A 57,671-nucleotide genomic window follows, 5' to 3' on the forward strand; every position below is an offset into this window, starting at 1 on the left:
GTCGGCGGCGGTTACGATAAGGCTTCCCGGCAGTTTGAACCAACGGTGGTGACGCACGTTGGCTGGGACGATGCGCTGATGCAGGATGAGATCTTTGGGCCGATCCTGCCGATTATTACCTACGCCGATCTGGACGAATGCCGTCAGAACATCATCACCCGCCATGCTAAACCGCTGGCGCTGTATGCGTTCAGCCGCGATGAAGAGCGCGCGCTGGCGTTTATTAAATCAATCCAGTCGGGCGATGCGCAGATCAACGATATTCTGACCCACGTGTTATCGGCAGAACTGCCGTTTGGCGGCATTGGGCCATCGGGAATGGGAAAATATCACGGCAAAGCCAGCTTTGATGTGTATTCGCACCGGCGCTCGGTGCGCACCGTTAGCTGCAAATAATACGGACGTTAATGCGGGCGCGCTGCCCGCATTTCCCTTGGGCTGAGGCCAAAATGCCGACGGAACGCCTGGGAAAAATGGGACTGGCTGCTGAAACCGCACTGCCAGGCAATTTCGGCCATTTGCATGCCGCTGGTCAGCGGCCGGGTCAGCAGGCAGCGAGCCTCTTCCAGCCGCATCTGCCAGACCAGCTTCATCAGCGACAGGCCTTCTTCCGCCAGAATGCGGTTCATGTAGTTAACGCTCAGGCGCATATGATCGGCGATCGTTTCGGGACTCAGATCCTGCGCCTGCAAATTCAACGCAATATAGTCCTTAATGGCGACGATATTGTGCATTTTCGACACTTTCTTCGCGCTGGTAACTTTTTCGCTGCTTAACAACACCTCGCCCAGCGTGGCGATAATCATCTGGCTGCCGATGGTGGCCAGTGCAGGGCTGAGCTGCTGCGACTGGGAAACATACTGATCGATCAGCTGCGTCAGCCAGGCGAAATCTTCAGTGGCAAGCTGCGTTGAGTAGCCGCCATGCTGCTTTGCGAGTGGCATAATGCGCTGGCACAGCGCACGGTCGCAGCCGATGACATACAGCGAGGTGGGCGCGGTAAATGTCTCTTCAAACTGCGGATTCCACGGCATTAATGACAGGGAACCGTGCGGCAGGGACAGCTCGCCGAAGCGGTTTTCGATGCGTATATCCCCCTCTGTGACCAGTTTAAATACCACCTGGTTGCTGAAAGGCGTATCGCGGCAGGGCGCGAGTGCATCGCTGAAAGCGCTGAACTGCGAAAATGTCGCCGCCGGAGTTTTCAGATAGCGGAAATGGCCGTCTGAAAGCGGCGTGGCCTGTGGTGGTTTGAGGAACTGCAGGCCGTAAGATTCGGCCAGAAACAGCGAGAGGTCGGTGCTTTTCATCCTGCTACTCCTGGCGTTATAGCGACAGGGGCCAGTATAAAATAATGTTCTGGCGGCATCTAGCGCGCTTTCACCGCCGTTTCCAAATCGACAACGCCGAAAGCCTGCAACAGCGCGGTGATCTTCGGTGAACGGTGGCGGGAGGGCGAATAGATAAGATGCAGCGGGCGGGTAAAGCCGGAAAAGTCGGGCAGTACTTCCACCAATTTGCCGCTGGCAATCAGCGGTTCCACGGCGAAATCCATCACCTGCACCAGCCCGATGCCGTTGAGCGCGGCGTCCAGCAGCACATCGGCGTTATCGACGCTCATATTTCCCGTCACGCTGACCCGCAGATCTTCGCCCTGATGGCGGAACATCCAGTCGGTGCTGCGTCCGTCCTTTTGCCCTTTCACCGTCAGGCAGTTGAAATGGCTGAGTTCGGCAGGCATCGCGGGGCTACCGTAACGTGCAACGAAGGACGGGGAAGCGACGGTGACCAGCCGCAGATCTTTTATCCGGCGGGCGATCACCTGCTGATCCTCAACGTCGCCGATGCGAATGGCGGCATCAAAACCGTCCTCAATGATATCCACCACGCGATCGCTCATTACGGTATCAATGGTCAGCTGCGGGTGGCGATGCAGCATGTCCGCCAGCAGCGGCATGGCGACCAGGCGGCCAAAGGCGGAGGGCGTGGTGATTTTCAGCGCGCCTTCAACCACGCTGCTGCGCTGATCTAAGCGGTGCTCAATCTCATCCATCTGCCGGATCAGTCCCCTGGAGGCTGCATAGAGAAACTGCCCGTCCGGCGTCAGGCTGATGCTGTGGGTGTTGCGGTTGATCAGCGAAATTTTCAGGTCTTCCTCCAGCCGCGCCACCGAACGGGAGATGCCGGACTGAGTGAAGCCCAGTGCATGCGCCGCACGGGTAAAGCTTTGCAGCTCGCCGACCTTAACGAATATTTTTAACGCGTTCAGATCCATGTCGTTGCCATTCTCTGTTTGCCGCTGCGGAATATCGCCCGACTATATTAGCGAGTTTGTCACTTCAGGGATAACAGGATGCTTATGATTTTTATCATAACCAATATGAATATCGGCGCGTTTACCGGACAGCGATTTTTAAATTAAGGTCGGAATCATCTAAAACGCTGTATTACTACCGGATGGTTATTATGCCTTTGCCAATATATATACTGGGATTTACGTTATTTGCCATGACCACGTCTGAATTTATGGTGGCCGGATTAATCAGTTCGATGGCGCAGGACCTGCAGGTTTCCATTCCCGATATCGGTTATCTGATCACCATTTATTCACTGGGGATGGTGGTTGGCGGTCCGCTGCTGGCGGCCGTTTTAATTAAGGTGGGTAATAAGACCGCGCTGCTCGTGATCAGCCTGCTGTTTCTTGCGGCGCAGAGCGTGGCGACTTTTTCGCACTCCTGGGAACTGCTGGCGGTGGCGCGATTCTTTACCGGTTTATCCTCTGCCGCATTCTTTGGTTTTGCTCTGCTGGCGGCGTCGAAGATGGTCGATCCTGCCCGTTTTGGCGTGGCGGCGTCGATTGTGTTAGGTGGAATGATGATAGCGATGGTTTTTGGCCTGCCGCTGTCAGCGCTGCTCGATCGCTATCTCGGCTGGCGTGCGGCATTTTCTCTGGTGATTGTGCTGACCGCGCTGGCTGCGCTGGGAATTATGCTGTTTGTTCCCGAGGTGAAGGCGGAAAAACAGGGCAGTATTCGGGCTGAGGTGAATTCTGTATTTCACGCCGGACTGTGGCTGGCCTACAGCACCAGCTTCTTTATTATTGCCGCCACCTTTGCCGTATTCAGCTATTTCGTGCCTTATTTTTCCGGCGCGGCGGGCTTCTCAACAAAATCGATCCCCGCCATTCTGTTTGCCTACGGTTTATGCAGCGTGATCGGCAATATTATCGTTGGCCGCGTGGCGGATAAAATACCGCTGCGGGTGATATTTTACGGTGGCCTGCTATTAATTGCGGCGCTGATCGGGCTTTACACGCTGGTGGAAAGTAAAACCGCCGTGCTGCTATCGGTGATGATGATGGGACTGACCGGGATTACGTTGACGCCCGCGATGTCCGCCAGGGTGTTCAGGGTGACCGAAAACACCTCGCTGATTAATACTCTGCATACCTCGGTGATCTGCCTTGGCGTGGTGGTTGGGTCGTGGGGCGGCGGCTACGCTATTGATGCCGGGTTGGGTTTTCGCTCACCGATTCTGCTGGGGCTGGTCCTGGCCGCGATCGCTATGCTGACCATGCTGCCCGGCGTGCGGTTGCGCCGGAGAAGGATGCTGCAAGCGTAATTGCACTAAGCAGAGGCGATGTAAGCCGAAACCTGTCAGAGCCTGAAGGGGACAGATGCAGTAACGATGAGCAGGCCGCTTTTGCTGAGGGCAGAGGCGGCCTGCTGTTCAGTGAGTTACTCGTTGCCCCACTGATTGAGGAAATTGGCGATGTCGTCAATCCGCTCCGCTTTAATACCGGCTTCCGCTGCCATCTCTCCCTGCGCTTCTTCGCTGATCTCTTCATTGTTCGCCAGGCGGGTGAGCAGTAGCTGGAAGTAATGTGCCAGTGAATCAAACTCTGCCTCATTCACCGGCAGCGCGGTTTCCTCCGCATATTCTTCGGCCATATCGTAGTATTTCAGAGGGATGTTATTGCTCATTGTTTGCTCCGGGTGTTAGCACCGGGCCAGCTGTGGTGTGCTTTGTCTGGCCCTGTGAATATCGTTATCCAGTTATTCTCTGTTTTGCCGGTCTGTCAGCGCGATCGATCTCAGATCTTCAGCATTTTCACCGTGGCATCCACGTCTATCTCATCTTCCGAGAAGATTAATGTCGTCCCCTGGAAGGTGTTGATCGCCAGTTTTTTTATTGAACGCATTTCGTCAGGATTCACGGCAGCTTTAGGTTTAATGCTGCTCATCAGCGCACCCACGGACAACACCACATGTTCTTTATCAATGCGGGTGTCGGCAGGCACTTCTTCGTTGTAAACCAGCCAGGATTTGATCGAGGTGAGTTTAATTCGTTCACCGGCAATAAAGATGTATTTGCTCTCTGGAGCGACCTTGACGTTGAAGGCGGACAGGCCCTTGTTATTGGTGGTTGGTTCGAAGGTAACCGCCGCGTCTTTCTTTATCAGGTCCGGGTTGGCGACTTTGATCACATGAAAATAACGGTTGTCGCCGTTTTCATCTTTGATAAATCCAAAGCCTTTGTCTTTAAACCAGGTTGTGATCGTTCCGTTCATCGCCATTTTTGCCTACTTAATCGTTTATCTACTCGGTTTTTGCAGCGCGCAGTGTAAAACACAATCCCCGCGCAGACCACGCCTTTGCTATCAGTCTGGATGATAAATTTCAGCTGTGCCAGGTTGGCGGGGCAGGGCATTAATCAGAAGGAGTAAGGACCGGGTCAGTAACCCCGTCGCAAATTCGTTCCCCGGCTTAAAATGGGTTATTATCCGCAGCCACTTTCGCTACGGGTGACCTGATGTCCGAGATTATCGACACCTTTATTGCTCCGCCGTGCCATGACAGCATCGAAACGCTCTATCAGGATCAACATCTGGTGCTGATCGATAAACCCAGCGGGCTGCTGAGTCTGTCGGGGAAAAATCCGCAGAACCTTGATTCGGTTCACCACCGGCTGGTTAAAATTTTTCCCGGCTGTACGCTGGTGCATCGCCTGGATTTTGGCACTTCCGGACTGATGGTGATCGCCCGCAATAAGGTCGTCAACGCTGCACTGTGCCAGCAGTTCAGCCAGCGATCGGTGAGCAAGATTTACAGCGCTCTGCTCTGCGGGCATGTGGTCGCTGATGAAGGGCTCATTGATGCGCCTATTGCCAAAGATCCTGCGCTTTTCCCGTTGATGTCGATATGCGCCGTCAATGGGAAACCTGCACGCTCCCGCTATCGGGTGGTTGAGCGCTTCGAGCGCCAGCTGCCAGATGGAACATTCCTGCCGCTAACGCGAGTTGAGCTGACGCCGGAAACCGGGCGCACGCATCAGCTGCGTATCCACTGCCAGCATCTGGGGCATCCAATTTTAGGCTGCGATCTTTACGGCGGGCTGCGGCTGCCCGGAACAGAGAAGGCTGCGCGGCTGAAGCTGCATGCCAGCGAGCTGCATTTTAACCATCCGCTTAGCGGAGAGCGTATTGAAGCCCGTTGTGAAGCGCCGTTCTGATCTTGCTGATGCTGATGCTGATGCTGATGCTGCGGCGATCGGACACCGCAGCCTGAGATGAGCCGACACGAAAGTCAGCTCATTCTTCGAACCGCATTGCGCGGGTATCACCACATCAGATCGTCCGGCACTTTGAAATCGGCGTACGGATCGTCCTCATCCTGCTCTTCCTGGCTCAGCGTGCTGTTTAACACAATGCTGCTGGCATCGCGCTGGGCGATTTTATCGGCAACGACGGCCGGGATAATTGCGTAGGTATTTTCACCCACGTTATCTACGCCAAGACGTGCAATCGCCAGACGGCCGTTAATCAGCTGGGCCTGAGTCGTTTTATCCACAAAAATTTTCTTAATCAGCGTGCCATCGGTAAAGTTAAAGCCGATATCGCCTTTTGAGATGATGATACGGTTCATCTCAATCAGCTGTTTTACCTGCGCTTTATACTCTTTCGCTAACGAGGCCTGCTTCTGCTGTTCGCTCAGCTGCTTGTCGCGCTCAATCTGCGCCTTCTTATTTTCTTCCACGGCTTCCCTTGCTTCACGCGCCTGCACCCGCGATTTCTTCGCCGTTCGTTGCACTTTTTCCATCTTTTTGCTGCTCACTAAGCCAGCTTTGAGCATCTGCTCTTGTAAGGTGAGTTTTGACATCTTCGCTTCTGAATCCGTTGAATGATGTCAGAGATTATACCTGGTTTTTTTATGGCTGTGCCAGGGGTAGCGGCCCGGCTGGTGGAGAGCATTCTGATCGGCCCCGCTGTGATTCTGCTATGTCGTTTTGGCGCAGCGCTGTTTTGATGAGTAATCACGTTATAAAACACCGTTAAATTAGCACGATTACTGGAATGAGCTTCCAGCTAATTCATTATTTACCGTATGGATTTAATGTAACTCCAATATATATAATATGGCATGGCTATTATCTTTTAAAAACTCGAGGTATGGGATGTCGTACAGGAATGGAAACTATTGCGCCTTTTACGTTGCGGAACCTTTTCATGAAGGGAATTTAGGTGCTCATGCAACAAAAGATTTTGTTTATTACAACATGCTGCGTATGTGGGAAGCGAAAGATGATACGTTCCCCTTTATTGACTCGCATGATAAAACCTACAATGTCAGGGATGGCAGCGATTGGGAAAAAACACTTAAGCCTCGTCTGCGGCAGCGCCTGAAACATTCAAAAAATATCGTGCTTTTTTTGAGCTCGCAAACCAAATCTTCCCGCGCTCTGATAGAAGAAATTGACTATGGTATAAACGATCGGGGACTGCCGGTTATTGTTATTTATCCAGAATATGATACGGCGAAGAGTTTGCTGGAAAATAATAATCTTAAACAGTCGATAAAGGATCTGTGGGAAAAAATCCCTGTGCTCAAAAATTCAATGTCGTCCGTAGCTACTCTCCATGTTCCGCTGAATAAGGAATTAATTACGCGCGCGCTTGGCGATAAGGATTTTACCGTTAACGGTAAGATTGATTCCGGAGCGTATCGTTATACGTCTTAACGCAGGGAGCGAGCAGAGATGTTAAAGGTTAAACTGTTTGATAAGAAAGTCAGGGATGAATTTTTTAAATATGCCTCGGGTATTACCGGTGCTATCACCGCTTACATCCTCTTCTGGGATATTCCCGATGAATGTAAAACGCTCGCTGGCATTATATGTATCCTTCTTTTGCTCGGCATCTACGCGTTTGTATGGCGTCGGGCGAATAAATTAACTTCTATCGATTTAACCGTTGACGGAACGACGGTGACGATTAAGGCTGGTGATATTTTTAGTCAGCCGGGTCTGAAAGCCATCGCGTTCAACGAATACTTTGATACACAGGTCGATGAGAAGATCATTGCCAGCCGCAGCCTTAACGGCATTTTCATCAATAAACACCTTAACCGCGACCTGGCGGAGCTTGATGAGCATATCGCTAACTATCGTTTCGAACGGGAAGATATGATTGGCGTCAATGAAGAGCGAGTGAGCGGGAAGAAACAGCGTTACCAGCTGGGGACCATTTGCGTCTGGCAAGATTATCTGCTGACGGCATTTGCCCGTTTTAGTGAGTATAATGAAGCTCGCCTGACAATGGCCGAATACCTGACGTTTTTGATTAACTTCTGGGATCGCGTTAATCGCGTTTATGCCATGGAGAGTGTTTCCGTGCCCATTTTCGGTTCCGGAATAACCCGAATAAAGGAGCACAGGGGAATTAGCGATGAAGAGTTGCTGAAGATTATGCTGTGGACATTCCGCGTGAGTGAGATGCGCTTTTCCTATCCTGCAAAGCTCACCATTGTTATCCATCAGGATAAGATAAAAAAAATTAATCTCTTCGAACTTCAGTCATCTAAAAATGGGCTATGAATTTTTTCATATAATCAGCCTGGCCGTATTTATTAAGTTCATTTTCAAACATTCGGATAGGGGGTGAAGCGGATTTTTATTATCGCGGCTTCACTTTCCCGAAATTTCACATAACGCTCAACACAACAGAGGAGTGAGCTTTTATGGTCTATCGTACAAAAACCTATCTGGCCGGGGAATGGGATGGCGACAGTGATGCCATTGAGCAGCTGCATACATGGAATGAAAATAATTACTGGAGTTTGTCTTTCACCGATGCACATAGTTTAACCCAGGCCAGGGACAGCAGCCTGAATTGCAGCATCAAGGCTTCTTTAGCTACCCGGCTTAATGCGTCAAAAACCTTCGTACTGATTGTGGGTCGTAATACCAAAGATGCCAGAAGCGGTGGCTGTCGATATTGTGCGAGCTACAACAGCCTGTGGGAGTATTGCGACAGGGGGCGGGCGGTCGACCATCGTAGTTATATTACCTACGAATGCGAAAAAGCAGTAAAAGATAAACTGAAAATTGTGGTGCTTTACAACGCCGCGTCCGTCAATAAAGCCAAATGCCCGGACGCCGTAAAATACGCCGGTACTCATGTCGCCATGTGCTACAAGGAAGATGGGAAATATTACTGGGATTATCAGGCGGTGAAGGCAGCGTTAGGTGCCTGAGTGCAGTTCCTCCCGATCTTCTGCCTGTTCTTGCAGGCAGGAGATCGAGAAAGCGATATTCACCAGTGACCACTCAGCATTTCATCACATCAGCGGGAAATGTTTTGGCTGAACACATTAAGAAAGGAGTAACGCGATGGGCAGAACGCTGGAGCAGCTTATTGCGGATGAAAAACCTGAAGTCGTGGCCAAAGCTCAGGCGATGGCGACGGACATCCTGCTCAACATTCACCATGCCGAACTGCGTGAGAAAGTGCAGAAAACTCAGGTGGAAATGGCGCAGGCGCTGGGCATCAAACAACCGACCATTGCAGGGATGGAAAAACCGGGGCGCGACCTCAAGCTTTCCACCCTTAAACGCTATGTTGAAGCCACAGGCGGTAAACTTCGCCTGGATATTGAACTGCCTGATGGTTCTCACTACGGATTTGTACTGTAATTCGTAAAGTGGCATGAAAAACAAAAAGCCCGCTTAAGTTTCCTTAAGCGGGCTTCTCTAAATATGGCTCCTCTGACTGGACTCGAACCAGTGACATACGGATTAACAGTCCGCCGTTCTACCGACTGAACTACAGAGGAATCGTGTGAACGGGGCGAATACTAATGGCCCTCAGGGTAGATGTCAAAACCCTTTTACTTAAAACACTACCGTTTGCTGAAGGATGCAGCAAAATGTCGTTATTTTCCTCATTTCCCTGATAAAACCGGCGCATCGCACCCGTTTGTCGTGCCTTATTGCGTCACGATTTCCCCGTTGCGCAGGGTGATCAGCTGGTCTGCCACGGAAAAATAGCGGTCATCGTGGGAGATCGCCACCACCAGCTTGTTTTGCGCCTTCAGCTCGGGCAGAAATTCGGTATAAAAGCGCTGGCGGAAGGTGGGGTCCTGGTCGGCTGCCCATTCATCAAAGATAATCGCCGGGCGGTCGTCCAGCCAGGCGTGCAGTAGCGCCAGCCGTTTGCGCTGCCCGGTGGAAAGTTCGGTGGTGGTGAAGCGCTGGTTTTCCACGGCAACTTTGCCGTTTAACTGGAGTTTTGTCAGCAGCGGTGCCAGCTGCCCGGTGCTTATTTCGGGATGCAGCAGCTCGTCAAACAGAAAATAGTCGCTGAATACCGTACTGAACAGCTGGCGGTAGTCGTCGCCCTGCGCGTCGGAAACCGGCTGGCCGTTAAGCAACACCGCACCCTGCTGCGGCACGTACAGCCCCAGCAGCAGTTTGATTAGCGTGGTTTTGCCCGAGCCGTTATCGCCGGTGATAAACGTGATCTGGCCGGGGCGCAGCGTCAGGTCCAGCGGCCCGATGGCGAACGGCTGTCCGCCCTCATAGCGCCAGCTTAGCTGCTGCAACGTCAGGCTGTGCAGCGGCAGCGCATCGGCCGGAGCGGGGCTGTCCAGTAGAATATCCGGTTCCGGGGTCTGAAAGCTGTCGGCCAGTTCGGCCAGCCGCCGCAGGGCAATGCGCGCCTGGTCGGCAATCGCCAGCCCGCCGGCCAACTGGTCGAACGGCGATTTGATATACAGCAGCACAATCACCGCCGCGCCGATGGTCAGCTGCCCGGCATTCAGCCAGGGTTTACCCACCAGCATCAGGGCAATGGCGATAAAGAACAGCGCCGAGGCCACCCCGTCAATTATCCACATGCGGGTCATCGCCCGGCCTTTCAGCCGGGCGATAGCATCAACGTCGCGGCTCAGACCCCGGTGATATACCGCCGCCCGGCGGCCGCGATCCAGCCGCAGCTCCTTTGCCCCCTGGATAATTGCCAGGTACTGCTTCTGCAGGCTGTCCTGCGCGTGGCGCACCTGCTGGTAATCGGCGATCCAGCCGCGGCGCGATCGCCCGGTCAGCAGCATGCCGCCCAGCAGAAACAGCAGCGAAATGGCGAAAATCAGCGGCGAGAGATACAGCAGATACAGCAGTCCCGCCAGCGCAATCGAGAAGTTGATAATGTAGCTGGCAAAGTTGTAGGTGAAGGCGCTGACGGTATCAACATCGTCATTCAATACCGCCAGCATCCGGTGCGGGCGAAACTGTTCGATCGCCCAAATCGGTGCCTGCAGTATCCGTGCGGAAAGCTCCTTGCGCATCCCGGCAATCATCCGCTGCCCCAGGTGACTATTAATGCAGCCCGCCAGCGACTGGCCGCAGGTGCCGCCCACCAGCAGCAGTGCAAAGGCGGCCCAGAACGACAGCGACAGTTCCCCGGCCTGCAGCGAGTGATTGATCTGCCCCAGCAGGGCGGTAGTGGCGAAACCGCTGAGTATCCCGACGGCGGTGGCAAACAGCAGCGTCAGCCAGAACGGGCGGATCAGGCCCAGGGTGACCCGGGTCAGTGGAAAGCGGCGGGAAGCGGAATTCATGGTTTTCTTCTCATTAACAGCAGATACCAGGGGGCACCGATAAAGGTCGCCAGCAGCCCGGCGGGCAGCTGCTGCGGATAAATCAGGTTACGACCAAGCCAGTCCGCCAGCAGCATAATGCCCGCACCGCCCAGCGCCGCGCCGAGCATCTGTCCGGCGGGGCGCTGAAGGCCGCTCATCCGCGCCAGGTGCGGCGCCATCAGCCCGGCAAAGGTCAGCGGACCCACCAGCAGCGTAGCGGCGGCGGTGAGCAGGGCGGTCAGGATCACTATCGCGCCGCGCGCCCGATTCAGTGGCACGCCCTGGCCACGCGCAACGTCATCGCCCAGCGACAGCAGCAGCAACCAGCGACCGTGCAGCAGCGCCACGACGGTCAGCACCAGTGCCAGGCCGGTCAGCGCCACGGCCTGGCCGGGCAGAATGCGGTAGGTCGATCCGGCCAGCCAGTCCTGTAGCACCATGGTCTGCGGGGTGATAGTGGTCATCATTAATGCGGTAACGGCATTGATTACCGTGCTCAGGCCAATCCCGGTCAGCAGCAGCTTATCGGCGCTGAACGCGGCGCGGCGGCCGGTGAGCAGCATGGCGACCAGTGCCAGCAGCGCGCCCAGACCGGCCCCGGCCAGCAGCAGGCCGGAGGTGGCCGCAGCAGCGACCAGCAGCGTCAGCATCACCCCCAGCGAGGCACCTGAGGAGATGCCCAGCAGCTCCGGGCTGCTCATCGGGTTAGCGGTTAACCGCTGCACCAGCACCCCGGCCACGCCGAGCATCGCCCCGGCGCAGGCTGCGCCCAGCACCCGTGGACCGCGCAGGGAGAGCAGCGCATCCAGCGGCGTTCCCCAGCTGAACGCCCAGCCGTCGGGAACGCGGCCAAAACACAGCGCCAGCAGCAGCAGCGACGTGACTGCCACGGCCATTGGCCACAGCACCCGTGGCGCGGCCGCGCGGCGCACCCCGGCACCGGCCGCGCTGGCTTTCGGCAGGCTGTGCTGCTTCAGTCGGGGGATCAGCCAGATCAGCAGCGGCGCGCCAAGCAGCGCGGTCAGCGTGCCGGTCGGCACCCCGAAACCCCAGCGGGCCAGCCACTGTGCCAGCTGGTCGGTCAGCAAAAGCAGGGCACCGCCCATCAGCGGCGTCCACAGCAGCTGCTGGGCAAGCCGCCGTGCGCCGCCCAGCCGCACCAGCACCGGGGCGGCCATGCCGATAAAACCGATGATTCCGGTCACGCTCATCACCGAGGCGCACAGCAGCGTCCCCAGCAGCAGCGCCAGCATTCGCACCCGCTGTACCGGCACGCCCAGGCTACGGGCGGCGGTATCATGCAGCGCGAAGGTGTTCATCGTCCGCAGCAGCATGACCGCCAGCAGCAGGGCGATCAGCAGGCGCGGCAGCAGGAAGCGCACCCCGTGCCAGCTGTTCTGCTCCAGCGCGCCGCTGCTCCAGATAAAAATCCCCTGCAAATCGCTGCCGGAAAGTAGACCGATCACGCTGGCCAGGCAGCCGGCATACAGCGTCAGCATCAGCCCGGAGAGGGTCAGCGACTGCGGCGTGGTGCTCTGCCGCCGCGCCTGCATGACAATCAGCAGCGCCGCCAGTAAACCGCCAAGGCTGGCCAGCATCTCCTGGCCCAGCCGCAGCAGCGAGGGCAGCCAGATGGCGGCCACGGTCAGCATCAGTTGTGCCCCGGCGGAAACGCCAAAGGTGGTGGGATCGGCCAGCGGGTTGCGCAGGGTCTGCTGGAAAAGCAGCCCGGCCAGTGAAAAGCCCATTCCGGCCAGCAGCGCCATACAGAAGCGCGGCAGCGTGGAATAGTGGAACAGCAGCTGGCTGATGTTCTCCGGCGACGGCGAAAAGGCTGCGGCGGCCAGCTGGTTCAGCGGTAACGATTGCAGCCACTGCGGTACTGCAAACAGCAGGGCGGCCAGCAGCAGGCCGCATACCAGCGCGGCAGGATGGCGCTGGCGTTCAGCGTTCAGGATGACCAGTGTCACAGGTAAACCGGTCTTAGCAGGGCATCCTGCAGTTTGTCGGTGAACTCCGCCGCCAGCGGCAGTCCGCCGAAGATCTCGAAACGTGGGATCATCAGCACCCTTCGCTGTTTTACCACCGGCAGCAGCCGCCAAAGCGGGCTGGCATGCAGCACGCGGCGCGCCGCACGGGTGTCTTCCCCGTAATCCATCACCAGCAGGGTGATATCGTCATAGCTGGCCAGGCTCTCAATCCCGGCGTTGGTAAAACCGAAGTTATTGGTGCTGCCCTGCCAGCCGTCTTCAAAGCCCATCTGCGCCAGCACCCCGGACATAATGCTCTTCCTGCCGTAGACGGTCATATGGCGGCCATCGGACGACAGCCCGGCCACCATCACCTTGCGCTGGCGCACCGCGCGCAGGTTATTTGCGGCGGCGGCGATATGGTTGTTCAGGTCATGAATATAGCGTTCGGCCGCATCCGGTCGGCCAATGCGTGCGGCCAGCCGCCGCGTCTCGTCGCAGGCCTGGGCGAAGGCATCGCCGCTGTCGCGGTAAATATCGAGGGCGATCACGGGTGCCACCCGCTGCAGCTGGCGCTGAATAATCGGGCTGATGGTCACGGTCACGATCAGCTCAACCTGGTAATGCTTCAGCAGTTCCAGATTGGGTTCGGAAGGGTCACCGGCATCCGGGATACCGGCGGGCAGAAACGGCGTGGTGCCCATTTCGTTGTAAAAATCGCTGCCGACGCTCACCGTCGGCAGCACACCCAGCGCCAGCAGCGTCTGGGTGCCGCCGCGATCGGGGGTGGCGATGCGCTGAGGATAGCGCGCGCTGAACCCCCGCTGCGGCAGGCCGGTGAGCAGCAGCAGGGCAGTATATTTAAGCAGTTGACGGCGCTGCATCTTCGCTACTCAACAGGCCCGCCGCAGGGCGGGCAGGTTTGGGTTAGAAATCAACGGTTGCGGAAAGCGTTACGGTGCGCGGTTCCCCGGACATCACGTAGCTGTCGCAGCAGGCGCTGGCCCAGTAGTTGCGGTTCGCCAGGTTAACCACGTCCATCCGCAGGGTCACCGGTTTGGCCATCACTCCGGTTAACAGATAGCGCAGCCCGGCATCAAACCGTGTCCAGGAGGGCAGCGTGCGGCGCGGCGTATCGGTATCGAAGAACTGCTTGCCGGTATAAATCGCCCGTCCGGTCAGTGTCAGCCCCTGCAGCCACGGCAGATCCCACTCCACGCCCGTATTGCCCTGCCACTTTGGCGTACCGGAGGCGGTTTTACCATCATTGGCCCCGTCCTGGGTTTTAGTCAGCACCGCATTAATATAGCTGACGCCGCCGAGCAGGCGCAGGCCGTCAACCGGCTCACCGAAGGTTTGCAGCGAGACGCCGCGGTTACGCTGTTCGCCGTTCTCGTTCACCGTATTGGTGGTGCTGTCGGTGGTGGTGGACGGCTGGGTCAGCTGGTAGACGCTCAGCGTGGTGCCGAAGTAGCCCCAGTCGGCTTTCACCCCGGCTTCAACCTGCTTGGTTTTATACGGCGCGAAAACATGACCGGCGTTAGCGTAGCCGGTACCGACGGTACTGCCCTGGCGCAGGCCCTGAATATAGCTGGTATACAGCGAAATATTCTGCCACGGCTTCACCAGCAGGGCGACGGAAGGGCTGAGGGCATTTTTGCTGTAGCTGTCGCTGATGCCACCGTTGGTGGTGTCATAGTCGCTTTGCTCAACCCGCTGCAGGCGGCCCCCGGCGGTCAGCTGTACCCGATCGTCAAGAATGGAGAGGGTATCACCCAGCGCCAGGCCTGAAAGCCGGGCGGTACTCTGTTTCGGCAGCGACGGCGTAGGGAAATCCGGCTCGTCGGTCCAGTTCGGGTTATAAATATTGTTGGTGACCTCGTCGCCGACGGTGGCCCCGCCGCCCCAAACGGTGCGGTGCAGCGTGGTGGCCTGCGCATTGATCTGGTGGTCAACCGGGCCGGTGGTGAATTTTGCCGCGATACCGACTTCCGCTGAGCCGGTTTTGGTTTTACCCGGGCTGATCCACGGCGTGGTTGAGATATCGCCGCTGTCATTCAGCAGCATCGGCTGACCAATCTCGATATCGCTCTGGTGATTGATATCCCCGCCCACGGCGGCATGAACGGTGACGTTATCGGTCAGATCGTATTCGCCGCGCAGTGCGCCAAAGGTGTCTTTATTGCCGAAGCGGGTCCATGACGGGCTGATATTGTTAGTACTTTTCGGCGCCTGCGGAATGGTGATGCCGCTGGGGATGTAGAAATAAGGCACTACGCCGCGCGTCAGCGTATCCTGGTAACCGGCATCCAGCGAAACGCGGGCGCGATCGCCACGGTAATCCAGCCCGATACTCGCCAGCCCCAGATGCTTCTTATTATTGTCGACCGGGGTATTCCCTTCCGACCATGCGCCGTTAAACCGCACGCCAAACTGGTTTTCATCGCCGAAGCGGCGGCCGATATCCACTTTGGCACCCACCTGGCTCTTGCTGGTGTAGGTGGTAGTCAGGCGGGTGATTGGCGCATCGGTGGCGCGCTTCGGTACGATATTCACTGCACCGCCGACTGAACCTCCGGGAGGCATGCCGTTCAGGAAGGCGCTCGGCCCCTCCAGAAATTCGATGCGGTCGGCAATATCCGGCGAGATGCTGCTGATTGGCAGCATGCCGTACAGGCCATTAAAGCCCACATCCTGCGACTGGACGTTAAAACCGCGCACGTTAATCTGGCTGGCGGAGCTGCCGAGGCTGGACCATTCGGCCCGGGCGGACGGGTTTAAATCGGCGATCAGCTGCATCACCGTCGGTGCCGGGGTGTTCTCGATCTGCTGCGCGGTATAGCTGGTCTGCGAAAATGGCGTATCCAGCAGGTCTTTATTACCCAGCATGCCCAACTGGCCGCCGGAGGCAACCTGGCCGCCCGGATACGGCTCCGGCTGGGCAATTTTGTCCGTGGCGGAGGCGGTAGCGGTCACCAGCAGAGTCTGATCCTGCCGAACGCTGGCGTCGGTCTGGGCTGTGGTGGTTTTATCCGCAGCAGTGGCAAGAGCGCTCTGCGCGAGCAGTGCGAGGATCCCGGCCTGAATCAGGCTGATTTTAGCTAGTGGGAAACGTTTTTGATAAACGGCCATTCCGGCACAGACTGGCGCATTAACTGATGAAGCCTTACTCATTGTTGTTATAGCCTCTGAAAGGGGGATCTGTACTGCTCACTGTCTGCTTAAAATGGAATAATTTACTGATTTATAAGTTTATTATGTCTTACTGTGCCGGAGTCGATCCTGACCAAACTGCGCGGTTCCCTTGAATGTTGGCAAAGAGAATGATAATTATTTTTCTTTAAAAGAGAAGTCTGCCGCTGTCGCCTTTGATGGGTGATTGCGGAATACCCAGCAAATCGGACGAAAGTTGTCGCCGCGGCTGGGTACTTGATTAATCCGGTGGTTTTGGCCGCCCTCTGATTGCCAGCAGGAGAGCAGTGAATGGCCAGTCCGCCTTGTGCGCCACAGTTTACGGAAAGCTTTAGTCTGGCTGCATGGCAGAAGCGCGCCGTGCCGTCACATTTCGCGTCCTGGCATTACCGACATGACGAATGTGAAGAGTGGCACTCGCACGATAAAGCGCAGCTGACCTACGCCAGCGAGGGCGCATTACAGATCCACACCGCCGATGGTATCTGGACGCTGCCGCCCGGCCGCGCGCTGTGGATACCCGCCGGACAGCCGCACCGCACGCACGCTCAGGGGCAGGTGACCACCTGCAACTATTACTGTGCTGAAAGCCGCCATATCGCTGAGTTTGTGCCGCTGATGGCCAGCCCGCTGGCACATGAGCTGCTGGCCGCGCTGATCCGCCATACTCAAAGCGAAGCGAAGCCCGGTGAAGCGGTCTGGCTGATGGAGCATCTGCTGCGGCTGGAGCTGGCACAGGGGGCAGTGGCGACGGTGCCGTTCCTGCCGCTGCCGCGCGAGCGCCGCCTGAAACAGGTGGCCCAGCGGCTGATGCAGGACCCGCAGTCAGAAGCCGGGATCGAGGGGCTGGGGACGGCCGTGGGCGCCTCCACGCGTACGCTGTCGCGGCTGTTTCGCCATGATACCGGGCTGACCTTCAGCCAGTGGCGGCAGCAGCTACTGTTGCTGAAATCGGTCGGGCTGATGGCGCAGGGCCATTCGGTGGAGAATACCGCCCGCCAGCTGGGCTACGTTAACGGCAGCACCTTTAACGCCATGTTCCGCAAAACCCTGGGGGAGACGCCGCAGCGCTACTGGCGTCAGGGAATATGAGGGCGGGCAGCCTGAACGCAAAAGGGCCAGCCAGAAAGGCTGACCCTGATACAGACACATCGTGAGCGGTAATGCGTTATAACCCGCGTGAAATGAGGGGATCGCGCAGGCCCGGCGCAACCGCAGAGGACTACACTTCCAGACCGGCCCTGAACTGCCCCCACTTAAAGACCGAATTCACCCCAATTGACAGGAATGGCTCCGGCGGCGTCTTATTCGGGCCCGGTGATGCCAGCAGGAAGTCAATCAGCTCGTTGCGCTCACCGGCGATCATATCCGCCAGCAGCTTCCCGGTTGCCGTACCGCGGGTGATCCCCAGACCGTTACAGCACAGCGCGCCGTAAACATTCGGCGCCAGCTGGCCGAAGAAGCCTTCATGGTTTTCCGACAGGCAGATTGCACCGCTCCATGAATATTCCAGATTCACACCGGACAGCATCGGGAAGCGCCGTTCAAAGGAACGACGGTGATTTTCAATATAGCGTTTTAGCAGATGCTCGCGCGGGCGACCGTTGGGGTTAAAGCTGAAGCTGTTACGCACCAGAATACGGTGGTCAACGGTACGGCGAATCGTACTGCCGAACGGATGCGCAGGGATCACGCCCCATACCGGCTTGCCGCCCAGCCGCGCCTGCTCTTCTTCATTCAGCGGGCGCGTCAGACTGCCGTACAGGAAGGTGGGCAGCAGTGTGCGCTTCAGGAAACCAAAATCTGAGGCAAACGCATTGTTGGCCAAAATCAGCTTATCGGCGGTGATAGTGCCGTTATCGTGCATCAACGTGACTTTATCGCCGTAGTCGATAGAGGTAATCGGCGTGTTCTCATACAGCGTGACGTTAGATGGCAGACTGTCCGCCAGGCCTTTCACCAGTGCCGAAGGCTGCACCAGCACCGTGCCGGGGATAAACAGTGCCTTCTTATAGTATGAAATGCCGATGTGATCCGGCAGATCGCGCTCGTCTATCATTTGGGTTTCGCGGCCAATTTTCTCCAGACCGCTGCGATAAGCTTCCAGCACGGCAATACCCGCACCGCTTACCGCCGCCTGATATTTACCGGAGTCGCTCATCTGGCACTCAATACCGTGAGTTTTCACGATGTCGCGCAGATAGTCCTGGCCAAGCGTATTCAGCTTCAGTACGCGTTTTGCGGTAGTGATATCGCCGATGTAGTCCTTCGCCCCGATGTCATGCGGCACGTCGATAGCGAAGCCCGCGTTACGTCCGGCGGGACCAAAGCCGACTTCCTGCGCTTCAATCAGTACGATCTCGTCGTCGGGGAAATTCAGCGCCATCTGGCGAGCGGCGGCAAGCCCGGTCAGGCCTGCGCCCACAATTGCCCAGCGGGTCTGCGTTTGCCCGACGTGAGCCGGGCGCGGCGTGCGCGGTTTACTGGTGTGATACCACCCCGGAAGCGCATCGTCGGCGGGCAGAGAGGTTATTTTTTGCACTTGGGTATACTCCCGTTTATATGCGGTACAGAGGGGATTAACGGATCAACCGGTTCTGTCAGCCAGCAATCGCCGCAGCGACATTCTGCTTCACGCCGGCAATCACCGCTTTCAGCTCCGCCTGCTCTTCTTCCGTCAGGCCCAGCAGCGGTGCGCGAGTCGGTCCGGTGCTCAACCCGGTCAGATCCACACCGTGTTTAATCGCCTGTACGAATTTCCCGCCGTCGAGGTAGTTCATCAGTGGCATCATCGCCGCCATAATTTTGCGGCCTTTATTGAAATCTTTTTCCACTACGCAGGCCTGATACAGGGCCACGTGTTCCTGTGGAATAAAGTTGGAACCGGCACAGACCCAGCTGCGTGCGCCCCAGGCAAAGAACTCCAGTGCCAGATCGTCCCAGCCGCAGGAGAGGGCGATGTTCGGGAACTTAATAGCCAGCAGATGCAGGCTGTTCAGATCGCCGGAGCTTTCTTTAATCGCCACCACGTTTTTCGATTTGCTGACCTCGGTGAAATAGGTTTCACCCATGCTGATACCCATACGACCCGGGTAGTTGTAGAGCATGATCGGCAGCTGCGCGGCTTTGTCGACGGTCAGCGCGTGGTGGGCGTTTTCCAGTTCGGTCGGCAGCGCATACGGCGGCGAGGTGACCAGAATGGCATCGGCTTTAATTTCGCGGGCGTGTTTAGCAAAGGCCACGGCATCTTCGGTACGGATAGCACCGGTGCCAATCACCAGTGGCAGGCGGTTAGCCGTGACCTGGCGTGCGCGCTCGGCCAGCGCCAGGCGCTCTTCCACCGTCTGCGCGTAATATTCACCGGTCGAACCGCCAATAATAATGCCGTGAACGCCACCGGCAATTAATGACTCCAGCACTTCATCAAAACGGGCGAAATCAATCGAACCGTCGGCAGCGTATGGGGTAACGGCAGGGGTATAAATACCATCAAAATTAATCATATATTCTCCAGGTCAGGTATCCGGGCAGCGTTGACTTAACGCTGAGCGGGTATTTGATGAGATCCCGCAGTCCGCCGAAGCCGGAAAAATACGGTTCGACTGGGACAGGTTCACTCCATTTGCTAACAATCTGCCAACAAGTTCACGGGCAGGCAATATGTGGATTTTTTTTGCATACATAAAAAAGACAAAGAAAATACGCATTAGTAGTATGAAAATACCAATGATTTTTATTAATCTGTTTAAAATCATATAATTAAAATATTATTTTTATGTGATAATGTTCTGTTTTGTTTTCAGATGGCGATCACATTCCTGAATAATGCCCACCGTGAGCGTATTTACAGTGTGCAGTCGGGGGGTATAGTTTCAACATGAATTTAACCTGGAGTTAACAGCACTTTTCCCCTCGATAGCCTCACTGGCACGGGTCGCCTTCCAGTACTGAGGCTCAGCAATAACGGGGAGAATGGTTAAATAAAAAGGATGTGTTCTTCAGGTGAATTTAATTTCGCGATAACGCGAAAAAAATAACAGGAGCCGATAAACAATGAACGGGTAAGGTTTACCGAAGAGAAAAAGATAACCGATATCAAGACTTACATGACGTTATAAAAATTAAATTAACGAAATTTCTGAATTATCGATCTGATTCAGAGCGAATTTCTGTACCTGCAAAACATGAATCCTTACAGGAGATTCACTGTCATGAATAAGAATAATATATCTATTGAGGATGTACCCTTAAATGGTTTTCACCAGTTGATGACCGTCCGCGCCGGGGGAGGATGGATCCTTGATGGCTATGTGCTGAGCATTATCGGCGTAGCGATCGTGCAGTTTTCGGGATACCTGCATCTGGACTCCTTCTGGCAGGGACTGGTTGCGGCATCGGCGATGTTCGGCACCTTCTTTAGCGGATTCCTTGGCGGCTGGCTGACCGATAAAGTTGGCAGGCAGCGTCTGTTCTTCGTCGGGCCGATTCTGTTTATTCTGGGTTCGATAGGCACATTCTGGACGGAATCCGGCGTGATGTTGTTCTTCCTGCGCTTCCTGATAGGCGTGGGGGTGGGGCTGGAATATCCGGTGGCCGGATCGTTGCTAACCGAATTCCTGCCGCAGAAAAATCGCGGTCCGCGCCTGGCGGGGTTAACGATCCTGTGGTTTGCCGGTGCGGCACTGGCTTACATTGTCGGTAATGCGATTCTGGCTCACGGCGGTGATGATGCCTGGCGTTACGTGCTGGCCAGCCCGGCGGTACTGGGTATGGCATTGTTCCTGATTCGTCTGGGGACGCCGGAATCTCCGCGCTGGCTGGTCAGCAAAGGCCGCCTGGCGGAAGCCGAGCAGATCATCAAAAAAGTGTACGGCGCGACTTTCTCGCTGGCTAATCTGCCGAAAGAGTCGGAAGAACAAAAAGTGTCCATCCGCACACTGTTAAATGCAGGCTACGGCAAACGTATGCTGTTCGTGGCGGTGTTCTGGAGTGCGGCGGTGGTGCCGATGTTTGCGGTTTATTCGTTCGCTCCGGTGGTACTGCAGGCGCTGAACCTGAAGGGCGAGTGGGCTTCAATGGGTTCAGTGATTATCACGCTGCTGTTCGTAGTGGGCTGTATTATCGCTACCCGACTGATTGATACGATGGGCCGTCGTAAGCTGATTATTCACAGTTTCCTGTGGTCAAGCCTGGCCCTGCTGGGTCTGGGTGCGGCTTCACACGGTTCTGAAATGCTGGTACTGGTTCTGTTTGGTGCCTACGCGGTGTTTATCGGTGGAGCGCAGGTGCTGGAACTGGTGTATCCGAATGAGCTGTTCCCAACTGAGGTTCGTGCATTCGCCGTTGGCATGGGGTCTTCACTGTCACGTATTGGTTCCGCTGCCGGGACCTGGCTGGTGCCTTACTCTCTGGCGACGCTGGGTATTGGGCACACGATGTATGCAGCCGCGGTAGTATCCATTATCGGTCTGTTGGCTTCTATCTGGTTGGCGCCGGAAACTAAGGGGATGACCCTGGAGAAGGCGGCTTCACTGAGTCGTTAATTGTTAGTCGGCTAAACCGTGAGTCCTTGCGCCGCCGCAGTTTATTCTGCGGCGGCGTTTGTATTTGTTAGCGTCGTTTTCTGGCGTTGTTTGCTGGAAACGGGGGGCTGCGCAGACGGGTGATTCCCTCTCCGGAGCGGGTCCTCACGCCGCTGTGCGGTGCCTTCACTCCGTTCGTCAGCCAGCCGGACCGATACAGACGCGCGTCCTGCGCGGCTGTACCTTTCGCCTGCGTCCATGCAGGCGAATCCTGGCTTCCTCTCTGCGTTCAGCGCTGCGGATGCTCCTGCGTGGGATTCACCCGTCTGGGCTTTTATCATCGGAGTTGCCTGTGAATGATAAGATCCAGGTTATCTGGGCTGCGACGTTTCGCATGAATCGTTATTGAAAGTAGCGAACAAGGAGAATTATGTGGGCCGGTTTCTTCTGCGGCGGCGTTTGTGTTTGTTTGGTGTTGTTTGCTGGAAACGGGTGGCTGCGCAGACGGGTGAATCCCTCTCCGGAGCGGGTCCTCACGCCGCTGCGCGGTGCCTTCACTGCGTTCGTCAGCCAGCCGGACCGGCACAGACGCGCGTTCTGCGCGGCTGTACCTTTCGCCTGCGTCCATGCAGGCGAATCCTGGCTTCCTCTCTTCGTTCAGCGCTGCGGATGCTCCTGCGTGGGATTCACCCGTCCGGGCTTTCATCATCGGAGTTGCCTGTGAATGATAAGATCCAGGTCTCGGTATTGATAGCAGGCTACGTCATTGACAGTGCTCTGCTTCTCCTGCGGCGGCGTTTCTATTTGTTAGCGCCATTTTCTGAGAATGTGTGGCATTGCAGATGGATTTCATCATCTGAACTGCTTTAAAAGCAGCGAGTAAGAAAGAAGAGGGTGGCACGGTATTGAGCGGCTACCGGGCAATCCGCAGCGCTGAGGTGCAGGCATCTGGCCAGGAGACGGCGACAGGACGTCGTCGTCAGGTGGAATCGCAACAGGGACGTTGCGTTTCCGCCGGTCCGACCGGCCGGATGCCGGAGCCGAAGGAACCGCGAAGCGGCGCGAGGACCGCCCGGTAGCCGCTCAATACCGTGACACGATCCTCCCACCACCGCAGCGAAAAGTCCATCTCCATCACCCGACATTTCATTTACAGCCCCCAGCCGGGTTGTGACCTTGCTCGGGTAACAAAAAAGCAATTGCCGTCAGTCTCAAATCTCTTGCGCCAGATCTCACTTTCCAGCGTTTCCATGAGCGATGTTAGAGGTGTGTCAAATTTTTGTTATTTGATGATTTTAAAACACGCGTTTCGGTGCTTTATTAGTGAAAGTTTCAATTAACTTTAATATGAAACAAAAAAACTGCTCTGCGGCAACGTAGGCAGGGGACAGGAAAAGTAAAACAGTGGTTTGAATTTAAGATGTTGTTTTGTAGTAAATTATTCCGATGAAGTGCTAATAAGAAAATAGTCATACACGAAATAGTAACCCCCTACATTTTACTAAAGTCGTCGGTCACGTTGAAGGAATGTAAAAGAAATTTTTCATTCGACGTCTCAGCCAGCCTGCGCATGCTAACGATAATAAGGGCTCCGCCATGAACGTGAAAAAAACAATTTTAGCGTCACTGTTAGTATGTATGTTACCTGTCACAAGTTTCGCCAAAGAAGTCCAGGTTGGTGTTTCTATGGCACTGTTTGATGACAACTTCCTGACTATTGTGCGCAATTCCATCAGCAAGGAAATGAAGAAAGAAAACGTCGACGGGCAGATCGAAGATGCCAAAGGCGACGTAGCCCAGCAGCTGCAGCAGGTGCAAAACTTTATCGGCCAGGGCGTTGACGCAATCATCGTTAACCCGGTTGATACCAACGCAGTTAAACCGATTGTTGACCTCACCACCAAAGCCGGCGTTCCGCTGGTGTTCGTAAACCGTAAACCCGCGACTGAACTGACCAGCAAAATGGCCTACGTCGGATCTGACTCCGAGCTGGCGGGCCGTCTGCAGATGGAAGCGCTGGCTAAAGCAATGGATTACAAAGGCAACGTGGCGATTCTGATGGGGGATCTGGCTAACGAAGCAACGCGCGACCGTACCAAAGGCGTGAAAACCGTAGTGGCTAAATACCCGGGTCTGAAAGTCATTCAGGAACAGACGGCGAAATTCACCCGTAACGACGCGGTGGACGTAGTCAGCAACTGGATGACGGCGGGCGATGATATTCAGGCTATCGCTTCCAACAACGACGAAATGGCTATCGGTGCCCTGCAGGCACTGGGCAAAAACCCGAACAAAATCGTGATCGCGGGCGTGGATGGTACACCTGATGCGCTGCAAATGATCAAGAACGGCAAGATGGTTGCCACCGTGTTCCAGGATGCAAAAGGACAGGGTGAAGGATCCGTACAGGCTGCCGTTAAGCTGGCAAAAGGTGAAAAAGTTGAGCAGAACGTGATGATCCCTTATCAGCTGATCACCAAAGAAAACTACGCAGAATTTACCAGCAAAAACCTGAAATAACCGTTGCCGATAACAGTTGTACGGAGGTGTTAAATGTCCGCATATGCGCTTGAAGCCGAAGGCATCAGCAAGTTTTTCCCGGGAGTTAAGGCGTTAAGCAACGTATCGCTGCGCGTCAAACCCGGAACGGTGCATGCTCTGATGGGTGAGAATGGCGCGGGCAAGTCCACTTTAATGAAGTGCCTCATCGGGATTTACCGTCCCGATGAGGGACAAATCCGCATTAAAGGCGAGCCTGTGCAGTTTACCGATACGCTGGATGCGCTGCGTTCGGGAATTTCCATGATTCACCAGGAGCTTAATTTGGTACCGCATATGACGGTCGCCGAAAATATCTGGTTGGGTCGCGAGCCGATGAAACTTGGCTTCGTCGACCACGGAAAACTCAATCGTTTGACCAAAGATCTGCTGGTTAAACTGAATATCCGTCTGCGGCCTGACCAGATGGTTGGCGATCTGAGCATTGCCTCCCAGCAAATGGTTGAAATCGCGAAAGCGGTGTCCTGGAACTCGGACATCGTGATTATGGACGAACCGACGTCGGCACTGACGGAAACCGAAGTGTCGCATCTGTTCGCCATCATCCGCGACCTGCGCGAGCAGGGTAAAGCCATCATCTATATCAGCCATAAAATGGATGAGATCTTCGCTATTACCGATGAAGTCAGCGTGTTCCGTGACGGCACCTGGGTGGCCAGTGATTCCACGTCGAGCTATTCGCGTCAGTCGCTGATTACACAGATGGTAGGGCGTGAATTAACCCAGCTGTTCCCGAAATTTGATGCGAACATCGGCGAAGATGTCCTGACCGTGCGTAATCTGACGCGTCAGGGCGTGTTCCACGATGTCAGCTTTAACGTACGCCGTGGCGAAATCCTCGGTGTTGCGGGACTGGTGGGGGCCGGACGCAGTGAAGTGATGGAGAGCCTGTTCGGCATGACCTCCATCGACAGCGGCGAAATACTGATTGACGGCGTGCCTACCACGATTGAATCGCCTGCGGCGGCGATCGATAAGGGGCTGGCATTCCTGACCGAGGACCGTAAAAAGTCCGGCCTGTTCCTGGTGCTGTCGGTACTGGAGAACATGAGCATCGTCAAAATGACTAACTACAGCGCCAAAGCGGGCTTTGTTAATCATGGCGACATGGCGAAGGACTGCCTTGAGCAGATCCGTAAGCTGAATATCAAAACGCCGACAATGGACCAGATCATCAATAACTTGAGTGGCGGTAACCAGCAGAAGGTGCTTATTGCACGCTGGCTGTTGGCCCAGCCCAAAATTCTAATCCTTGACGAACCTACCCGTGGTATCGACGTCGGTGCGAAGGCGGAAATATACCGTCTGATCAGCGAACTGGCGAGCCGTGGCGTTGCCATCATCATGGTTTCTTCCGAACTGCCGGAAATTCTGGGCATGAGCGACCGGGTCATGGTTATGCACGGCGGTCGTATTACCGGCATCCTCAATAAAGAAGATGCTGACCAGGAAACCATTTTGTCGTTGGCGTCCGAGTAAGGGCGTAAGGTAAATAAAATATGAGTGATATGAAAATGACAACGCAACAGTCAACTGAAGCACCCTCATTCTTCAGTAATCTGAAAAGCAAGATGCCGAAAGATACCGGTATTTTCGTGGTAATGGTCGGTATTGCGCTGATTTTCGAAGCCTTTGGTTGGTATGTTCGCGACCAGTCATTCCTGATGAACCCTAACCGCCTGGTGCTGATTGTTTTACAGGTGGCGATTATCGGTATTATTGCCGTCGGGGTGACCCAGGTCATTATTACTACGGGTATTGACCTGTCGTCCGGCTCGGTGATTGCCTTAACGGCGGTGGTTGCCGCCAGTCTGGCGCAAACCTCAGACAGCCTGTCGCCGATGTTCCCGTCGCTGGTGGATATGCCTGCGGTAATCCCTATCGGTGCGGGGATCGGGGTCGGTCTGCTGTGCGGTATTCTGAACGGCGTGCTGATTACTAAAACCGGTATTCCTCCGTTTATCGCCACGCTGGGTATGATGGTTTCTGCCCGTGGCCTGGCACAGTACTACACCCAGGGTAACCCAATCAGCTTCCTGTCTGACGGCTTCACCGCTATCGGTCAGGGCGCTATGCCGGTGATTATCTTCCTGGTCGTAGCGGTCATCTTCCATATCGCTCTGAAACACACTCGCTACGGCAAATACGTTTACGCTATCGGCGGCAACATGGTGTCGGCGAAAGTGTCCGGTATCAACGTTAACAAGTACCTGATCATTGTTTACACCATCGCCGGTGGCCTGTCCGGTCTGGCGGGTGTGGTGCTGGCGGCTCGCGTCAGCAGCGGTCAGTCAAGCATGGGTCTGTCCTACGAGCTGGATGCGATTGCCGCAGCGGTTATCGGCGGCAGCAGTCTGATGGGCGGCGTGGGTCGCATCACCGGTACGCTGATTGGTGCGGTGATCCTCGGTCTGATTAAGAGTGGTTTCACCTTCGTGGGCGTTGATGCCTACGTGCAGGACATCATCAAAGGGATGATTATCGTGGCGGCCGTTTCTATCGATATGTACCGCAACCGTAAGAAGCGCTAATCGCACCAACTGAATATATTCGCTTACGGACCGGGGGATCGTTAACGATCCCCCGGTTTTTTTGTTTTTGTATTGCGCCATAACATGGTTGTTACGCTTCAGGGGAGTTATAAAATGCTGCGAGACGACGGGAAGCGGCTTTTTTTTTGACGTCTGGATTTCGTATTTTCAACATGTTATACCAAGTGAAAATAATCTTACTTTCCAGTAAAATTCCCCATTAAAGATTGATACATTTCATCGCGTTCTTGGAGTTACAGTGAAAAAAATTAATATCGCCTTTGTGAAAGCCAACTGGCATACAGAAATTGTGAGCAAGGCATTAGAGGGTTTCCGTCAGCGCATCGCTCAGGAAGATAACGTTGATGCCGTGATTAATGTCTTCGACGTTCCCGGTGCATTTGAAATGCCGTTAGTGGCCCAGAAGCTGGCGAAAACCGGCAAATATGATGTGATCGTCTGTGCTGCGCTGGTGGTTGACGGCGGCATTTACCGCCATGATTTCGTTGCCCAGGCGGTGGTTGATGGCCTGATGAACGTGCAGCTGGCCACCGAAGTTCCGGTGTTCTCCGTTTCGCTGACCCCGCATAATTTCCAGCCGGTTGACGAAATCGTGCAGTTCTACGATAAGCACTTTGTTAAGAAAGGCGCGGAAGCCGCGCAGGCCGTTCTGGCCGTTAATAGCCTGGTGATTGAATAATTTTCATCTTCGGATGCCTTTACCCGTAAAGGCATCCGGCTATTGTCGTTAAAGCCCCGATTTATTTCTCTGTTTCCCGACTCTCATTCCCTTTCTTTTTCTATTTTAAAGATCACCTCAGCCGGGCGGGCGAAATGCCGAAGCGCGTTCTGAAGCGTGCCGAAAAGCGCGCGGCGGAAAGATAGCCGCTGGCGTCGGCAATCTGCGTCAACGGCCAGCTGGTGGTTTGCAGCAGGGTCATTCCGTGCTGTAGCCGTACCTCGCGCAGTAGCGCATCGAACTTCATATTCTCGCCATTCAGCCTGCGCCGCAGTGTGGCTTCGCTCATTGCCAGCGCGTGACCGGCAATTTTCGTCGTCCAGCGCCTTTCCGGCTGCTGTTCCAGCAGTCGGCGAAGCCGTTCACCGGTACTGCTGCGCGACGGCGGAGAAAATGCCAGCCCCAGTTCTGCCAGGCACAGCAGCAGATCGAACAGGCGAATCTCAAGCCGCGCATCGCTCAGGCTCTGTTCCTTAAGGTTTTCCAGCAGCGGAAGCAGCGCGGGAAGAAGCGCGTCGAAAGCCCTGGTCGTACGCAGCGCGGTTTCGGTATTTTCAGCGGCGCTGGCGACTGCCGGATAGAACTGGCGAAAGCGATCGAGCGTCGCTTCACTGACGGTAATAAACAGCGAGCGGAAAGGCGAACCGTCATCAGCAGGCTGTTTGTTCAGGTCAATGAACTGCCCTGGATTTACCACTGCAAAGCCTTCATCGGGCGTCAGTGTTCGCGGGCCGTTGGGAAACAGGAAGGTCAGCGTGCCGGAGAGGATCAGCAGCAGGGTCGGGCTGTGAAAGTGGAACTCGGAAATCCGCTGCTCAGTGCGCATCTGTGAATGCGCAACGCCACACAGGCCATCGCGCAGCCATGCCTGCCCGCCGGGCAGCGGCAGCACCGCCCCAGGCACACGTGCGGCTGGCCGCTCATGATGATCAAGGGAAGGGCGGTGCACCGTCATTACCGTCAGCCTACAGTCGGGTTCAGGCTGTAAAGCCCGGTGATCTGCGCGCTGCCCAGCACATCGGCCGCCGCGATTGCCGCCAGGACGTTAGCGCCGTTCAGCTCACCCGCAACGTTCAGGGTGCTGTTCGCCAGCGCGTAGACGGTGAAGACATAGTGATGCATCAGCTCATCGTTCCACGGCGGGCAGGGGCCGTCGTAGCCGAAATACTGTCCGCTCATGTCCTTATCGCCGGAGAACCACGCGGTGTAATCATTCACGCCGTGGTGCAGGCCGTTCGGCGCTGCCGGGCCGGGCTTGCCGCGTGGGGTTATCGCATCGGACTGGCTTCCGGCTGCAATTTCGCTGACGGATGCCGGGATATCCAGCAGCAGCCAGTGGTAGAAATCGACGCGCGGCAGCGATGCCTCTAGCACTTTACCTTCCTGGTTGACGTTATCGCCGACGGACGGGACGTCCGGGTCGTGGCAAACAATCACCAGGGATTGGGTGCCTTCAGGGATATTCTGCCACGCCAGGTGCGGGTTACGGTTAGCGGAGAGGCGAATGTGATTTTCGCTGTCGGCTACGGCAAAGGCGAATTCACCGGGAATGAGATGGCCGTCGGTAAAGCTGTCGCTGTGAAGTTTCATGAGTGCTCTCTGTGGTAAGCGGTTGATTGAGATGTCGTTCGGATGGCGATCATCATAACGATAGCGAGGAGTGAAAAACTTCCCATTCCGCTCAATGTTATTTCTTATAGCGTCATTTTGATGGTCAGGGGCGTTTTTTTATGAGTTGCTGAGTTGCTGCATGTTTGGCGTCTGGCCTGTCGGTGCGGGGTGGGTTCGCGGACTCGGCGTGAACACGTCCCTGTGGCCTCGATTCGCGCATCCCTGCGCTCAACGGTCCGCGAACCCACCCCGCACCGATTGCCGGTCAACTCAGGGGGGCGCTGCTGGCTACGGTCATATGCGATTATTTTCTTTGTCGAAGCTTCAGGAGTTGCCTGTTACAAGACGCAGCCAAATCTCTTTCTGAAGGCGTGCATATTGCAACAAAGCCAGCTCATAGCTAAAAGGGCGACCGTTTCGCAGCAAAGCGACACGGTCGCCCATAACCGAAGCTATCAGCAGCGCCGTCCCTCTGTAATGGTCTTCGCCCACGGTTCCAGAAGCTGCGAAACGTTCGCCTTCTCCCCAATCCGCACCTCACCAACGCATCATCTGCACCATCACCGTGCGCCCAAACCTTGCAAATAATCCCGCTGAAACGCCAATCCGAGGCAATACCCCTTAGTGGGTAATCAGATTCTCTTATTTTACCGCCTGTTAGGCGGTCAGTAATAAGCCACTCGATTGTTTGTCAATTTCTGGCACGTCAATTGCAAAGATATATCAGTCAGAGTGAAAACTTATTACAAACGCCAGCTCAAACTGGCACTCGGGGATACGAGACGGAGGCAAAATGAACTTAAGACGACTGAAATATTTCGTAAAAATCGTCGATATCGGCAGCCTGACCCAGGCCGCTGAAGTCCTGCATATTGCACAGCCAGCGCTCAGCCAGCAGGTTGCCACGCTGGAAAATGAACTCGACCAGCAGCTGCTGATCCGCACCAAGCGCGGCGTTACGCCGACCGAAGCGGGTAAGATCCTGTATTCCCACGCTCGCACCATTTTGCGCCAGTGCGAACAGGCGCAGCTGGCGGTGGTCAACGCCGGCCAGGTCCTCACCGGGCAGGTCTCTATTGGGCTGGCTCCGGGCACGGCCGCCTCTTCGCTGACCATGCCGCTGCTGCAAACGGTACGCGAACAGTTTCCCGAAGTGCTGGTCTATCTGCACGAAAACAGCGGTTCTTCACTAAACGAAAAAGTGATGAATGGACAGCTTGACATGGCGGTACTTTATGACCGTTCCCCAACTGCCGGTATTACCAGCATTCCGCTGCTGAAAGAAGAATTATATCTGGTTGGCACCACCGCCTGCCCAGGCCAGCACGTCGACCTGGCCGCCGTTGCCGAAATGAATTTGTTCCTGCCGCGCGACTATAGCGCCGTACGTAAACGCGTGGATGAAGCCTTCTCCCTGCGCCGCCTCAGTGCCCGAATTATCGGTGAAATTGAGTCCATCGCTACGCTGACTGCCGCCGTTTCCAGCGGGATGGGCGTTACCGTTCTGCCTGAGTCCGCCGCGCGTGCGCTGGTCACCTCGACTAACGCCTGGATGGCGCGGATCAGCAGCCCGACGCTAAATCTGCCGCTGTCGCTGAATGTTTCTTCCCGCCAGCCGCTGTCACCGTCAGCGCAGGCGGTAAAGAATATTTTACTGTCGCTGCTCAACAGACCGGTCGTTGAAGATCGCGAACTGATGCTGGTTGGTTAATCCCTCTGTGCCGGGCGCGCAGCCGCGCGCCTCACTTCTGCCTTATCGCTAAAAAGCATATAAAACCTCTTTTTATTATTTGTTGCTATCAATTTGCATCCTTAACATGAAGGAAACCAGCAAATAACAGAGGGAGGAAAGCGCGTGAATTTTCAGCAACTTAAAATCATTAAGGAAGCGGCACGCTGCGAGTTTAATCTCACCGAAGTGGCTAACGCGCTGTTCACCTCTCAGTCAGGAGTCAGCCGCCATATTCGCGATTTGGAAGATGAACTGGGGGTAGAGATTTTTATCCGCCGGGGAAAACGCCTGCTGGGGATGACCGAACCCGGCAAAGCGCTGTTGACCATCGCCGAGCGCATTCTCGATGAGGCAGGCAAAGTCCGCCGTCTGGCGGACGTGTTTACCAACGAATCCAGCGGCGTTCTGACTATCGCCACTACCCATACTCAGGCACGCTACAGCCTGCCGAAAGTGATTAAGGCGTTTCGCGCACTCTATCCGCACGTGCGGCTGGAGCTGAATCAGGGATCGCCACAGGAGATTGCTTCCATGCTGGTCGCCGGCGAGGCCGATATCGGCATCGCCAGTGAGCAGGTGGTGAATAATCCGGCGCTGGCGGCGTTCCCGTGGTTCAGCTGGCACCATGCGCTGCTGGTGCCAAAAGGCCACGAGCTGATCCAGCAGCAGCCGTTAACGCTGGCGACCCTCAGCCGCTATCCGCTGATCACTTATCGGCAGGGGATCACCGGACGCTCGCGGGTGGATCGCGCATTCCATGCCGCCAGCCTGAAGCCGGATATCGTCCTTAGCGCCCAGGACTCCGACGTAGTGAAAACCTACGTTGAGCTTGGGCTGGGTGTGGGCATCCTGGCCGACCAGGCCTGCCAGCTGGATGAAAACTCGGATCTGGTTCGCCTTGAGGCGCGCCATCTGTTCGAGTCCAACACCGTCTGGCTGGGCCTGAAGCGCGGGCAGCTGCAGCGTAACTACGTCTGGCAGTTCCTGGAGCTGTGCAACGCGAATCTCTCACTGGAAGAGATCAAGCGCCAGGCGCTGGCACTGAGCAACGAAGAAGAACCGGCTATCGACTTCCAGATCTGACCGCCGCCGTTTCGGCGGTACGGACTGCCCAAAGAGCATCGCGCAGCCACTTGTGTGCGCGATCGCCCTCCAGGCGTCGATGCCAGAACGGACGATCGCCCTCCATCCGCAAATACCAGAGCAGGGCGACCGCCAGCTCAACCGCTAATCCAGCCCCAGAAGAGCATTCAGTTCAGCGATTTGCCGTTGCCACTGCTGCTGTAACTCCGGTTTCTGATGTCTGGGCCTGCGCGCCCGATCTTCTGCCAGTTTACTTTCCAGCTCCAGAAGCGCCGTCAGCCAGTGTTCCTCTTCGTTCGTGGCAATGACGGCCGCGGCCACCGGTGTTTTTTCTGGCGTTGCGGAATCCGGCACCGGCGTATCGGCCAGCAGGGCGTAAACCGGCGCCAGACTGTGCCACTCCGCCAGCCGCTGCTGATGAATAAGCCAGTATCGGTTGCAGCTCTGCTCAATCAGCATCCGGTCGTGAGAAACCAGCAGTACCGCGCCGCTAAAGGTTTTTAGCGTTTCCGCCAGCTCTTCTTTCCCTTCCATATCCAGATGGTTGGTTGGCTCATCCAGCAGCAGCAGCGAGTAGTTTGCCAGAGTCAGCCCGATAAACAGCAGCCTCGAACGCTCGCCGCCGCTCAGCGTGCTGACTTTTTGCTGATGGCGAAGATACGGAAAACCGGCACCGATCAGCGCCATTTTCCGCTGCTCTTCGGTCAGCGGCGCAAAGTTTGCCAGCGCATCCGACAGCGTGTCCTCATCCTGTAGCTGTTGCAGGCTCTGGTCGTAATACCCCGTACGCACTTTGGGATGGAAAATCACCCCATCACTCTCGGCTTCCATTCGGCAATATGCCTGCCACAGACGTTGTAGCAGCGAGGATTTTCCGCAGCCGTTACGGCCGACCAGCGCAATACGGTCACCGCTCTTCACCCGGAGCTCACCGACTTCAAACAGCACCGGCGCGCCCGGCGCAGGCCGCACCTGAAAGCCAGAAAATGCCAGCACGCGATCCGCCGGTAAGGCTTCACCGCGAAGCCGCAACTGCCACTGACTGCCTGCGGTGACATCGGTTTGCTCTTCCTTCATCCGGTCGACCTGTTTTTCCATTTGTTTGGCTTTACGCGCCAGGCCTTCGTTGTCGTAAACGCTGCCCCAGATGGCCAGCCGTTTGGCGCTTCTGGTTACTCGGTCAATCTCCTTCTGCTCGGATTGGCGGCGCAGTGCGTCTGCCGCATCTTTTTCCGCCAGCGTCCGGCGCGCCTGGGAGCAGGGGAGACGGATAAATTGCAGCCGGTTGTCGCGCAGAATCCAGGTACAGTTGGTGACGCTGTCCAGCAGGCTGCGATCGTGGGAAACCAGAACAAAACTGCCGTTCCAGTTTTGCAGAAACTGCTCAAGCCACAGCAGGGTGGGCAGGTCCAGATGGTTGCTCGGCTCATCCAGCAGCAGTAAATCCGGCTGACGGATCAGCGCACGTGCCAGCATCAGCCGCGTATGCTGCCCGCCGCTGAGCGTTCCGGCGGTCAGCGCCCAGCTATGTTCCTCAAAGCCCAGCGTCGCCAGCAGCACTTCGGCCTGCCAGCGTTCCGGCTGATGCAGGCTGACGGGCAAATGGTTCTGTACCGCATCGAGCAGCGTCGCATCGTGCAATACCGCAGGAAGATGCTGTTCTACCGTTGCCATAATGCAGTGGTTCGCCAGTGTAATCGTACCGGACAGGGCCGCCAGTTCTCCATTAAGGATTTTCAGCAGGGTACTTTTTCCGCAGCCGTTATGGCCGATCAGCCCGATGCGGTCGCCTTTCTTCAGGCCGAACGAAATCTCGGTCAGCAAAGGTCCGAAGGCGTTATCGAAGGATAAGGATTGTGCAGATAATAATGTCATGATGCTTACTCAAGTTTTACAGGCAAAGAGATGCCTCTCGTCAATAAAGCCGACGATAACCGGTAAGCCGGAGGGAAGTTCTCAGATTGTCAATCAGCTTCGCTCAAGCTGGTTATCGCAGCACGATACCGGTAACGCTTGAGCGGTGACGATCGCTAAGGACGAGTGAAATTAAAAAAACTTCACGGGTCAGCATGGCAATCCTCCTTATGTAGTCTGTGGGTGAATGAGTGGGCTGATTATATTGGGGATTTCCGAATTGTGCCACTGTCGAAAATCCCCGCAGCGGGCCAGTGGGGCGGCAGAGAAAATTTACCAGCGCAGTTTACGGCCGGAATATTCCACAAAATGGTGGCCGCCTTTGCCACGGTAGGCGTCAAACTGGTCGACAATCCCGGTGGCGCTTTCTTCTACGGTCAGCGTGGCATTTTCGCCGCCCATATCGGTTTTCACCCAACCCGGATGAATGGACAACAGCGTCAGCTCCTGCTGCTCCGTCGCTTCCTGCAACCCGCGAGTCAGCATATTCAGCGCGGCTTTACTGGCGGAATAGAGCGGATAGGTTGCGATCTCATTCTCGTTGAGGCTGGAAAGCTCCGAGCTCATCAGCGCCAGCACGCCGGTGCGGTGATTCAGCAGCGGGATAAATTCAGCCGCGGTGCGAACGGGGGAAATGGCATTGGTTAACAGCAGCTGAATAATCTCTTCATCACTCGCCTGATGAATGTCCTGATGGTCGGGGCCAAACACGCCTGCATTGATAAATATCAGATCAAAATGGTGGGCGGAAAGCGTGTTTTTGACCGCTTCCCGGGCTGCGGATTGATTGATGTCCAGTGTGACCCATTCCACCGCTGCGGGGCTTTTTTCCGGCACCGCCGCCCGCGTTGTTGCCGTTACCTGCCAGCCACGCTTTGCCAGTACGTCCACTACACCCAAACCGATGCCGCGTGAAGCGCCGACGATCAATGCTTTTTTAGAATCAGTCATATTCATCCTTTTATTTAATGCATTAACGTTAAGTTATCGCGTTGATTGCGTTCGAACGTGCGTTTCAGTATGGGTCAGCCTGCCGCAGGCAACAATGGACAGGTGTGCGATCTGCCCTGTTGGCGAGGTTTATTGTGAAGGTGCTGCCATCGATCGCGCATTCCATGCCGCCAGCCTGAAGCAGGCTATCGAGGTCCGGAACCGATCGTAACGTCTTCGGCATGACACACTTCCCGCAGGCAGTCGCGCAGCCAGGCGTGCGCGCGATCGCCATCCATTCGCGGATGCCAGATCATCGATATTTTCATGGTCAGCGGCGGGAGGGGAAGGGGCAGGATGACGGTGCCGTGGCGCAGGTTCTGCGTGTAGCGCAACGGCACGGTGGCAATCAAATCCGATCCCCGCGCCAGCGCAATCGCGGCGGAAAAACCGTCAACAATCGCGATAATATCCCGTTCAAGGCCCAGCGCTGCCAGCGCCTCATCCGCTCTGCCTTTCAGCTCACCGCTGCGCCCGGTCAAAATATGTTCCCCTGCGGCATAGCCCGCCACGGTCAGCGGAACGTCCGCCAGCGGATGGCCTTCCCGCACCACCGCAATCAGCCGATCCTCAAACAGCAGACGGGTACGCAGTTCCGGCCCGGCTTCGGCGTCTACTACGCCAGTGACCAGATCGACGCTGCCGTCGCGCAGCGTCTGACTGCTGCGGGTCAGCTTGGGCACAAAGCGCAGCCGCACCCCGGGTGCTTCCCGGCGTACGCGGGCAACCAGCGCCGGGCCAAAGTTTTCCACAAAGCCATCACGGGTTTGCAGGGTGAAAATGCGATCCAACGTCGCCAGATCCAGCGCCGCCGCGGGGCGCAGCGCCGCTTCCGCCTCATCGACCAGGCGGGCAATATGCTGGTTTAGCTCCAGCGCGCGCGGCGTTGGCACCAGCCCGCGTCCGGCGCGCACCAGCAGCGGATCGCCGGTCACCTGCCGCAGACGTGCCAGCGAGCGGCTCATGGCGGAGGGGCTGAGCTGCAATCGGCGTGCGGCGGCCGCCACGCTGCCTTCGCTGAGCAGCGCATTGAGGGTAAAGAGGAGGTTCAGATCGGGTTTGCTCATACGCTGATGTTAGCACAGCGCAACAATGAGATGGCGTTACATGCACGAATAACCTGCAATTCGTGCATCTTCCGCCTTATCAGCAACGGGTTTAGGCTGCGGGTAAATCAATATGGAGAGGCATCCATGAGCCAGACCTGTTATCAATCTTCACCTTATTCATCCGCCGCGCTCTGCGCGCTGGCGCTGACCACCATGCTCTCCTCTATGAGCAGCAGCATCGCCAACATCGGCCTGCCCGCGCTTGCGGCGTTCTTTCACGCCTCGTTTTCCCAGGTCCAGTGGGTGGTACTGACATACCTGCTGGCGGTGACCGGTTCGGTGCTGGCAATGGGCTGGCTGAGCGATCGCTTTGGCCGCCAGCGACTGCTGGCCGCAGGTGTGCTGCTGTTCACTTTAGCTTCGCTGGCCTGCGGGCTGGCCGGTCACCTCGGCTGGCTGATTGCCGCGCGGCTGATCCAGGGGCTGGGGGGCGCAATCATGCTGGTGAACAGCCTCGCGCTGGTGGTGCAGGTGGTTCCGGCCGATCGCAGCGGGCGGGCAATGGGCGTGATGGGATCGCTGTCGGCGCTCGGCACCGCGATGGGACCGGCGTTTGGCGGCGTGCTGGTGGCGGCGTTTGGCTGGCGGGCGCTGTTTTTGATTAATCTGCTGCCCGGCCTGCTGCTGTGGTTGCTGATCCGGCACAGTCTGCTGTCGCCGAAGGGTTCCGCTTCTGACAAGGCAGGTGAAACCGCAGCAGTAACCACCGCGAAAGCCGGAAGTCCGGCATCGGTAATGCCAGCAGACACGGCAGCCATAGATCGTTCAGGCGCAACGGCTGATGCAGGCGTCATGCCACCTTCACCGTCAACGGCGGGGAGTAAGCTGAATCCGCTGCTGCGCCAGCGGGCGCTGATTGCCGGGCTGCTGCTCAGCCTGGTGGTGGCGGCGGTGATGATGACCACGATGGTGGTTGGGCCGTTTTATCTTGCCGCTGGCCTGCATCTCAGCCCGCGTCAGAGCGGTATGCTGATGGCGCTGGGGCCGCTGGTTGCCGTAGCCACGGGTCTGCCCGCCGGGCAGCTGGTGGATCGCATTGGTTCGCCCCGAGCCACCGCGTGTAGCCTGCTGGCGGTGGCGGCCGGATGCGGGCTGCTGACCGAACTGCCGCAGGCGATGGGCCGCAGCGGCTATGCCATCGGACTGATGCTGCTGACGGCAGGTTATGCGTTATTTCAGGCCGCCAACAATACCGCATTGCTGAAAGGGGCCGATCCGGCGCGGCGCGGGCGAGTTTCCGGCATGCTGAATCTGAGCCGCAATCTGGGATTTATCGCCGGTGCAGGGCTGATGGCGACAGTTTATGCCACGGTGGGGCGGGATCTTCCCGCGGTGGATGCGGCTTCGCGCGGGCTGAGCGTCACTTTTGGTCTGGCCGCCGGGATGGTATTGCTGGCGCTGATTGTCGCCCGGCCATGGCGAAATTCGCCCACGGCATAAAATTTCGTTTCGCCATCGAAAACCCTTTTCCGGGCGTATCCCTGCGCCGCATAGCGCAGCATACATTGCTCGCTCTCCGCTACATTGGATAACAGAGGATCGATAACCTATTCAGGAGTTGCCATGTTTGCATCACGTTTACGGGACGCCACCCTGCTGCGCCAGCAGGCCTTTTATGCCGGAGCCTGGCAGGGCGCGATTAATGGTGAAACGCTGCCGGTGATTAACCCGTCCAGCGGTGAAGTGCTCTGTACCATCCCTGCACTGGGTGCCGAAGAGACTCAGCGGGCGATTGACTATGCGGAAGCGGCACGCAAAAGCTGGGGCAAAACCACCAATGCCTCCCGCGCGCTGCTGCTGGAGAAATGGCATCAGCTGATCCTCGATAACGCTGACGATCTGGCGGTGATCATGACCGCTGAACAGGGCAAGCCGCTGGCGGAAGCCAAAGGCGAAGTGCTGTACGGTGCCGGTTTCGTCAAGTGGTTTGCCGAAGAGGCGCGCCGCATCTATGGCGATACCATTCCCGCGCCGAGCGAAGATCGCCGTATTCTGGTGCTGAAGCAGCCGGTAGGCGTCGCGGCGGCCATCACGCCGTGGAACTTCCCCATTGCGATGATCACCCGTAAAGTCGCACCGGCACTGGCGGCGGGCTGCCCGATTATCGTCAAACCTTCCGAACTGACGCCGCTGTCGGCGCTGGCGCTGGTTGAGCTGGCCCAGCGGGCCGGTATTCCGGCAGGTGTGCTGCAGGTGGTGACCGGCCTGCCGAAAGAGATCGGCGAAACGCTGACTGGCAGCCGCACGGTGCGGAAAATCTCCTTTACCGGGTCCACCCGCGTGGGCCAGCTGCTGATGCAGCAGAGCGCTGACAGCATCAAGCGCCTGAGCCTGGAGCTGGGCGGCAACGCGCCGCTCATCGTCTTTGACGATGCCGACCTCGATATCGCCATCAGCGGCATTATGATCAGCAAGTTCCGCAACGCCGGTCAGACCTGCGTTTGCGCCAACCGCATCCTGGTGCAGCGCGGCATTTATCCAAAGGTGGTGGAGCGTCTGCTGGCCGAGGTGGCGAAGCTGAAGGTCGGTGACGGCTTCGCCGACGGCAGCACCATCGGCCCACTGATCAATGCGGCGGCGGTAGCAAAAGTGAATGCCCATATCTCCGATGCCGAACAGCTCGGCGCGACGGTACTGACCGGCGGCGTCAGCAGCGGCGATGGCACCTTTGTTGCGCCAACGGTTCTGGGTGACGTCACCACGCAAATGCGTATTGCCCATGAGGAAACTTTCGGCCCGGTTGCACCGCTGTTTATTTTTGATACGGAGGAGGAAGCGATTAATATGGCGAACGATACGCCATTTGGTCTGGGTGCTTACTTCTTCACCGAAAATATACGCCGGGCGTGGCGAGTGGGCGAAGCGCTGGAATTCGGAATGGTCGGATTTAATACAGGTTCCGTCTCGCTTGAGGTTGCGCCGTTTGGCGGCATTAAACTCTCGGGAATAGGCCGCGAAGGCTCCCGTTACGGTATTGAAGAATATCTGGAATCCAAGGCGTTCCATTTCGGCAGCTTGTAAATACTTTTTTTTAAATTCTTCGACGAAGCCCGCACCCCAAAATGGTGCGGGCTTTTTTATTTGTGATGGCTATCACTTAATCAAAATCAATATTGTCTCTGCTCTTCTCTGGTGCAGTTTTAGTACCAGAATCACCATCATGGTGCGTTCATTTTGTGATGAAAATCATCTATTTAAATAGTCGGTTTAACTGTAAAAAATACCCCGCTATTACGGCACAAAATTTTTTTGGCGTCTGTTTTACGCATTTTTATTTTTTAGCTGACTGGCATACTTTCTGCATTACTTAATACAAAGGCGAATAACCAAAGCCGAAAACATTGTTAGTCAGCCAGCCAGATAAGGTGCCGATAAATAATCTTCCGGCCCGATCTGAATAAGGATTCAACATGCTAAGTTTTGACCCGGAAAAAATAGCATTACCCGCAGGGCACTACATTAACGGCCAGCATCAGGCCGGAGAAGGCAGTGCGCTGCTGGTGAATCGTCCTTCCGACGGCCTGCCTGCCGGGCAGCTGTATGAAGCCGACGCGCAGAAGGTGGATGAAGCAGTCAGCATTGCGGATCGCTCGGTGCGCGAAAGCGGCTGGGCCAGCTGCCCGCCGCGCCAGCGCGGTGCGGTACTGCGGCGCTGGGCCGACCTGATCGCCAGCGACACCCAGCTGGCGCAGCTGGAATCGCTGGGATCGACCCGCCCGATCAGCGACGTGATTAACCATGAAATCCCGTTTACCGCCGAAGCCATTCGCTTCTATGCCGAATGTGCCGATAAGTACAGCGGCGATGTGCTGCCAACCCGCGATGCCAGCCTTGGCATGCTGGTGCCGGAACCTTACGGCGTGATCGGGGCGATTACCCCGTGGAACTTCCCGCTGTCAATGGCGTCCTGGAAATGCGGCCCGGCGCTGGCAGCAGGAAATGCCGTGGTGCTGAAACCGTCCGAGCTGACGCCGTTCTCTACCGTGCGTATGGCCGAGCTGGCCGTGCAGGCGGGCCTGCCTGCGGGCGTACTGAATATCGTGCAGGGCGGCGGTGCTGTTACCGGCAGCGCGCTGGTCGCCCACCCGCTGGTGCGCAAAGTCTCCTTTACCGGTTCTACCGCCACCGGGGCGCGCATTATGAGCGACGCCGCGTTTAACGGCATGAAGCCGGTGACCCTTGAGCTGGGCGGCAAAAGCCCGCAGCTGGTGTTTGACGACGCGGGCGATATTGATGAAGTCGCCGGACGTATTCTGCGCGGCTTTACCGCCAACGGCGGCCAGGCCTGTGTGGCCGGTACACGGCTTATCGTCCAGCGCGGTATCGCCGATGCGCTGGTCAGCAAACTGATCGAACTGTGCCAGTGCTTCCGTCCCGGTGTGACCTGGGATGAGAACAGCCGCTACGCGCCGATGATTGATGCCCGCCAGGCAGCGAAAGTGGCCTCGGTGGTCAGCAGCGCGCGCCAGCAGGGTGCCGAAGTGCTGGTTGGTGGTGAACGCTTTGCCGACACCGGCGAAGGCTACTTCTGGCAGCCCACGCTGCTCAGCGCCGTCAGCAACGATAACCCGGCGGTGCAGGAAGAGATCTTCGGGCCGGTACTGACCGTGCAGATCTTCGACGACGAAGCCGAAGGCCTGGCGCTGGCATCACATCCGACCTACGGCCTGTGCGCCGGAGTACATACCAAAAATATTGACCGCGCCCTGCGCGCGATGCGCGGAATCGCCGCCGGTACGGTGTGGATCAACCGCTACGGTCGCTCCGGCGACTTCATTATTCCAACCGGTGGCTTCCACGGCTCCGGCATTGGCAAGGATTTAGGTCGCCAGGCGTTTGAAGCCTGCCAGCGCTATAAAAGCGTGCTGATCGACTTCTGAAACCCTTAACTCAACACCGAACTCTGAAGAGGTAGCGTAATGGCTGTGTTCAAACCGAAATTTATCACCTTCGACTGCTACGGCACGCTGATCAACTTCGATATGGCCGGTGCAGCCGCCGCCATCTTCGCCGATCGCATCAGCCCGGAGCAGATGAGGGCGTTCACCGACGACTTCTCCGTTTACCGTATGGATGAAGTGCTGGGTGCCTTCAAGCTCTATCCGCTGGTGGTAGCAAACGCGCTGTTCCGCACCGCAAACAAGTGGGGCGTGGAATGCACCCAGGCCGACTGCGACGCGGTTATGACGGCCTGCGCCACCTGGGGTCCGCATCCTGATGTCCCGGCTGGTTTGGCGAAAGTGGCGAAGGAATTCCCGCTGGTGCTGCTGACCAACTCCACCGATGAACTGATCAAAAACCACATCCCGCGCCTGGGTGCACCAATTCACATGACCATCACGGCGGAAGAAGTAGGTGCCTACAAGCCGCAGATGAAAGGCTTTGAGTACATGCTCAACAAGCTGAACTGCGGACCGGAAGAGATCCTGCACGTCTCCAGCAGCCTGCGCTACGACCTGATGACCGCTTACGATCTGGGCATTAAAAACAAAGTGTTCGTTAACCGCGGGCACGGACCGGCCAACCCGGCCTATGAATACACCGAAATCAGCGATATTGGCGGTCTTCCGGGCGTTGTAGGGCTGTAAGGCACAGAGGAACAGGCGATGAAACTGGAATCATTCTGGCAGGCAACCGCACCCGAGTTTACCGGTGCGACCGTTGGCGACTTACCGGCCACGGCGGATGTGGTGGTGATTGGCGGAGGCTTTACCGGCATCTCTGCCGCGCTGAATCTGGCGCGCAGCGGCGTTAACGTGGTGGTGCTGGAAGCGGGGCAGGTGATGAGCCAGGCCTCGGGCCGCAACGGCGGCCACTGCAATACCGGCGTGGCGCAGAACTTTTCTGCGCTGGTGGCAAGCCAGGGCGTTGAGCAGGCGACCCGCTACTATCGCGCCTTTGCTGACGCCGTGGACTACGTGCAGAGCGTGGTGGTGGATGAGCAGATCGACTGCGATTTTCGCCGCTGCGGCAAGCTGAAGCTGGCCAGCAAAGCATCGCATCTGCCGTCGCTGGTCGCAGCCTGCGAGATGATGAAGCGCCATGTTGACCAGGATGTGGAAATTCTCAGCCGCGACGATGTGCGGCGTGAAATAGATTCACCCGATTTTCACGGTGGCCTACTGCAGCAGCACGGCGGCCAGATGCATATGGGTAAATTTGGCGTCGGGCTGGCGGAAGCCGCCGCGCGCGCCGGGGCAGCCATCTATCCGCACACTGCGGTGACCGGACTGACCCGTCTTAACGGTTATCGCCACCGTGTCAGTACCGTGAAGGGCGACATTGTGGCGGAAAAAGTGCTGATGGCGACCGGTTGCTCCAACATCGGTCCGTTTGAGTGGTTCCAGCGCCGCATTATTCCGGTGGGCAGTTTCGTCGTGGTGACTGCCCCACTGGAAGAACGCGTGCTGAACCGCCTGCTGCCGGGCGATCGCACCTATGTGACCTCGCTGAATCTGGGCAACTACATGCGTACCACCGCCGACCGTCGTCTGGTATTTGGCGGCCGTGCACGCTTCGCCATTAGCAGCCCGACCTCCGATGCCCGCAGCGGTGATGTACTGAAGGCCGGTATGCAGAAGATGTTTCCTTCCCTCGGTCATGTACCGATCGACTACTGCTGGGGCGGGCTGGTGGATATGACCGCCGACCGCCTGCCGCACGCGGGGGAACACGAAGGGGTGTTCTACTCGCTGGGCTACAGCGGTCACGGTACGCAGATGTCAGTGTGGATGGGGCGGGTGATGGCCGACCTGGTAGCAGAAAAGGCCAACAACAATCCGTGGCAGCGCAGCAGCTGGCCCGCGGTTCCCGGCTACTTTGGGAAACCGTGGTTCCTGCCGGTAGCGGGCCTGTATTACAAGGCTAAGGATCGGCTCTCCTGATAACTGCCCGCTTCGGGCCGCGCAGTGGCGCCGCCCGATTCAGACAGGTTATCGCAGATTAACAACGCTTTAGGGGTGTACTGATGAGTAAATTTCGCAAAGAATTTAGCCATGCTAACCCGTCCTTAACCCAGGCCATTACGGATGTGTCTCTCTCTCGCCGCAGCATGATGAAACTGCTGTCGGCGGGCGCGGTGATGAGCACCGGCCTGATTGGCTTCCCGGAGTTCAGCTATGCGGCCGAAACCCCGGTACTGGGCGGCAAGCTGCGTGCAGCGGTAGCCAACGCCTCGGCCAGCGACACGCTTGATCCGGCCAAAGGCAGCAACAGCGGCGACTACTGCCGCCTGTTTATGTTCTACAGCGGCCTGACCGAACTGGATAAAGACCTGAAGGCGCAGCCTGCGCTGGCGGAAAGCATTGAAAGCAGCGACGGCCTGACCTGGCAGGTAAAACTGCGCCAGGGCGTGACCTTCCACAACGGCAAGGCGCTGACCGCAGAAGACGTGATTTACTCCCTGAGCCGTCATAAAGATCCGGCGGTGGCGTCAACGGCCATCACCCTGGCCGGACAGATGAAAGAATTCCAAGCGGTCAGCCCGTCTGAGGTGCAGATCGTGCTGGAGCAGGCCAACTTCGACCTGCCGTCGATTCTGGCGACCAGCTCCTTCCTGATCGTACCGGACGGCACCAAAGACTTTACTAAAGCCATCGGCACCGGTCCGTTCACCCTGAAAGAGTTCCAGCCGGGTGTGCGCACCGTCGGCAGCAAAAACAAAAATTACTACAAGCCGGGCCTGCCGCGCCTGGACGAAGTGGAGCTGATGGGCGTGACCGATCCGGCCGCGCGCGTGAATGCCCTGATGTCCGGCGATCTGCAAATGGTATCGACCCTGTCGGCCAACGACGTGAAGCGCCTGAAGCAGAACGGCAAGTTCAACGTGCTGGAAAGTAAATCCGGCATGTACAGCGACCTGATCATCCGCACCGATACCACGCCAGGTAATAACGCCGACTTCGTGCTGGCGATGAAGTATCTACAGCCGCGCGAAATGATCGTCAAAACCGTGCTGCAGGGCTTCGGCGATGTCGGTAACGATACTCCGGTTCCACCGTGGCATCCGATGTACAACAAAGAGCTGCCGCAGCGTCCGCTGGATATCGACAAAGCGAAGTTCCACCTGAAAAAAGCCAACATGGTCGGCGCGAAAGTGGAAATCATCACCACGCCGAACATCGAAGGGGCCGTTGAAGGTGGCCAGCTGATCCAGCAGATTGCCCGTTCGGCCGGTCTGAACGTCTCCGTGCGTCGCGTGCCGTATGACGGCTACTGGTCATCACACTGGATGAAAGATCCAGTGGGTTACGGCTCGGTCAACCCGCGCCCGACGCTGGATATGCTTTTCTCCCAGTTCTACCTTTCCACCGCGCCGTGGAACGAGTCCGGCTGGAAAAACGAGCAGTTCGACCAACTGGTGGCTGCTGCCCGTGGCGAAAGCGACCAGGGCAAACGCAAGCAAATGTATGGCGACATGCAGAAGCTGGTGTATGACAACTGCGGCACGCTGATCCCGGCCTTCATCAGTTCGATGGACGGCTGTAGTAACAAAGTGAAAGGGGTTGAGGCCTGGCCGTCAGGAATGATGATGGGCTATCGCTTCCACGAGTTTGCCTGGCTCGCTTCCTGATAAGGAGAACGGCGATGAATCGGTACATTTTCAAACTGATATTCCGGCGCGTAGGGTCGGGTTTACTTACGCTGCTGATCGTCTCAATGCTGGTGTTCTTTATCACCAGCATGCTGCCGGGCGATGCAGCACAAATGATCCTTGGCCAGTCAGCTACCCCGGAAACGGTGGCGGCGCTGCGCCAACAGCTGGGTCTGGATCAGCCGCTGATTGCGCGTTACTTCGGCTGGCTGGCCGGAATGCTTCAGGGCGATTTTGGTACCTCGTTCGCCAGTAATCTGCCGGTCAGCCAGCTGGTGTCGCAGCGTATTCCGGCGACCTTCCAGCTGGCGGCCACCACCACCGTGGTATCGGTGCCGCTGGCACTGATCATCGGCATCGCAGCCGCCATGAAGCGCGGTTCGATGCTGGACCGCGCGTTAGTGGTCGGCACCATGTCGGTGGTGGCGGTGCCGGAGTTTCTGGTGGCGACCGTTGCCGTGCTGATTTTTGCGGTGAAGTTACAGTGGGTCCCGGCGATGTCGCTGGGGTCCACCCACCAGGATTTCCTTGGCTTCCTGCGCACCTTCGCGCTGCCGGTGGTGACGCTGTGCTGCGTGGTGGTGGCACAGATGGCGCGTATGACTCGCGCCGCCATCGTCAACCAGATGGACAGTCCTTACCTGGAAATGACCCTGCTGAAAGGCGTTTCGCCGCTGCGCGCCATGCTGCGCCACGCGCTGCCTAATGCCGTAGGGCCGATTGCCAACGCCATCTCGCTGAGTCTGTCCTACCTGTTCGGCGGGGTAATCATTATCGAAAGCATCTTCAGCTATCCTGGCGTCGCCAGCCAGCTGGTGGATGCGGTAAGCAACCGCGATCTGCCCGTGGTCCAGCTGTGCGTGATGTTCTTCGCCTGCTGCTACCTGGTGCTGCTGCTGGCCGCGGATGTGCTGACCATTGCGTTTAATCCTAAGTGGAGGGGCTGATGAACACACTCACGCTGCCGTGGCGCTTCTTTCAATCTCTCAACATCAGCGGCCGCATCGGCCTGCTGATCGCCCTGTTCTGGATCGTTATGGCGATATTCGGTGGCTCGCTGGCCCCGCATAACGTCGAGGATATCGGTGCCGGTCCGCTGTTTGGCGATATCAGCCGGGAGTTCTGGTTTGGCACCGACTATCTGGGCCGCGATATCTTCAGCCGCGTGCTGGTTGGCGCACGCTACTCGATTGGCCTGGCGCTAACGGCCGCCGTTCTCGCCAGCCTGGTGGGTACGCTGCTCGCGCTGCTGGCCGCGGTCGCCGGTCGCTGGCTGGAAGAGGTGCTGGGCCGTATCAATGATGCGATGCTGGTACTGCCGGGGAAAATTCTGGCGCTGATGATTGTCGCGGTGTTCGGTTCATCGCTGCCGATGCTGATCCTGACGGCGGTGATCACCTACTGGCCGGGTGCCTACCGTATTGCCTACGCCATGGCGTCCAGCCTGCGTTCAATGGACTACGTGCAGGCATCAAGACTGCGCGGCGAGAGCCGTCTTTACGTGGCGATCCACGATATTTTACCGAATATGCTGCACCCGATGCTGACCGATTTCGGCCTGCGTTTTGTCTACATCGTGCTGATGCTCAGCGGCCTGAGCTTCCTCGGCCTGGGCGTGCAGCCACCGTATGCCGACTGGGGCACGCTGGTGCGTGAAAATCTTCAGGGGCTGTTTGACGGCTCCCCGGCGGTGCTGATGCCGGCGGTGGCGATCGCCAGCCTGACCATCGGTGCCAATCTGTTTATCGACAGCCTGCAGGCAATGCGCCCGCTGACGCTGGCTAAGGGGACCGCATGAATATTACGCCACACAGCGCCACGCCGATGGTGTCCGTCGAAAACCTGCGGGTGACGGCCAACAGCGACGACGGCCGGGAAATCACCCTGGTTTCCGATATTCGTTTTACCGTACAGAAAGGGGAAGTGCTGGCGCTGATCGGCGAGTCCGGCTCGGGCAAAACCACCATCGCGCTGGCGCTGATGGGCTATGCCCGCCACGGCTGCCAGATTGCCGGAGGCACCGTACACGTGGCCGGCACCGACGTCACCTCGCTCACGCCATCCCAGCTTTGCCAGTTTCGCGGCAACAAGGTCGCCTATATCGCCCAGAGCGCGGCGGCCTCGTTTAACCCGGCGATGAAAATTATGGACCAGGTGGTGGAGCCGGTAGTCATCCACGGGGTGATGAAGCGCGCCGATGCCGAGAAAAAAGCGGTGGAGCTGTTCCGCGAGCTGGCGCTGCCGAACCCGGAAACCATCGGCGAGCGCTATCCGCACCAGGTTTCTGGCGGCCAGCTGCAGCGCCTGATGACCGCTATGGCGCTGATTAGCGATCCGGACGTGGTGATCCTTGATGAACCGACTACCGCGCTGGATGTGACCACCCAGGTGGAAGTGCTGAAAACCTTCCGCCGCGTGGTGCGCCAGCGCGGCACCACCGCCATCTACGTCAGCCACGATCTGGCGGTGGTGGCGCAGATGGCCGATAAAATTCTGGTCTTGCTGAAGGGCAATATCGCCGAGTACGGCACCACCGAGCAGCTGCTGCGTGCGCCGCAGGCCGAGTACAGCCATCAGCTGCTGGAAGCGGCCCGGCAGAAACCGCGCCAGAGCCCGTGGCTGTCGGCCAGCGAAGCCGAGCAGCCGCTGTTGCAGGTGCGGGATCTGTCGGCGGGCTATGGGCCGCTGGACGCCGAAGGCCAGCCGAAAGTGAAAATTTTGCAGGATATCAACTTCAGCCTGTACCGCGGCCAGGCCATCGGTATTATCGGTGAGTCCGGATCGGGGAAAACCACCCTGGCCCATGCGATTGCCGGGATGAACAAGCCCTGCGGCGGCCACATTCTGTTTAACGGTCACTATATCGAAGGCGATATGCACAAGCGGCCGGAAAACGAGCTGCGCCGCATTCAGTATGTATTCCAGATGGCCGATACCGCGCTGAACCCGGCGCACAGTATTGAAACCATCCTCAAGCGCCCGCTGAAGCTGTTCCACGGCCTGCGCGGCCCTGCGCTGGAGCGCAGAATGCTGGAGCTGCTGGACCTGGTTCGCCTGCCGCGCAGCGTACTGTGGCGTCGTCCGTGGTCGCTCTCCGGCGGTCAGAAGCAGCGTGTTAACCTGGCGCGCGCGCTGGCGGCCGAACCGGACCTGATCCTCTGCGACGAGGTGACATCCGCGCTGGATACCGTGGTTGCGGCGGCGGTGCTGGATCTGATCACCGAGCTGCGCCGTGAGCTGGGCCTGTCGGTGCTGTTTATCAGCCATGATTTGCACGCCGTTCGTTCAGTGTGTGACGAGATTATCGTGGTGAAAAATGGCCGCATGGTGACGCAGGTCGCGCGTGAAGATTACGACAAGCCATCCACCGAGCTGTACTACGAGCGGCTGAAGCGTGCAGTGCCGGAACTGCGCCAGGGCTGGCTGGATGAGCACGAAGAGAGCGATATCGCGCTCTGAATGATGACCGACAGCGCGGTGGTCTGAACAGGCAATACCTGTATCAGGCCATCGCCGCTAACGTGACTGATTGATTGCGGGGAGAGTCCATCGTTGAGTACGCCCCGTTAAACCACTTTTTCAGAGGTAACAGAGAACATGCCCGCACCGATACGATACGTACAGGACAGTCCTTACTTCCCGCCGGAAGTGGATGTGGTGGTGATCGGCGCCGGTATTGCCGGAGCGGCCGCCGCCTACGAGCTGGCCAAAAAAGGCGTCAGCGTGGTGCTGATTGAAAAGGGCCTGGTCGGCGGCGAACAGTCGAGCCGCAACTGGGGCTGGTGCCGTCAGCAGAACCGCGACGAGCGCGAGCTGCCGCTGATCATTTATGCCCTACAGCGCTGGGATGAGCTGGCGGGTGAAACCGGTGAAGAGCTGGGCTTCCGCCGCAGCGGGCTGGTTTACGCCTCCCGTAATCAGGACGATATCAACGCCTGGGAAAAGTGGAACCAGATGGCGAAAACCTACGGCTTCAGCAGTGAAATTCTCACTGCCGCCCGCGCCAAAGAGATGACGCCGGGCAGCACCACTGCCTGGCTGGGTGGCGTGCATTCGCCGACCGACGGCCACGCCGAACCGTCACTGGCGGCACCCGGCCTGGCAATTGCCGCGCAGAAGCTCGGCGCGAAAGTGTTTCAGCAGTGCGCGGTGCGCGGGCTGGATATCTCCGGCGGGCGCGTTAGCGGCGTGTGGACCGAGCGTGGGCTGATTAAAACCAGCCGGGTGATCTGCGCGGGCGGGGCCTGGACCTCAATGTTCTGCCGCCGCCACGGTATCGATCTGCCGCTCGGCAACGTGATCGGCACCGCGTTCCGCACTAAACCGATTGAGCAGGCGATTGCGCTGCCGCTGTATACCCCGGGCTTCGCCTGCCGTCCGCAGATGGACGGCAGCTACACCATGTCGGTATCCGGCCGTGGTCGTCTGGAGCCGGGTGCGCAGGGGCTGCGCTATGCCCGCCAGTTCTATCCGACCTTCAAGGCGCGGCGTAAAAACCTGACGCTTAATCTGGGCCTCAGCCCGTTCTTCAACGGCCCGGAAGCGTTCGGCCGCTGGCAGATGGACGGCACATCGCCGTTTGAAAAAATCCGCATTCTCGACCCGCGCCCGGATATGGCGATGGTGCAGGAAGGCATCGACGCCATGCGTAAAGAGTACCCGGCGATGGGCAAAATCCAGCTGGAACAGGCGTGGGGCGGCATGATTGACAGCACGCCGGACGCGGTGCCGGTCATTTCCCACGTCGGCAAACTGCCGGGGCTGATTATCTCGGCGGGCTACAGCGCGCACGGCTTCGGTATCGGGCCGGGGGCAGGCCGCCTGGCTGCCGATCTTGCCAACGGCGATACACCGATTGTGGATGCGACCCCGTATCGCTATGAGCGACTGGTTGACGGTTCCGGCCTTAACGCGCCGGGCATGATGTAAGGAACGACGATGACAATTGAATTCGTAGCGATGAATGAAACTCATCTGGATGCCGCCTTTGCGCTGACCCAGAGACTCAAGTGGCCGCACCGCCGCGCCGACTGGCAGCAGGCGCTGCTGCTGGGGGAAGGGATCGTGGCGCAGGAAAACGGCGAAGTGATTGGCACTATCCTCTGCTGGCACTGGGGGCGTGACTATTCCACCCTCGGGCTGGTGATCGTCGACGATGCCCAGCAGGGCCGCGGCATTGGCCGCCAGCTGATGCAGATGGGAATGGATAAACTGGCGGGCAGCAACATTCGCCTGCACGCCACCGAGGCGGGTAAGCCGTTGTATGAAAAACTCGGTTTTGTTGCCACCGGGCACATTGAGCAGCATCAGTGCCGCGAGCTGCCGACGGTTAGCGCCCCGACCTGCGCGCCCGGCCAGCGGCTGCGTGCTGCGGCAGCTCAGGATGCCGCACTGCTGACCGCGCTGGACCGCCAGACGCTGGGCCAGCATCGTCCGCTGCTGATTGCCAACCTGCTGGACAGCGCCGAGCGTTTCCTGGTACTGGAAGAGAACGGTGCGCCTGCCGGTTTCGCCTGCCTGCGCCGCTTTGGTCACGGCTATGCGATTGGCCCGGTGGTGGCCCGCAGCGCACAGAGCGCCAGGGCGCTGATCGGTGAACTGCTTAGCGGCGTCAGCGGCCAGTTTGTGCGCATCGATACCGATCGTGCAACGGGCCTGGGGCCATGGCTGAACGAGCTGGGGCTGGTGGAAGTGGACGCCCCGGTCACCATGTATAAAGGCGACGTCTGGCAGCCGGAAAGCGGCGGCATGCAGGCGTTCGCGCTGATGACGCAGGCGATGGCGTAATGAATATTGTCTATAAATCGGAGCCCGAACGCGGCCGTAAGTGGGCCTCTCTGTTGGCGGATCTGGCGCCCGGTGCCAGCTTCCGCCAGTGGCCGGAGGTGGGTAACGCCGAAGAGGTGGAGTACCTGGTGGCCTGGCAGCCGCCGGAAAACATCATGCAGCAGTTTCCTAACCTGAAGGTGCTGTTCTCGGTCGGTGCCGGAGCGGATCAGTTTGACTACGCCAGCCTGCCGCCGTCGCTGCCGGTGGTGCGGATGATCGAGCCGGGACTGACGCAGGGGATGGTGGAGTACGTGACTTTTGCCGTGCTCGGTCTGCACCGCGATATGCCGCGCTACCTGCAACAGCAGCGCGAGGAAATCTGGCAGGCGCACAGTATGCGCTCCGCTGCCGACTGCCGCATCGGCGTGATGGGGCTGGGCAACCTCGGCGAGGCGGTGCTGAAACCGCTGGTGGCGATGGGCTTTGACTGCGGCGGCTGGAACCGCAGCCCGCGCGATCTGCCCGGCGTGCGCTGCTGGACCGGTGAAGCGCAGCTGAGTGAATTCCTGGCACGAACCGATATTCTTATCTGCCTGCTGCCGCTGACAGCCAGTACCGAAGGCATTCTGAACGCCGACCTGTTCCGCCAGCTGCCGCGCGGCGCTTCGCTGGTTCAGGTGGGGCGGGGACCTCAGCTCGATCACGACGCACTGCTGGCTGCGCTGGATGAACAGCATCTGGCGGCGGCGGTCATCGACGTCACCGTTCCCGAGCCGCTGCCCGCCGGGCATCGCTTCTGGCAGCATCCGCAGATCTGGCTGACGCCGCATATCGCCAGCCAGACCCAGCCGGAAAGCGCTGTGGTTGCGCTGCTGGAGAACATTCGCCGCTTTGAACGCGGAGAAACCATGGTCGGCCTGGTCGACCGGGAAAAAGGATACTGATATGGATATTTCTCAGCTGGTCGCGCTGCGCCGCGATCTGCATATTCACCCTGAACTGGCCTACAACGAGCACCGTACCGCGGCTATCGTCGCCGAATTCCTGGATGATCTGGGCATTGAGGTGCATCGCGGTATCGGTAAAACCGGGGTGGTGGGTGTACTGAAGCGCGGCAGCAGTACGCGTGCAATCGGCCTGCGTGCCGATATGGATGCGCTGCCGATGAACGATCTCGGCAGCCAGCCGTGGAAAAGCCAGACGGCGGGCGTCTGCCACGCCTGCGGCCACGACGGCCATACGGTGATGCTGCTGGGTGCCGCCGCGCAGCTGGCCTCGAATCCTGATTTTGACGGTACGGTGAATTTTATCTTCCAGCCGGCGGAAGAAGGGCAGGCCGGGGCGAAGGCGATGATCGAAGACGGTCTGTTTACCCGCTTCCCCTGCGATGCGGTCTACGCCATTCATAACTGGCCGCAGCTGCCGCTCGGCGTGGTGCAAACCCGTCCCGGACCGATTATGGCGGCCGGAGATGCCTTCAGCATTACCGTTCACGGCGGCGGCGGGCATGCCGCGCAGCCGCAGCTGACGCCGGATACCCTGCTGGCGACCAGCGAGCTGGTGGTGGCGCTGCATACCATCGTCAGCCGCAACCTCGACCCGTGCGATCCGGCCGTGTTAACCGTGACGCGGATCAACGGCGGTTTCTCGCACAATATGATCCCGGCGGATGCCACGCTCAGCGGCACGGTGCGCGCCTTTGACAGCGCAGTGCAGGACACCATTGAACGCCGCATGCGTGAACTGGCCGCCAGTGTGACCGCCGCGCACGGCCTGACGGCAACGGTGAAATACGAGCGCTACTATCCGGCAACCATTAACAGCGCTGAAGAGGCGGCGGTGGCATTACGCGCTGCGCGTCGGGCGGGGCTGGAACACGGCGAAGCGGTAAAACCTGCGCTCACCTCGGAAGATTTCTCCTTTATGTTGCAGGCAAAACCGGGGGCATATCTGTGGCTTGGCTCCGCCGACAGCCGCCCGCTGCATCATTCAGAATATGATTTTAACGATGCGCTGATCCCTTATGGCATTCGCTGGTTCCGTGCCGTTGTTCAGGAAACGCTCGGCGTAAAAATATAACCGACAGATTAGCCCGAATTACGAAAGTTAATGCTGCTGCCGGTCCATCAACGGCAGCTTACCCCCATGGCTTATTGCGATACTTGGCAAATACAATTTTCACGTCAAAGAGGCAAAGAAATGCATAATTTACTGGCTGAGCAGCAGACATTTTCTGATAACGCACTGTTACTGGATACCCGCGCAGAGAACGTTCCGCGCGGCGTAGTAACCGCACACCCGATTGTGATTGCTAAAGGCAAAGGATCGGAAGTGTGGGATGTGGAAGGAAATCGCTATTTAGATTTCGTTGGTGGCATCGGCGTATTAAACGTTGGCCACAATCACCCGGCGGTAGTGAATGCCGTTACCGAACAGCTGCAGCTGGTTTCCCACGCCTGTTTCCAGGTGGCTGCCTACCCGGGCTATATCGAACTGGCAAAGCGCCTGAATAAATTAGTCGGTGCCGGTGAAGAATTTAAAAGCGTATTTTTCACCAGCGGTGCAGAAGCAGTAGAAAATGCGGTGAAGATCGCCCGCGCGCACACTAACCGCCCCGGCGTGATTGCCTTTGACGGTGCCTTCCACGGCCGTACGTTATTAGGCGTGACCCTGACCGGGATGAGCCAGCCGTATAAACAGAACTTCGGTCCGTTCCCTGGCGATGTTTACCGCGTGCCGTTCCCGAATGCCTTCCACAATATTTCGGAAGCGGACTGCTTAAAGGCGCTGGATACCCTGTTCGCGGTGCAGATCCTACCGGAGCGCGTAGCGGCGATTATCATTGAACCGGTGCAGGGCGACGGCGGCTTCCTGGCGGCGTCCCCGAGCTTTATGCAGGCGCTGCGTGAGATCACTCAACGCCACGGCATTCTGCTGATCTGCGATGAAGTGCAGACCGGCTTTGGCCGTACCGGCAAGATGTTTGGTTTCCAGCACACCGGCATTGTGCCGGATCTGGTGACCGTGGCGAAAAGTCTTGGCGGCGGCCTGCCGATTTCCGGCGTGGTCGGTAAAGCGGCGATCATGGACGCACCGACTCCGGGCGGACTGGGCGGCACCTACGGCGGTAACGCGCTGGCCTGTGCGGCTTCGCTGGCCGTGCTGGATCTGCTGGAGCACGATAACCTGCTCGAGCGCTCCAACCAGCTTGGTGAACACCTGAATGCGCGCCTGCGCCAGCTGGCGGATAAATACGCCTGCATCGGTGAAGTACGCGGTATTGGCTTTATGCAGGCGGTAGAGATCATCGATTTCGAAACCAAACAGCCGGATGCGGCGCTGACGCAGAAAATTCTGGATTGCGCCTGCCAGGAAGGCCTGCTGTTAATCAAGTGTGGCCTGCATCGCAATACCGTGCGTTTCCTTGCGCCGCTGGTGACCAGTGATTCGCAGCTGGAAGAAGCGCTGCATATCTTTGATATTGCACTGGCTCGTGCAACGGGTCGACTGGGCTGAACGACAGTTCCTCATTGATATTATTGTATTTATTGATAATAACGGCTGGATGGTATGGCACGGTAAATCGCTGGCGTAAGTTGCGGAAAGCGTGCTATACCATTGGAAATTACCTGAAATATCTGACGCGCAGAACATCCCACTGCGCGGTGGATAGGGAAGGGTTGTGACAATGTAGTAACAATGAGGGCGGTTATGAACGGCTTAATGAAACTGGACCGTATCGACATCAACATTCTGGTGCAGCTGCAAAAAGATGGCCGTATCAGCAATGTGAATCTTGCCGATGCCGTTGGGCTGTCGCCCAGCCCCTGTCTGCAGCGCGTCAAGCGCCTGGAAACCGCCGGGTTTATCACCGGCTATGAAGCCCACATCAATCTGACCAAGATTACGGATTCGGTGACGGTGTTTACCGAGGTGACCCTTTCCGGCCATCGTCGCGAAGATTTTATGAAGTTTGAGAACGCTATCCGCGAAGTTGATGAGCTGATGGAGTGCCATCTGATCACCGGCGGTTATGACTATCTGTTACGGTTTATAACCCGCAGTATTGAGCATTATCAGGAAGTGATTGAAGGGTTGCTGGATGCGAAGGTGGGGATCGATAAGTACTTTAGTTATATTGTCATTAAGTCACCGATTATGAAAAGCAGCGTGCCGTTGCGTTCGCTGATTACGCGTCATACCCAGGTTGAGTTTTGATTTGGCTGGTTAGCTGGTTAGCTGGTTAGCTGGTTAGCTGGGATCGCTGCGGCATGGGTGGCAGGGCTTCGGCCTCTGCGGCTGCCGGGCGGTCCTCGCGCCGCTTTGCGGTGCCTTCGGTTACGGCACCCGGCCGCACGGATCGGCGAAGACGTGTCATCCCTGACCCGACTTCGCCTGCCGCCAACATCCCTGTTGGCGGCTCCTGGCCAGCTGCCTTCACCTCAGCGCTGCGGATTACCCGCCAGCCGCAGAGGCCGATCCCCTTCGAAGTTTGTGCTTGCTGCTTTTGTTGCTGGTTCTGATGCGCAAGCCTGACTGGCAGGCCGAAAGCTGACATCTGCGTTATCGCAGTCTGCACCTTACTGCTGTGGATTGCCCGGCAGCCGCAGAGGCTGGACTCACCTTATTCATCTGACAAACTTCAATACCTGAGATGCTCTCTTTCCGTGATTTTTCTATGCCTGAACTGGGCAATGTGCTGTCATTTCTTGTCAAAACCAACGCTTATCTGGCAAAGCAGGTGGGCAGGAGTCTTTCTGAAGGGCAATCCGCAGCGCTGAACGCAGTGAGGAAGCCCGGATTCGGCCACAGGGATGTGGACGAAAGGCGCAGTTGCGCAGGACGCGCATCTGTGCCGGTCCGTGAGGCTGACGAACGAAGTGAAGGTATCGCGAAGCGACGCGAGGACCGCCCGGAAGGAAGACACCTGCCTTCCTGCGAAACATATAACCCGCAGAATACGCCCCGATACTGTCATTTCGAGGAGATTATTTCTTCTTATTCAGCATCGACTTCAGATCGGCAAACGGATTGTAGGTGGCCTCACCGACATCTTTTTGCGCATCTTCACCCGCAACAACGGTGGTGCCGTACTGATCTGCCTCGGTGTACTTCGAGTGCTCGTGATCGTGGCAGTACAGGCACAACAGCTCCCAGTTGCTGCCGTCTTCCGGGTTATTGGTATGATCGTGATCGATGTGGTGAACCGTCAGCTCGCGGAGGTTGGAATAGACAAACTCGCGTGAACAACGACCGCAGACCCACGGATAAATTTTGAGTGCTTTCTCACGGTAGCCGCTTTCCAGCCGCGCGTAGTTCTTAGGGATAAAAGCCATTGCCGATGTTACCTGTGATAGAACGATGAATTCAGAATAGTGCCGTCAATATACCTCATTATTGAGAGTAAGGATAAATGAAGTATGCCGTACGAACCCTGATTTTAATGGCCTTCACCAGAGTCCGTAATGCCTGAATTTCAGTTTCGATAATCCGGTAAAACGATGAACACTGAGGCGTAGCCGCAGGATAAAAAAAAGTATCCAGCGCAAAAATGTCACCTGGTGAAACAGATGACGGCAGCTAGAGAAGTTTCGTAAGGTGGCAAACAAGGTAAATGAAAAGAGGAGGCCATCATGAGGAGATTTCAGGGCAAACGCATTCTAATCACCGGCGGGAGCAGCGGTATGGGGTTGGCCGGCGCGCTGCGCATTGCCAGCGAAGGAGGGCAGGTGGCTATCACCGGTTTGAATGAAGAGCGCCTGGCGAAAGCCCGCAGACTGTTACCGGGCAACACGCTGATCCTGAGAAATGATGCCGCCGCTGAAGGGGATACTACCGCACTGGCGGTGGCCGTCAGCGAGTGGGGCTCGCTGGACGGACTATGGCTGAATGCCGGTTACGCGGAGGTGGGGGCACCGGAGTCCGTTACGGCCGACGGTTTTAACCGGATGATGAATGCCAATGTTCGCGGGCCGATGCTTCAGTTAGCTGCACTGTCCGCCTCGCTAAATCCCGGCGCATCCGTACTGGTTACCTCGTCATCTTCGGTTTATGAAGGCGCGGCGATGACCAGTCTGTATGCCGCGACCAAGGGCGCGACCGTGGCGATGGTGAAAAGCTGGGCCGCTGCGCTGGCCGCGCGCAACATCCGCGCCAACACGCTGGTTCCCGGTCCGATCGAGACGAATTTTCGGCACTTTATGCCGGAGGAGTCCCGCCAGCAGTTTGAGGATTTCGTGGTCAGCCAGGTGCCGCTGAGGCGAGCGGGGACAGCAGAAGAAGCCGCCGCCGTCGCGCTTTTCCTGCTATCCGACGACGCTTCTTACGTGACCGGAAGCCAGTACGCGGTGGATGGCGGGTTGGTGCATTACTGATGTGACGTCTGATTTTATGCCGCATCAGACTTAAAGCGTTTTTATTTACGCCGTTTGCGATGCACATGTAGCAGAACCTGAACGCGATCCCCTGCGGGGGATCTGACCTGGCCACGGCCTTCTGTGGGTATATTGATTGATGATCTCTGCCGTAGCAGCTATAACCCCGAAGCTTCCGTAGAGGTGATTTACCGCTTGCGTTATTTTCATCCTTCGATGAAATACGGCTATTCTCTCATTCCCGCCAGCACCGATATCAATGCCCCTGCATCAGTCATCTCTGATATCCATTCGGCTGGAATTACTTTTAGCATTCCGCCATTCCGCCAGCAGTGGCTATTTAAATAGTTTTATGTTAATAACGCCGCAGCAGAGAATGTCACTTTTACCGCCATTTCTATAAACCGTGCCAATATTCTCTCCCAACGTAGATAAGGCGATCGAGAAAGAGAGTTAAGATTCAGTGATGTGAAGATTTCAATTGAAAAAGTTCACCGATGTTATTAATTGGGTGTTGTCGATTGATTTTCGGATTTTTCAGGAATTTTTATTCTGGAGTAAGGATTTTGTAAAAATTATACTTTCATGCTGAAAAATAACGTTAAATATTGTAAGGAATACAATGAAAAAGCTACTCCTCTGCGGCATGGTTCTACTCTCTACATCCTGCGCTGATTTCCAGCAGACCGTTGGCGAAAAAATGAAAGCGGTCAATGCGGCGCTCAATACCAATAGCACCAGCACCACCGGTACGCAAACCACGGCCTCGGTAAAACAATCCGGTAAAATCACCAATGAACAGTGCAAGACTAGCATTGGTAAAAGCAGAACCTACTTCGAACAGATTCTGGGCTTCAAACTGAATGAATCTAATTCTTCTGGCTACACGTCATTCTCAGAAACCTACAACCTGCAAATTTCCGATCGTAAAGATCGTTTCGGCGGAAATCTGGCTATCTGCATCATCTCAATCGACCCGCAGACCAATAAAGTAACCACCTTCTCGATGCCGACATAATCTAGCCTCGGATTTAATTACAAGGGGCGATATTCCTGCCCCTTGTAAGATG

51 protein-coding genes and 1 tRNA gene (2 of these 52 cut by a window edge) are annotated in these 57,671 nt (G+C 57.2%); 33 read left to right on the forward strand and 19 right to left on the reverse strand.

The window, feature by feature from the left end; all coding sequences use genetic code 11:
- Positions 1-396, forward strand: partial view of an NAD(P)-dependent benzaldehyde dehydrogenase MdlD gene (gene mdlD / locus IBT47_RS13030; protein WP_200560748.1) — the 3' portion only. The gene continues 912 nt to the left of window position 1, outside the view; 396 of the gene's 1,308 nt are visible here — the last part of the coding sequence; its start codon lies beyond the left edge, outside the window; its stop codon occupies positions 394-396.
- Between the two features lie 8 nt (positions 397-404).
- Here the strand turns inward: mdlD and IBT47_RS13035 are convergent, their stop codons facing one another.
- Both IBT47_RS13035 and IBT47_RS13040 read right to left on the reverse strand, forming a co-directional pair.
- The gene (locus tag IBT47_RS13035) at positions 405-1,310 is read right to left on the reverse strand and encodes a helix-turn-helix transcriptional regulator (protein ID WP_200560749.1); all 906 of its coding nucleotides are present in this window, start codon (positions 1,308-1,310) and stop codon (positions 405-407) included.
- Positions 1,311-1,369: 59 nt separating this feature from the next.
- Positions 1,370-2,275: a LysR family transcriptional regulator gene (locus IBT47_RS13040; RefSeq protein ID WP_200560750.1), complete on the reverse strand. Its 906-nt coding sequence runs from the start codon at positions 2,273-2,275 to the stop codon at positions 1,370-1,372.
- A gap of 191 nt (positions 2,276-2,466) precedes the next feature.
- Here IBT47_RS13040 and IBT47_RS13045 point away from each other — a divergent pair, with 191 nt between their 5' ends.
- The gene (locus IBT47_RS13045; protein ID WP_255569905.1) at positions 2,467-3,621 is read left to right on the forward strand and encodes an MFS transporter; all 1,155 of its coding nucleotides are present in this window, start codon (positions 2,467-2,469) and stop codon (positions 3,619-3,621) included.
- A 116-nt stretch (positions 3,622-3,737) separates the two neighbouring features.
- Here the strand turns inward: IBT47_RS13045 and IBT47_RS13050 are convergent, their stop codons facing one another.
- Both IBT47_RS13050 and IBT47_RS13055 read right to left on the reverse strand, forming a co-directional pair.
- Complete coding sequence (locus tag IBT47_RS13050; protein WP_200560752.1) at positions 3,738-3,983, reverse strand: DUF2543 family protein; 246 nt, start codon at positions 3,981-3,983, stop codon at positions 3,738-3,740.
- A 110-nt stretch (positions 3,984-4,093) separates the two neighbouring features.
- A complete protein-coding gene (locus IBT47_RS13055) occupies positions 4,094-4,576 on the reverse strand; it encodes a cold-shock protein (protein ID WP_105592626.1) in 483 nt (160 codons plus the stop codon).
- A gap of 236 nt (positions 4,577-4,812) precedes the next feature.
- Here IBT47_RS13055 and IBT47_RS13060 point away from each other — a divergent pair, with 236 nt between their 5' ends.
- Positions 4,813-5,511 (forward strand): RluA family pseudouridine synthase, encoded by a 699-nt coding sequence (locus IBT47_RS13060; RefSeq protein ID WP_200560753.1) that lies wholly within the window; start codon positions 4,813-4,815, stop codon positions 5,509-5,511.
- Between the two features lie 107 nt (positions 5,512-5,618).
- On the opposite strand, the gene IBT47_RS13065 is transcribed toward IBT47_RS13060, so the two are convergent.
- Positions 5,619-6,158, reverse strand: a complete 540-nt coding sequence (locus IBT47_RS13065) for a DUF2058 domain-containing protein (RefSeq protein ID WP_105592624.1) — start codon at positions 6,156-6,158, stop codon at positions 5,619-5,621.
- Positions 6,159-6,453: 295 nt separating this feature from the next.
- Here IBT47_RS13065 and IBT47_RS13070 point away from each other — a divergent pair, with 295 nt between their 5' ends.
- From IBT47_RS13070 to IBT47_RS13085, 4 genes are all read left to right on the forward strand, one after another.
- Positions 6,454-7,017, forward strand: coding sequence for a TIR domain-containing protein (locus IBT47_RS13070; RefSeq protein ID WP_200560754.1), 564 nt, complete (start codon positions 6,454-6,456; stop codon positions 7,015-7,017).
- 18 nt (positions 7,018-7,035) lie between these two features.
- A complete protein-coding gene (locus tag IBT47_RS13075) occupies positions 7,036-7,872 on the forward strand; it encodes a macro domain-containing protein (protein ID WP_200560755.1) in 837 nt (278 codons plus the stop codon).
- 143 nt (positions 7,873-8,015) lie between these two features.
- Positions 8,016-8,531, forward strand: coding sequence for a molecular chaperone Tir (locus IBT47_RS13080; protein WP_200560756.1), 516 nt, complete (start codon positions 8,016-8,018; stop codon positions 8,529-8,531).
- 136 nt (positions 8,532-8,667) lie between these two features.
- Positions 8,668-8,970 carry a helix-turn-helix domain-containing protein gene (locus IBT47_RS13085; protein WP_200560757.1) on the forward strand — a complete coding sequence of 101 codons (303 nt, stop codon included), beginning with the start codon at positions 8,668-8,670 and terminating at the stop codon, positions 8,968-8,970.
- Between the two features lie 64 nt (positions 8,971-9,034).
- Here IBT47_RS13085 and IBT47_RS13090 read toward each other — a convergent pair.
- The 5 genes from IBT47_RS13090 to IBT47_RS13110 all read right to left on the reverse strand — a co-directional run bounded on the left by IBT47_RS13090 (position 9,035) and on the right by IBT47_RS13110 (position 16,057).
- Positions 9,035-9,110, reverse strand: a tRNA-Asn gene (locus IBT47_RS13090).
- A 153-nt stretch (positions 9,111-9,263) separates the two neighbouring features.
- Positions 9,264-10,892 carry a cyclic peptide export ABC transporter gene (locus IBT47_RS13095; protein WP_200560758.1) on the reverse strand — a complete coding sequence of 543 codons (1,629 nt, stop codon included), beginning with the start codon at positions 10,890-10,892 and terminating at the stop codon, positions 9,264-9,266.
- Positions 10,889-12,883, reverse strand: coding sequence for a Fe(3+)-hydroxamate ABC transporter permease FhuB (gene fhuB / locus IBT47_RS13100; RefSeq protein WP_200560759.1), 1,995 nt, complete (start codon positions 12,881-12,883; stop codon positions 10,889-10,891). The genes IBT47_RS13095 and fhuB overlap by 4 nt, the downstream gene beginning before the upstream one ends.
- Complete coding sequence (locus tag IBT47_RS13105) at positions 12,880-13,767, reverse strand: ABC transporter substrate-binding protein (protein WP_200560760.1); 888 nt, start codon at positions 13,765-13,767, stop codon at positions 12,880-12,882. The genes fhuB and IBT47_RS13105 overlap by 4 nt, the downstream gene beginning before the upstream one ends.
- Positions 13,768-13,810: 43 nt before the next feature.
- Positions 13,811-16,057 carry a TonB-dependent siderophore receptor gene (locus IBT47_RS13110; RefSeq protein WP_200560761.1) on the reverse strand — a complete coding sequence of 749 codons (2,247 nt, stop codon included), beginning with the start codon at positions 16,055-16,057 and terminating at the stop codon, positions 13,811-13,813.
- A gap of 309 nt (positions 16,058-16,366) precedes the next feature.
- Between IBT47_RS13110 and IBT47_RS13115 the strand changes: the two genes are divergently transcribed.
- Positions 16,367-17,167, forward strand: coding sequence for a helix-turn-helix transcriptional regulator (locus IBT47_RS13115; protein ID WP_200560762.1), 801 nt, complete (start codon positions 16,367-16,369; stop codon positions 17,165-17,167).
- A gap of 130 nt (positions 17,168-17,297) precedes the next feature.
- Here IBT47_RS13115 and IBT47_RS13120 read toward each other — a convergent pair whose 3' ends face one another.
- Both IBT47_RS13120 and IBT47_RS13125 read right to left on the reverse strand, forming a co-directional pair.
- Positions 17,298-18,617, reverse strand: a complete 1,320-nt coding sequence (locus IBT47_RS13120; RefSeq protein WP_200560763.1) for an FAD-binding oxidoreductase — start codon at positions 18,615-18,617, stop codon at positions 17,298-17,300.
- A 58-nt stretch (positions 18,618-18,675) separates the two neighbouring features.
- Positions 18,676-19,578 (reverse strand): dihydrodipicolinate synthase family protein, encoded by a 903-nt coding sequence (locus IBT47_RS13125; RefSeq protein ID WP_200560764.1) that lies wholly within the window; start codon positions 19,576-19,578, stop codon positions 18,676-18,678.
- 708 nt (positions 19,579-20,286) lie between these two features.
- On the opposite strand from IBT47_RS13125, the gene IBT47_RS13130 reads away from it, so the two are divergent.
- The 5 genes from IBT47_RS13130 to IBT47_RS13150 all read left to right on the forward strand — a co-directional run bounded on the left by IBT47_RS13130 (position 20,287) and on the right by IBT47_RS13150 (position 27,387).
- The gene (locus IBT47_RS13130; protein ID WP_200560765.1) at positions 20,287-21,618 is read left to right on the forward strand and encodes an MFS transporter; all 1,332 of its coding nucleotides are present in this window, start codon (positions 20,287-20,289) and stop codon (positions 21,616-21,618) included.
- A 1,575-nt stretch (positions 21,619-23,193) separates the two neighbouring features.
- The gene (locus tag IBT47_RS13135; protein ID WP_105592613.1) at positions 23,194-24,117 is read left to right on the forward strand and encodes a sugar ABC transporter substrate-binding protein; all 924 of its coding nucleotides are present in this window, start codon (positions 23,194-23,196) and stop codon (positions 24,115-24,117) included.
- 33 nt (positions 24,118-24,150) lie between these two features.
- Positions 24,151-25,635 carry a sugar ABC transporter ATP-binding protein gene (locus tag IBT47_RS13140; RefSeq protein WP_200560766.1) on the forward strand — a complete coding sequence of 495 codons (1,485 nt, stop codon included), beginning with the start codon at positions 24,151-24,153 and terminating at the stop codon, positions 25,633-25,635.
- Positions 25,636-25,664: 29 nt separating this feature from the next.
- The gene (locus IBT47_RS13145) at positions 25,665-26,687 is read left to right on the forward strand and encodes an ABC transporter permease (protein WP_172606588.1); all 1,023 of its coding nucleotides are present in this window, start codon (positions 25,665-25,667) and stop codon (positions 26,685-26,687) included.
- A 259-nt stretch (positions 26,688-26,946) separates the two neighbouring features.
- On the forward strand, positions 26,947-27,387 hold the full coding sequence (locus tag IBT47_RS13150; RefSeq protein ID WP_200560767.1) for a 6,7-dimethyl-8-ribityllumazine synthase: 441 nt from the start codon (positions 26,947-26,949) through the stop codon (positions 27,385-27,387).
- Positions 27,388-27,499: 112 nt separating this feature from the next.
- On the opposite strand, the gene IBT47_RS13155 is transcribed toward IBT47_RS13150, so the two are convergent.
- Complete coding sequence (locus IBT47_RS13155) at positions 27,500-28,381, reverse strand: helix-turn-helix transcriptional regulator (RefSeq protein ID WP_200560768.1); 882 nt, start codon at positions 28,379-28,381, stop codon at positions 27,500-27,502.
- 5 nt (positions 28,382-28,386) lie between these two features.
- Positions 28,387-29,016, reverse strand: coding sequence for a YbhB/YbcL family Raf kinase inhibitor-like protein (locus IBT47_RS13160; protein ID WP_200560769.1), 630 nt, complete (start codon positions 29,014-29,016; stop codon positions 28,387-28,389).
- 814 nt (positions 29,017-29,830) lie between these two features.
- Here IBT47_RS13160 and nac point away from each other — a divergent pair.
- Positions 29,831-30,748, forward strand: coding sequence for a nitrogen assimilation transcriptional regulator NAC (nac, locus tag IBT47_RS13165; RefSeq protein ID WP_105594829.1), 918 nt, complete (start codon positions 29,831-29,833; stop codon positions 30,746-30,748).
- 144 nt (positions 30,749-30,892) lie between these two features.
- Positions 30,893-31,852 carry an HTH-type transcriptional regulator Cbl gene (gene cbl / locus IBT47_RS13170; RefSeq protein ID WP_200547918.1) on the forward strand — a complete coding sequence of 320 codons (960 nt, stop codon included), beginning with the start codon at positions 30,893-30,895 and terminating at the stop codon, positions 31,850-31,852.
- A 144-nt stretch (positions 31,853-31,996) separates the two neighbouring features.
- On the opposite strand, the gene IBT47_RS13175 is transcribed toward cbl, so the two are convergent.
- The 3 genes from IBT47_RS13175 to IBT47_RS13185 all read right to left on the reverse strand — a co-directional run bounded on the left by IBT47_RS13175 (position 31,997) and on the right by IBT47_RS13185 (position 35,823).
- The gene (locus tag IBT47_RS13175; RefSeq protein WP_200560859.1) at positions 31,997-33,730 is read right to left on the reverse strand and encodes an ABC-F family ATP-binding cassette domain-containing protein; all 1,734 of its coding nucleotides are present in this window, start codon (positions 33,728-33,730) and stop codon (positions 31,997-31,999) included.
- Positions 33,731-34,039: 309 nt separating this feature from the next.
- Positions 34,040-34,717, reverse strand: coding sequence for an SDR family oxidoreductase (locus IBT47_RS13180; RefSeq protein WP_200560770.1), 678 nt, complete (start codon positions 34,715-34,717; stop codon positions 34,040-34,042).
- A gap of 185 nt (positions 34,718-34,902) precedes the next feature.
- Positions 34,903-35,823: a LysR family transcriptional regulator gene (locus IBT47_RS13185; protein WP_200560771.1), complete on the reverse strand. Its 921-nt coding sequence runs from the start codon at positions 35,821-35,823 to the stop codon at positions 34,903-34,905.
- Between the two features lie 126 nt (positions 35,824-35,949).
- On the opposite strand from IBT47_RS13185, the gene IBT47_RS13190 reads away from it, so the two are divergent.
- From IBT47_RS13190 to IBT47_RS13260, 15 genes are all read left to right on the forward strand, one after another.
- Positions 35,950-37,305, forward strand: coding sequence for an MFS transporter (locus IBT47_RS13190; RefSeq protein WP_200560772.1), 1,356 nt, complete (start codon positions 35,950-35,952; stop codon positions 37,303-37,305).
- Positions 37,306-37,428: 123 nt separating this feature from the next.
- Positions 37,429-38,886 carry an NAD-dependent succinate-semialdehyde dehydrogenase gene (locus tag IBT47_RS13195; RefSeq protein ID WP_200560773.1) on the forward strand — a complete coding sequence of 486 codons (1,458 nt, stop codon included), beginning with the start codon at positions 37,429-37,431 and terminating at the stop codon, positions 38,884-38,886.
- Positions 38,887-39,275: 389 nt separating this feature from the next.
- Positions 39,276-40,745: an aldehyde dehydrogenase gene (locus IBT47_RS13200; RefSeq protein WP_105594836.1), complete on the forward strand. Its 1,470-nt coding sequence runs from the start codon at positions 39,276-39,278 to the stop codon at positions 40,743-40,745.
- Between the two features lie 39 nt (positions 40,746-40,784).
- The gene (locus IBT47_RS13205; protein ID WP_200560774.1) at positions 40,785-41,453 is read left to right on the forward strand and encodes a haloacid dehalogenase type II; all 669 of its coding nucleotides are present in this window, start codon (positions 40,785-40,787) and stop codon (positions 41,451-41,453) included.
- 18 nt (positions 41,454-41,471) lie between these two features.
- A complete protein-coding gene (locus IBT47_RS13210; RefSeq protein ID WP_200560775.1) occupies positions 41,472-42,749 on the forward strand; it encodes an FAD-binding oxidoreductase in 1,278 nt (425 codons plus the stop codon).
- Between the two features lie 83 nt (positions 42,750-42,832).
- Positions 42,833-44,437, forward strand: a complete 1,605-nt coding sequence (locus tag IBT47_RS13215; RefSeq protein WP_200560776.1) for an ABC transporter substrate-binding protein — start codon at positions 42,833-42,835, stop codon at positions 44,435-44,437.
- A gap of 14 nt (positions 44,438-44,451) precedes the next feature.
- Positions 44,452-45,405: an ABC transporter permease gene (locus IBT47_RS13220; protein ID WP_105594840.1), complete on the forward strand. Its 954-nt coding sequence runs from the start codon at positions 44,452-44,454 to the stop codon at positions 45,403-45,405.
- Positions 45,405-46,256: an ABC transporter permease gene (locus tag IBT47_RS13225; RefSeq protein WP_105594841.1), complete on the forward strand. Its 852-nt coding sequence runs from the start codon at positions 45,405-45,407 to the stop codon at positions 46,254-46,256. Before IBT47_RS13220 ends, IBT47_RS13225 begins: the two co-directional genes overlap by 1 nt.
- Complete coding sequence (locus tag IBT47_RS13230) at positions 46,253-47,917, forward strand: ABC transporter ATP-binding protein (RefSeq protein ID WP_200560777.1); 1,665 nt, start codon at positions 46,253-46,255, stop codon at positions 47,915-47,917. Before IBT47_RS13225 ends, IBT47_RS13230 begins: the two co-directional genes overlap by 4 nt.
- A gap of 138 nt (positions 47,918-48,055) precedes the next feature.
- Positions 48,056-49,387, forward strand: coding sequence for an FAD-binding oxidoreductase (locus tag IBT47_RS13235; RefSeq protein WP_200560778.1), 1,332 nt, complete (start codon positions 48,056-48,058; stop codon positions 49,385-49,387).
- A 9-nt stretch (positions 49,388-49,396) separates the two neighbouring features.
- Positions 49,397-50,245, forward strand: a complete 849-nt coding sequence (locus tag IBT47_RS13240; protein ID WP_200560779.1) for a GNAT family N-acetyltransferase — start codon at positions 49,397-49,399, stop codon at positions 50,243-50,245.
- Positions 50,245-51,171 carry a glyoxylate/hydroxypyruvate reductase A gene (locus IBT47_RS13245; protein WP_200560780.1) on the forward strand — a complete coding sequence of 309 codons (927 nt, stop codon included), beginning with the start codon at positions 50,245-50,247 and terminating at the stop codon, positions 51,169-51,171. The genes IBT47_RS13240 and IBT47_RS13245 overlap by 1 nt, the downstream gene beginning before the upstream one ends.
- 7 nt (positions 51,172-51,178) lie before the next feature.
- Entirely contained in the window at positions 51,179-52,306 is a 1,128-nt protein-coding gene (locus IBT47_RS13250; protein ID WP_370569896.1) for a M20 aminoacylase family protein, read from the forward strand.
- 120 nt (positions 52,307-52,426) lie between these two features.
- Positions 52,427-53,743, forward strand: a complete 1,317-nt coding sequence (gene gabT, locus IBT47_RS13255) for a 4-aminobutyrate--2-oxoglutarate transaminase (RefSeq protein WP_200560782.1) — start codon at positions 52,427-52,429, stop codon at positions 53,741-53,743.
- A 195-nt stretch (positions 53,744-53,938) separates the two neighbouring features.
- Positions 53,939-54,445, forward strand: a complete 507-nt coding sequence (locus IBT47_RS13260; RefSeq protein WP_105594848.1) for an Lrp/AsnC family transcriptional regulator — start codon at positions 53,939-53,941, stop codon at positions 54,443-54,445.
- Positions 54,446-55,215: 770 nt separating this feature from the next.
- Here the strand turns inward: IBT47_RS13260 and yajD are convergent.
- Positions 55,216-55,563, reverse strand: a complete 348-nt coding sequence (gene yajD / locus IBT47_RS13265) for an HNH nuclease YajD (RefSeq protein ID WP_123329247.1) — start codon at positions 55,561-55,563, stop codon at positions 55,216-55,218.
- A gap of 297 nt (positions 55,564-55,860) precedes the next feature.
- On the opposite strand from yajD, the gene IBT47_RS13270 reads away from it, so the two are divergent.
- From IBT47_RS13270 to IBT47_RS13280, 3 genes are all read left to right on the forward strand, one after another.
- The gene (locus tag IBT47_RS13270; protein WP_200560783.1) at positions 55,861-56,601 is read left to right on the forward strand and encodes an SDR family oxidoreductase; all 741 of its coding nucleotides are present in this window, start codon (positions 55,861-55,863) and stop codon (positions 56,599-56,601) included.
- Positions 56,602-56,733: 132 nt separating this feature from the next.
- On the forward strand, positions 56,734-56,949 hold the full coding sequence (locus IBT47_RS13275; RefSeq protein WP_200560784.1) for a hypothetical protein: 216 nt from the start codon (positions 56,734-56,736) through the stop codon (positions 56,947-56,949).
- Between the two features lie 274 nt (positions 56,950-57,223).
- Complete coding sequence (locus tag IBT47_RS13280; protein WP_105594853.1) at positions 57,224-57,619, forward strand: hypothetical protein; 396 nt, start codon at positions 57,224-57,226, stop codon at positions 57,617-57,619.
- Between the two features lie 13 nt (positions 57,620-57,632).
- Here IBT47_RS13280 and IBT47_RS13285 read toward each other — a convergent pair whose 3' ends face one another.
- Positions 57,633-57,671: the end of a hypothetical protein gene (locus IBT47_RS13285; protein ID WP_200560785.1), read on the reverse strand. It continues 105 nt past the right edge of the window; 39 of the gene's 144 nt are visible here — the last part of the coding sequence; its start codon lies off the right edge, out of view — the gene reads right to left on this strand; it ends in the stop codon at positions 57,633-57,635.

This window comes from Erwinia sp. S43 (genome assembly GCF_016624745.1).
In the GTDB taxonomy this organism is placed as follows: domain Bacteria; phylum Pseudomonadota; class Gammaproteobacteria; order Enterobacterales; family Enterobacteriaceae; genus Erwinia; species Erwinia coffeiphila.

Coding starts and splice junctions, on each gene's coding strand:
- IBT47_RS13035 (WP_200560749.1), bottom strand. CDS start 1,310: ATGAAAAGCACCGACCTCTCGCTGTTTCTGGCCGAATCTTACGGCCTG.
- IBT47_RS13040 (WP_200560750.1), bottom strand. CDS start 2,275: ATGGATCTGAACGCGTTAAAAATATTCGTTAAGGTCGGCGAGCTGCAA.
- IBT47_RS13045 (WP_255569905.1), top strand. CDS start 2,467: ATGCCTTTGCCAATATATATACTGGGATTTACGTTATTTGCCATGACC.
- IBT47_RS13050 (WP_200560752.1), bottom strand. CDS start 3,983: ATGAGCAATAACATCCCTCTGAAATACTACGATATGGCCGAAGAATAT.
- IBT47_RS13055 (WP_105592626.1), bottom strand. CDS start 4,576: ATGGCGATGAACGGAACGATCACAACCTGGTTTAAAGACAAAGGCTTT.
- IBT47_RS13060 (WP_200560753.1), top strand. CDS start 4,813: ATGTCCGAGATTATCGACACCTTTATTGCTCCGCCGTGCCATGACAGC.
- IBT47_RS13065 (WP_105592624.1), bottom strand. CDS start 6,158: ATGTCAAAACTCACCTTACAAGAGCAGATGCTCAAAGCTGGCTTAGTG.
- IBT47_RS13070 (WP_200560754.1), top strand. CDS start 6,454: ATGTCGTACAGGAATGGAAACTATTGCGCCTTTTACGTTGCGGAACCT.
- IBT47_RS13075 (WP_200560755.1), top strand. CDS start 7,036: ATGTTAAAGGTTAAACTGTTTGATAAGAAAGTCAGGGATGAATTTTTT.
- IBT47_RS13080 (WP_200560756.1), top strand. CDS start 8,016: ATGGTCTATCGTACAAAAACCTATCTGGCCGGGGAATGGGATGGCGAC.
- IBT47_RS13085 (WP_200560757.1), top strand. CDS start 8,668: ATGGGCAGAACGCTGGAGCAGCTTATTGCGGATGAAAAACCTGAAGTC.
- IBT47_RS13095 (WP_200560758.1), bottom strand. CDS start 10,892: ATGAATTCCGCTTCCCGCCGCTTTCCACTGACCCGGGTCACCCTGGGC.
- IBT47_RS13105 (WP_200560760.1), bottom strand. CDS start 13,767: ATGCAGCGCCGTCAACTGCTTAAATATACTGCCCTGCTGCTGCTCACC.
- IBT47_RS13110 (WP_200560761.1), bottom strand. CDS start 16,057: ATGAGTAAGGCTTCATCAGTTAATGCGCCAGTCTGTGCCGGAATGGCC.
- IBT47_RS13115 (WP_200560762.1), top strand. CDS start 16,367: ATGGCCAGTCCGCCTTGTGCGCCACAGTTTACGGAAAGCTTTAGTCTG.
- IBT47_RS13125 (WP_200560764.1), bottom strand. CDS start 19,578: ATGATTAATTTTGATGGTATTTATACCCCTGCCGTTACCCCATACGCT.
- IBT47_RS13130 (WP_200560765.1), top strand. CDS start 20,287: ATGAATAAGAATAATATATCTATTGAGGATGTACCCTTAAATGGTTTT.
- IBT47_RS13135 (WP_105592613.1), top strand. CDS start 23,194: ATGAACGTGAAAAAAACAATTTTAGCGTCACTGTTAGTATGTATGTTA.
- IBT47_RS13140 (WP_200560766.1), top strand. CDS start 24,151: ATGTCCGCATATGCGCTTGAAGCCGAAGGCATCAGCAAGTTTTTCCCG.
- IBT47_RS13145 (WP_172606588.1), top strand. CDS start 25,665: ATGAAAATGACAACGCAACAGTCAACTGAAGCACCCTCATTCTTCAGT.
- IBT47_RS13155 (WP_200560768.1), bottom strand. CDS start 28,381: ATGACGGTGCACCGCCCTTCCCTTGATCATCATGAGCGGCCAGCCGCA.
- IBT47_RS13160 (WP_200560769.1), bottom strand. CDS start 29,016: ATGAAACTTCACAGCGACAGCTTTACCGACGGCCATCTCATTCCCGGT.
- nac (WP_105594829.1), top strand. CDS start 29,831: ATGAACTTAAGACGACTGAAATATTTCGTAAAAATCGTCGATATCGGC.
- IBT47_RS13180 (WP_200560770.1), bottom strand. CDS start 34,717: ATGACTGATTCTAAAAAAGCATTGATCGTCGGCGCTTCACGCGGCATC.
- IBT47_RS13185 (WP_200560771.1), bottom strand. CDS start 35,823: ATGAGCAAACCCGATCTGAACCTCCTCTTTACCCTCAATGCGCTGCTC.
- IBT47_RS13190 (WP_200560772.1), top strand. CDS start 35,950: ATGAGCCAGACCTGTTATCAATCTTCACCTTATTCATCCGCCGCGCTC.
- IBT47_RS13195 (WP_200560773.1), top strand. CDS start 37,429: ATGTTTGCATCACGTTTACGGGACGCCACCCTGCTGCGCCAGCAGGCC.
- IBT47_RS13200 (WP_105594836.1), top strand. CDS start 39,276: ATGCTAAGTTTTGACCCGGAAAAAATAGCATTACCCGCAGGGCACTAC.
- IBT47_RS13205 (WP_200560774.1), top strand. CDS start 40,785: ATGGCTGTGTTCAAACCGAAATTTATCACCTTCGACTGCTACGGCACG.
- IBT47_RS13210 (WP_200560775.1), top strand. CDS start 41,472: ATGAAACTGGAATCATTCTGGCAGGCAACCGCACCCGAGTTTACCGGT.
- IBT47_RS13215 (WP_200560776.1), top strand. CDS start 42,833: ATGAGTAAATTTCGCAAAGAATTTAGCCATGCTAACCCGTCCTTAACC.
- IBT47_RS13220 (WP_105594840.1), top strand. CDS start 44,452: ATGAATCGGTACATTTTCAAACTGATATTCCGGCGCGTAGGGTCGGGT.
- IBT47_RS13225 (WP_105594841.1), top strand. CDS start 45,405: ATGAACACACTCACGCTGCCGTGGCGCTTCTTTCAATCTCTCAACATC.
- IBT47_RS13230 (WP_200560777.1), top strand. CDS start 46,253: ATGAATATTACGCCACACAGCGCCACGCCGATGGTGTCCGTCGAAAAC.
- IBT47_RS13235 (WP_200560778.1), top strand. CDS start 48,056: ATGCCCGCACCGATACGATACGTACAGGACAGTCCTTACTTCCCGCCG.
- IBT47_RS13240 (WP_200560779.1), top strand. CDS start 49,397: ATGACAATTGAATTCGTAGCGATGAATGAAACTCATCTGGATGCCGCC.
- IBT47_RS13245 (WP_200560780.1), top strand. CDS start 50,245: ATGAATATTGTCTATAAATCGGAGCCCGAACGCGGCCGTAAGTGGGCC.
- gabT (WP_200560782.1), top strand. CDS start 52,427: ATGCATAATTTACTGGCTGAGCAGCAGACATTTTCTGATAACGCACTG.
- IBT47_RS13260 (WP_105594848.1), top strand. CDS start 53,939: ATGAACGGCTTAATGAAACTGGACCGTATCGACATCAACATTCTGGTG.
- yajD (WP_123329247.1), bottom strand. CDS start 55,563: ATGGCTTTTATCCCTAAGAACTACGCGCGGCTGGAAAGCGGCTACCGT.
- IBT47_RS13270 (WP_200560783.1), top strand. CDS start 55,861: ATGAGGAGATTTCAGGGCAAACGCATTCTAATCACCGGCGGGAGCAGC.
- IBT47_RS13280 (WP_105594853.1), top strand. CDS start 57,224: ATGAAAAAGCTACTCCTCTGCGGCATGGTTCTACTCTCTACATCCTGC.